Origin of the sequence: Shewanella mangrovisoli, from assembly GCF_019457635.1 — a bacterium.
GTDB lineage: Bacteria > Pseudomonadota > Gammaproteobacteria > Enterobacterales > Shewanellaceae > Shewanella > Shewanella mangrovisoli.
In genome coordinates this window covers 3,572,370-3,630,040 of sequence record NZ_CP080412.1, presented here as the reverse complement: position 1 = coordinate 3,630,040, position 57,671 = coordinate 3,572,370, and the positions used below count along the sequence as shown (strand labels likewise).

General features: G+C 45.9%; 46 protein-coding genes and 2 rRNA genes (2 of these 48 cut by a window edge). 32 read left to right on the top strand and 16 right to left on the bottom strand.

Annotated elements, in window-relative coordinates; genetic code table 11:
* From K0H60_RS15860 to K0H60_RS15840, 5 genes are all read left to right on the top strand, one after another.
* Positions 1-2,503: ribosomal RNA gene (locus tag K0H60_RS15860) — 23S ribosomal RNA — on the top strand (it extends 389 nt beyond the left edge of the window).
* A gap of 127 nt (positions 2,504-2,630) precedes the next feature.
* A 5S ribosomal RNA gene (rrf, locus tag K0H60_RS15855) occupies positions 2,631-2,746 on the top strand.
* Between the two features lie 846 nt (positions 2,747-3,592).
* Complete coding sequence (locus K0H60_RS15850; RefSeq protein WP_434086675.1) at positions 3,593-3,805, top strand: OadG family protein; 213 nt, start codon at positions 3,593-3,595, stop codon at positions 3,803-3,805.
* A gap of 11 nt (positions 3,806-3,816) precedes the next feature.
* Positions 3,817-5,652 carry a sodium-extruding oxaloacetate decarboxylase subunit alpha gene (oadA, locus tag K0H60_RS15845; protein WP_220056319.1) on the top strand — a complete coding sequence of 612 codons (1,836 nt, stop codon included), beginning with the start codon at positions 3,817-3,819 and terminating at the stop codon, positions 5,650-5,652.
* A gap of 8 nt (positions 5,653-5,660) precedes the next feature.
* Positions 5,661-6,791 (top strand): sodium ion-translocating decarboxylase subunit beta, encoded by a 1,131-nt coding sequence (locus K0H60_RS15840; RefSeq protein ID WP_220056318.1) that lies wholly within the window; start codon positions 5,661-5,663, stop codon positions 6,789-6,791.
* 49 nt (positions 6,792-6,840) lie between these two features.
* Here the strand turns inward: K0H60_RS15840 and K0H60_RS15835 are convergent, their stop codons facing one another.
* Together K0H60_RS15835 and K0H60_RS15830 are read right to left on the bottom strand one after the other, a co-directional pair.
* A complete protein-coding gene (locus tag K0H60_RS15835) occupies positions 6,841-7,008 on the bottom strand; it encodes a hypothetical protein (RefSeq protein ID WP_011623730.1) in 168 nt (55 codons plus the stop codon).
* A gap of 161 nt (positions 7,009-7,169) precedes the next feature.
* Positions 7,170-8,423, bottom strand: a complete 1,254-nt coding sequence (locus K0H60_RS15830; protein ID WP_220056317.1) for a dicarboxylate/amino acid:cation symporter — start codon at positions 8,421-8,423, stop codon at positions 7,170-7,172.
* Between the two features lie 287 nt (positions 8,424-8,710).
* Between K0H60_RS15830 and K0H60_RS15825 the strand changes: the two genes are divergently transcribed.
* From K0H60_RS15825 to K0H60_RS15805, 5 genes are all read left to right on the top strand, one after another.
* Positions 8,711-9,136, top strand: coding sequence for a YqaA family protein (locus K0H60_RS15825; RefSeq protein ID WP_220056316.1), 426 nt, complete (start codon positions 8,711-8,713; stop codon positions 9,134-9,136).
* 141 nt (positions 9,137-9,277) lie between these two features.
* Entirely contained in the window at positions 9,278-12,127 is a 2,850-nt protein-coding gene (locus K0H60_RS15820) for a M16 family metallopeptidase (protein WP_220056315.1), read from the top strand.
* 183 nt (positions 12,128-12,310) lie between these two features.
* A complete protein-coding gene (gshA, locus tag K0H60_RS15815) occupies positions 12,311-13,960 on the top strand; it encodes a glutamate--cysteine ligase (RefSeq protein WP_220056314.1) in 1,650 nt (549 codons plus the stop codon).
* Complete coding sequence (locus tag K0H60_RS15810; protein WP_220056313.1) at positions 13,960-14,421, top strand: hypothetical protein; 462 nt, start codon at positions 13,960-13,962, stop codon at positions 14,419-14,421. Before gshA ends, K0H60_RS15810 begins: the two co-directional genes overlap by 1 nt.
* A 156-nt stretch (positions 14,422-14,577) precedes the next feature.
* Positions 14,578-15,195, top strand: a complete 618-nt coding sequence (locus K0H60_RS15805; protein ID WP_086903831.1) for a transglycosylase SLT domain-containing protein — start codon at positions 14,578-14,580, stop codon at positions 15,193-15,195.
* Positions 15,196-15,245: 50 nt separating this feature from the next.
* Here K0H60_RS15805 and K0H60_RS15800 read toward each other — a convergent pair whose 3' ends face one another.
* The 4 genes from K0H60_RS15800 to dauA form a co-directional block, all read right to left on the bottom strand.
* On the bottom strand, positions 15,246-16,508 hold the full coding sequence (locus K0H60_RS15800; protein ID WP_220056312.1) for a sensor domain-containing diguanylate cyclase: 1,263 nt from the start codon (positions 16,506-16,508) through the stop codon (positions 15,246-15,248).
* A gap of 152 nt (positions 16,509-16,660) precedes the next feature.
* Positions 16,661-17,758 carry a 5-(carboxyamino)imidazole ribonucleotide synthase gene (purK, locus tag K0H60_RS15795; RefSeq protein ID WP_220056311.1) on the bottom strand — a complete coding sequence of 366 codons (1,098 nt, stop codon included), beginning with the start codon at positions 17,756-17,758 and terminating at the stop codon, positions 16,661-16,663.
* Positions 17,758-18,249 (bottom strand): 5-(carboxyamino)imidazole ribonucleotide mutase, encoded by a 492-nt coding sequence (purE, locus tag K0H60_RS15790; RefSeq protein WP_011626975.1) that lies wholly within the window; start codon positions 18,247-18,249, stop codon positions 17,758-17,760. Before purE ends, purK begins: the two co-directional genes overlap by 1 nt.
* A 242-nt stretch (positions 18,250-18,491) precedes the next feature.
* Positions 18,492-20,264: a C4-dicarboxylic acid transporter DauA gene (gene dauA / locus K0H60_RS15785; protein ID WP_220056310.1), complete on the bottom strand. Its 1,773-nt coding sequence runs from the start codon at positions 20,262-20,264 to the stop codon at positions 18,492-18,494.
* Positions 20,265-20,489: 225 nt separating this feature from the next.
* Here dauA and K0H60_RS15780 point away from each other — a divergent pair, with 225 nt between their 5' ends.
* From K0H60_RS15780 to K0H60_RS15765, 4 genes are all read left to right on the top strand, one after another.
* A complete protein-coding gene (locus K0H60_RS15780) occupies positions 20,490-22,385 on the top strand; it encodes a vWA domain-containing protein (RefSeq protein WP_220056309.1) in 1,896 nt (631 codons plus the stop codon).
* Positions 22,386-22,429: 44 nt separating this feature from the next.
* Positions 22,430-23,032: a sigma-70 family RNA polymerase sigma factor gene (locus K0H60_RS15775; protein WP_086903836.1), complete on the top strand. Its 603-nt coding sequence runs from the start codon at positions 22,430-22,432 to the stop codon at positions 23,030-23,032.
* The gene (locus tag K0H60_RS15770; protein ID WP_220056308.1) at positions 23,025-23,750 is read left to right on the top strand and encodes a hypothetical protein; all 726 of its coding nucleotides are present in this window, start codon (positions 23,025-23,027) and stop codon (positions 23,748-23,750) included. Before K0H60_RS15775 ends, K0H60_RS15770 begins: the two co-directional genes overlap by 8 nt.
* Positions 23,751-23,972: 222 nt before the next feature.
* Positions 23,973-24,509 (top strand): hemerythrin domain-containing protein, encoded by a 537-nt coding sequence (locus tag K0H60_RS15765; RefSeq protein ID WP_011717974.1) that lies wholly within the window; start codon positions 23,973-23,975, stop codon positions 24,507-24,509.
* 67 nt (positions 24,510-24,576) lie between these two features.
* On the opposite strand, the gene K0H60_RS15760 is transcribed toward K0H60_RS15765, so the two are convergent.
* From K0H60_RS15760 to K0H60_RS15740, 5 genes are all read right to left on the bottom strand, one after another.
* Positions 24,577-24,762: a DUF3545 family protein gene (locus K0H60_RS15760; RefSeq protein WP_007650190.1), complete on the bottom strand. Its 186-nt coding sequence runs from the start codon at positions 24,760-24,762 to the stop codon at positions 24,577-24,579.
* A gap of 216 nt (positions 24,763-24,978) precedes the next feature.
* Positions 24,979-26,616, bottom strand: coding sequence for a glucose-6-phosphate isomerase (pgi, locus tag K0H60_RS15755; RefSeq protein ID WP_220056307.1), 1,638 nt, complete (start codon positions 26,614-26,616; stop codon positions 24,979-24,981).
* Between the two features lie 20 nt (positions 26,617-26,636).
* The gene (tal, locus tag K0H60_RS15750) at positions 26,637-27,593 is read right to left on the bottom strand and encodes a transaldolase (RefSeq protein WP_039978392.1); all 957 of its coding nucleotides are present in this window, start codon (positions 27,591-27,593) and stop codon (positions 26,637-26,639) included.
* Positions 27,594-27,841: 248 nt separating this feature from the next.
* On the bottom strand, positions 27,842-28,960 hold the full coding sequence (locus tag K0H60_RS15745) for an OmpA family protein (RefSeq protein WP_220056306.1): 1,119 nt from the start codon (positions 28,958-28,960) through the stop codon (positions 27,842-27,844).
* Positions 28,961-29,199: 239 nt separating this feature from the next.
* Positions 29,200-31,566, bottom strand: coding sequence for a phosphoketolase family protein (locus K0H60_RS15740; RefSeq protein ID WP_220056305.1), 2,367 nt, complete (start codon positions 31,564-31,566; stop codon positions 29,200-29,202).
* Between the two features lie 430 nt (positions 31,567-31,996).
* Between K0H60_RS15740 and K0H60_RS15735 the strand changes: the two genes are divergently transcribed.
* Together K0H60_RS15735 and yaaA are read left to right on the top strand one after the other, a co-directional pair.
* Complete coding sequence (locus K0H60_RS15735) at positions 31,997-33,463, top strand: alanine/glycine:cation symporter family protein (protein WP_220056304.1); 1,467 nt, start codon at positions 31,997-31,999, stop codon at positions 33,461-33,463.
* Positions 33,464-33,571: 108 nt separating this feature from the next.
* Positions 33,572-34,345 carry a peroxide stress protein YaaA gene (gene yaaA, locus K0H60_RS15730; protein ID WP_220056303.1) on the top strand — a complete coding sequence of 258 codons (774 nt, stop codon included), beginning with the start codon at positions 33,572-33,574 and terminating at the stop codon, positions 34,343-34,345.
* 71 nt (positions 34,346-34,416) lie between these two features.
* On the opposite strand, the gene K0H60_RS15725 is transcribed toward yaaA, so the two are convergent.
* Positions 34,417-35,823 (bottom strand): M28 family metallopeptidase, encoded by a 1,407-nt coding sequence (locus K0H60_RS15725; protein WP_220056302.1) that lies wholly within the window; start codon positions 35,821-35,823, stop codon positions 34,417-34,419.
* Between the two features lie 135 nt (positions 35,824-35,958).
* Here K0H60_RS15725 and K0H60_RS15720 point away from each other — a divergent pair, with 135 nt between their 5' ends.
* Positions 35,959-36,255: an ArsR/SmtB family transcription factor gene (locus tag K0H60_RS15720; protein WP_006084975.1), complete on the top strand. Its 297-nt coding sequence runs from the start codon at positions 35,959-35,961 to the stop codon at positions 36,253-36,255.
* Between the two features lie 60 nt (positions 36,256-36,315).
* On the opposite strand, the gene rpsT is transcribed toward K0H60_RS15720, so the two are convergent.
* Positions 36,316-36,582 carry a 30S ribosomal protein S20 gene (gene rpsT, locus K0H60_RS15715; RefSeq protein ID WP_011623708.1) on the bottom strand — a complete coding sequence of 89 codons (267 nt, stop codon included), beginning with the start codon at positions 36,580-36,582 and terminating at the stop codon, positions 36,316-36,318.
* A 252-nt stretch (positions 36,583-36,834) separates the two neighbouring features.
* Between rpsT and murJ the strand changes: the two genes are divergently transcribed.
* The 12 genes from murJ (at position 36,835) to K0H60_RS15655 (ending at position 50,720) form a co-directional block, all read left to right on the top strand.
* Positions 36,835-38,394, top strand: coding sequence for a murein biosynthesis integral membrane protein MurJ (gene murJ / locus K0H60_RS15710; protein WP_220056301.1), 1,560 nt, complete (start codon positions 36,835-36,837; stop codon positions 38,392-38,394).
* A gap of 65 nt (positions 38,395-38,459) precedes the next feature.
* A complete protein-coding gene (gene ribF / locus K0H60_RS15705) occupies positions 38,460-39,395 on the top strand; it encodes a bifunctional riboflavin kinase/FAD synthetase (protein ID WP_023267621.1) in 936 nt (311 codons plus the stop codon).
* Between the two features lie 32 nt (positions 39,396-39,427).
* A complete protein-coding gene (gene ileS / locus K0H60_RS15700; RefSeq protein WP_220056300.1) occupies positions 39,428-42,250 on the top strand; it encodes an isoleucine--tRNA ligase in 2,823 nt (940 codons plus the stop codon).
* Positions 42,251-42,259: 9 nt separating this feature from the next.
* Positions 42,260-42,772, top strand: a complete 513-nt coding sequence (gene lspA, locus K0H60_RS15695) for a signal peptidase II (protein ID WP_011623704.1) — start codon at positions 42,260-42,262, stop codon at positions 42,770-42,772.
* Positions 42,772-43,194, top strand: coding sequence for an FKBP-type peptidyl-prolyl cis-trans isomerase (fkpB, locus tag K0H60_RS15690; RefSeq protein ID WP_220056299.1), 423 nt, complete (start codon positions 42,772-42,774; stop codon positions 43,192-43,194). The genes lspA and fkpB overlap by 1 nt, the downstream gene beginning before the upstream one ends.
* A gap of 1 nt (position 43,195) precedes the next feature.
* Complete coding sequence (ispH, locus tag K0H60_RS15685; protein ID WP_220056298.1) at positions 43,196-44,152, top strand: 4-hydroxy-3-methylbut-2-enyl diphosphate reductase; 957 nt, start codon at positions 43,196-43,198, stop codon at positions 44,150-44,152.
* Positions 44,153-44,368: 216 nt separating this feature from the next.
* Positions 44,369-44,920, top strand: coding sequence for a type IV pilus modification protein PilV (gene pilV, locus K0H60_RS15680; RefSeq protein ID WP_220056297.1), 552 nt, complete (start codon positions 44,369-44,371; stop codon positions 44,918-44,920).
* Positions 44,921-45,919 carry a PilW family protein gene (locus K0H60_RS15675; protein ID WP_220056296.1) on the top strand — a complete coding sequence of 333 codons (999 nt, stop codon included), beginning with the start codon at positions 44,921-44,923 and terminating at the stop codon, positions 45,917-45,919.
* Positions 45,920-45,923: 4 nt separating this feature from the next.
* A complete protein-coding gene (locus K0H60_RS15670; protein WP_220056295.1) occupies positions 45,924-46,400 on the top strand; it encodes a pilus assembly PilX family protein in 477 nt (158 codons plus the stop codon).
* Positions 46,397-50,017 carry a pilus assembly protein gene (locus K0H60_RS15665; RefSeq protein ID WP_220056294.1) on the top strand — a complete coding sequence of 1,207 codons (3,621 nt, stop codon included), beginning with the start codon at positions 46,397-46,399 and terminating at the stop codon, positions 50,015-50,017. Before K0H60_RS15670 ends, K0H60_RS15665 begins: the two co-directional genes overlap by 4 nt.
* A gap of 8 nt (positions 50,018-50,025) precedes the next feature.
* Complete coding sequence (locus K0H60_RS15660) at positions 50,026-50,424, top strand: type IV pilin protein (RefSeq protein WP_011717958.1); 399 nt, start codon at positions 50,026-50,028, stop codon at positions 50,422-50,424.
* Positions 50,421-50,720, top strand: a complete 300-nt coding sequence (locus K0H60_RS15655; RefSeq protein ID WP_220056293.1) for a TapY2 family type IVa secretion system protein — start codon at positions 50,421-50,423, stop codon at positions 50,718-50,720. Before K0H60_RS15660 ends, K0H60_RS15655 begins: the two co-directional genes overlap by 4 nt.
* Before the next feature lie 28 nt (positions 50,721-50,748).
* On the opposite strand, the gene K0H60_RS15650 is transcribed toward K0H60_RS15655, so the two are convergent.
* Together K0H60_RS15650 and K0H60_RS15645 are read right to left on the bottom strand one after the other, a co-directional pair.
* Entirely contained in the window at positions 50,749-51,231 is a 483-nt protein-coding gene (locus K0H60_RS15650) for a GspH/FimT family pseudopilin (RefSeq protein ID WP_220056292.1), read from the bottom strand.
* A gap of 154 nt (positions 51,232-51,385) precedes the next feature.
* Positions 51,386-51,898: a GspH/FimT family pseudopilin gene (locus tag K0H60_RS15645; protein WP_220056291.1), complete on the bottom strand. Its 513-nt coding sequence runs from the start codon at positions 51,896-51,898 to the stop codon at positions 51,386-51,388.
* A 237-nt stretch (positions 51,899-52,135) separates the two neighbouring features.
* Between K0H60_RS15645 and glnB the strand changes: the two genes are divergently transcribed.
* Together glnB and K0H60_RS15635 are read left to right on the top strand one after the other, a co-directional pair.
* Positions 52,136-52,474 carry a nitrogen regulatory protein P-II gene (gene glnB / locus K0H60_RS15640; RefSeq protein WP_011073353.1) on the top strand — a complete coding sequence of 113 codons (339 nt, stop codon included), beginning with the start codon at positions 52,136-52,138 and terminating at the stop codon, positions 52,472-52,474.
* A 192-nt stretch (positions 52,475-52,666) separates the two neighbouring features.
* Positions 52,667-53,956 carry an NAD(P)/FAD-dependent oxidoreductase gene (locus tag K0H60_RS15635; RefSeq protein WP_220056290.1) on the top strand — a complete coding sequence of 430 codons (1,290 nt, stop codon included), beginning with the start codon at positions 52,667-52,669 and terminating at the stop codon, positions 53,954-53,956.
* Positions 53,957-54,025: 69 nt separating this feature from the next.
* On the opposite strand, the gene K0H60_RS15630 is transcribed toward K0H60_RS15635, so the two are convergent.
* Entirely contained in the window at positions 54,026-55,042 is a 1,017-nt protein-coding gene (locus tag K0H60_RS15630; RefSeq protein ID WP_086903855.1) for a LacI family DNA-binding transcriptional regulator, read from the bottom strand.
* A gap of 426 nt (positions 55,043-55,468) precedes the next feature.
* Here K0H60_RS15630 and K0H60_RS15625 point away from each other — a divergent pair, with 426 nt between their 5' ends.
* Positions 55,469-57,671, top strand: partial view of a TonB-dependent receptor gene (locus K0H60_RS15625; RefSeq protein WP_220058182.1) — the 5' portion only. 425 nt of this gene lie beyond the right edge of the window; the window shows 2,203 of its 2,628 coding nt (coding positions 1-2,203); the start codon lies at positions 55,469-55,471; its stop codon lies off the right edge, out of view.

Below are 57,671 nucleotides of genomic sequence, written 5' to 3'. Positions count from 1 at the left end.
AATATGGGGGGACCATCCTCCAAGGCTAAATACTCCTGACTGACCGATAGTGAACCAGTACCGTGAGGGAAAGGCGAAAAGAACCCCTGTGAGGGGAGTGAAATAGAACCTGAAACCGTATACGTACAAGCAGTGGGAGCGGTTCTTGAGACCGTGACTGCGTACCTTTTGTATAATGGGTCAGCGACTTACGTTTTGTAGCGAGGTTAAGCGAATAGCGGAGCCGTAGGGAAACCGAGTGTTAACTGCGCGTTTAGTTGCAAGGCGTAGACCCGAAACCCGGTGATCTAGCCATGGGCAGGTTGAAGGTTGAGTAACATCAACTGGAGGACCGAACCGACTAATGTTGAAAAATTAGCGGATGACTTGTGGCTGGGGGTGAAAGGCCAATCAAACCGGGAGATATCTGGTTCTCCTCGAAAGCTATTTAGGTAGCGCCTCGGACGAACACCTTTGGGGGTAGAGCACTGTTAAGGCTAGGGGGTCATCCCGACTTACCAACCCTTTGCAAACTCCGAATACCAAAGAGTGCTATCCGGGAGACAGACGGCGGGTGCTAACGTCCGTCGTCAAAAGGAAACAACCCAGACCGTCAGCTAAGGTCCCAAAGTGTATGTTAAGTGGGAAACGATGTGGGAAGGCTTAGACAGCTAGGATGTTGGCTTAGAAGCAGCCATCATTTAAAGAAAGCGTAATAGCTCACTAGTCGAGTCGGCCTGCGCGGAAGATGTAACGGGGCTAAACATACCACCGAAGCTACGGGTGCAATCCATTAGGGTTGCGCGGTAGAGGAGCGTTCTGTAAGCCGTTGAAGGTGAAGGGGTAACCCACACTGGAGGTATCAGAAGTGCGAATGCTGACATGAGTAACGATAAAGGGGGTGAAAAACCCCCTCGCCGAAAGACCAAGGGTTCCTGTCCAACGTTAATCGGGGCAGGGTGAGTCGACCCCTAAGGCGAGGCCGAAAGGCGTAGTCGATGGGAAACAGATTAATATTTCTGTACTTCCGCTAACTGCGATGGAGAGACGGAGAAGGCTAGGCTAGCGCGGCGTTGGTAGTCCGCGTTTAAGGTGGTAGGTGGGTGACTTAGGCAAATCCGGGTCACTATACACTGAGAGCTGATGACGAGTCCCCAAGGGGATGAAGTAGTTGATGCCATGCTTCCAGGAAAATCTTCTAAGCTTCAGGTTAGCGGGAATCGTACCCCAAACCGACACAGGTGGTCGGGTAGAGAATACCAAGGCGCTTGAGAGAACTCGGCTGAAGGAACTAGGCAAAATGGTACCGTAACTTCGGGAGAAGGTACGCTGCTGTTGGTGATGGGACTTGCTCCCTAAGCTGACGGCAGTCGCAGATACCAGGTGGCTGCAACTGTTTATCAAAAACACAGCACTGTGCAAAATCGCAAGATGACGTATACGGTGTGACGCCTGCCCGGTGCCGGAAGGTTAATTGATTGGGTTATCGCAAGAGAAGCTCATGATCGAAGCCCCGGTAAACGGCGGCCGTAACTATAACGGTCCTAAGGTAGCGAAATTCCTTGTCGGGTAAGTTCCGACCTGCACGAATGGCGTAATGATGGCCACGCTGTCTCCAGCCGAGACTCAGTGAAGTTGAAATTGCGGTGAAGATGCCGTATACCCGCGGCTAGACGGAAAGACCCCGTGAACCTTTACTATAGCTTGGCACTGAACATTGACCCTACATGTGTAGGATAGGTGGGAGACTTTGAAGCGGGAACGCTAGTTCTCGTGGAGTCGTCCTTGAAATACCACCCTTGTAGTGTTGATGTTCTAACTTGGGCCCCTAATCGGGGTTAAGGACAGTGCCTGGTGGGTAGTTTGACTGGGGCGGTCTCCTCCCAAAGAGTAACGGAGGAGCACGAAGGTTGGCTAAGTACGGTCGGACATCGTACGGTTAGTGCAATGGCATAAGCCAGCTTAACTGCGAGACAGACACGTCGAGCAGGTACGAAAGTAGGTCATAGTGATCCGGTGGTTCTGAATGGAAGGGCCATCGCTCAACGGATAAAAGGTACTCCGGGGATAACAGGCTGATACCGCCCAAGAGTTCATATCGACGGCGGTGTTTGGCACCTCGATGTCGGCTCATCACATCCTGGGGCTGAAGTCGGTCCCAAGGGTATGGCTGTTCGCCATTTAAAGTGGTACGCGAGCTGGGTTCAGAACGTCGTGAGACAGTTCGGTCCCTATCTGCCGTGGGCGTTGGATGATTGAGGGGAGTTGCTCCTAGTACGAGAGGACCGGAGTGAACGAACCGCTGGTGTTCAGGTTGTCATGCCAATGGCATTGCCCGGTAGCTATGTTCGGAATCGATAACCGCTGAAAGCATCTAAGCGGGAAGCGAGCCCCAAGATGAGTCATCCCTTGGACTTTAAGTCCACTAAAGAGCCGTTCGAGACTAGGACGTTGATAGGTCAGGTGTGTAAGCGTTGTGAGGCGTTGAGCTAACTGATACTAATGACTCGAGAGGCTTAACCATACAACCCAGATGGGTTTTGCTAAGAGTACTTAGCTTGAATACAAACACTTAAGAAGTGCAACTCAAACAGCTTTCTGAATTCATTTACTGCCTGCGACGATAAGACGGGTAGTGAATAACAAATTTGCTTGGTGACAATAGCATTGTGGTCCCACCTGATCCCATCCCGAACTCAGAAGTGAAACGCAATCGCGCCGATGGTAGTGTGGGGTCTCCCCATGTGAGAGTAGGTCATCGCCAAGCGCCTAAATAAACAGAAAAGCCCTAGCATAAACCGCTGGGGCTTTTGTGTTTATACGCTCCGCGAAAAGCTACCTCTATGTCGACCCGCCGCTAAGCGGGCTCCCCAGCTACGAAGACAAGCTTCTTCGCGTTCAATTCATGGCTAAATACTGCGTATTTATAGTGCTATGATTTCACCCCCATGTGGGAGTAGGTCATTGCCAAGCGCCTAATTAAACAATAAAGCCAGCTGAAGAAGCTGGCTTTTTTGTTTTTGGCGTTTTCAATTTCAACGTTCTATTCTTCAAAATACTTCTCTAATTACTGACTTCTTTAATTTATTGCCTCATATGCAGTGTTAATAGAGAGCGACTTTTTGCTCCGTTTTCTTCATTCTTCAACACTTTTAGCATCATTCCTTTAAATATCAGCTTGGTCCAAATACTGTAGCGCACCATATTGAGGTTCCTGTGATTTTTGTTCTTATAGGACTAATCGTTAAATTCAAAGCTCGTACTTTTTGTATGCTCGTTTAAGGGAGATTTTGAGCCTTATTGTCAGCCCGTTTGCTTTTAGTTGTATCTTGGCTCGTATCTTTATCCCGTCCTCACTCCTCAACAAAAATCTCTGCTTTACTGTTTCATTAACGAATATTCATTTTATCGCTCGTTCACTAAGGATCCCTCAGACACTTGTTGCTGATCTTATGTAAATTGGTCTTACCAATTTACATTCAGCGATTGAGTTTGCTATCAATGGATATGTTGTGTAGTTGTAAATTTAATACTTGATGTGGGTTGAGAAGCTGGAGGAGGTACTGACGTGAAAGGGGAGCTAACACAACAGCTTTTAGATGCTGTTGGCATCATGTTATTGGGCATGGGGCTAGTCTATTTATTTTTAAGTGTATTGATATTAGGTGTACATCTGGTTGCTAAGTGGTGCCGTGAAGAGCCCAAAGTAGCAGAGCCGTTAAAGGTGAATGATGCGAGCTCAATCGGAGCTGCAAACACCTTGGATCCTAAATTGGTGGCTGCGATCAGCTTAGCCGTCCAGCAGTATCGTTCTCAGGCTAAATAATGGAGCGCCATATGAACCGAGTAAATTCGATTGTGGCGTCTAAGCCATTACAGTTAACCGATGTTGTCTTGAGGGATGCACATCAGTCTATTTTAGCAACGCGTTTACGCATTGATGACATGCTTCCGATTGCACCTCTGCTAGATAAAGTGGGATTTTGGTCGCTCGAGTCTTGGGGCGGAGCGACCTTCGATGCCTGCATTCGTTATTTGGGTGAAGATCCTTGGGACAGGAGCCGTGAGTTGAAAAAGTTAATGCCTAATACGCCTCAGCAAATGTTACTGCGCGGACAAAACCTTTTGGGTTATCGCCATTATGCCGATGATTTAGTGACACGTTTTGTCGAACGTGCCCATGCCAATGGTGTGGATGTGTTCCGTATCTTTGATGCGATGAATGATGTGCGTAACCTTGAGATGGCGGTAAAGGCGGTGCGTGATGTCGGTGGGCACGCGCAGGGCACAATTTCTTATACGACCAGCCCCGTTCATACGGTTAATACATGGGTCGATATGGCAAAGCGTCTTGAGGACATGGGCTGCCATTCGCTGTGCATTAAAGATATGGCGGGTCTACTCAAGCCGATGGAAGCCTTTGAGCTTATCAGTCGCTTAAAATCACAAACTCAACTCATGCTCTCATTGCATTGTCACGCCACCACTGGCCTGAGTACTGCTACCTATCAAAAGGCGATAGAGGCGGGAATCGATGTGCTCGATACCGCGATTTCTTCCATGAGCCAAACCTATGGTCATACGGCAACTGAAACTGTGGTTGCTATGGTGGCGGAGACTGAGCGTGAAACTCACTATGACCTTGCCTTGCTTGAAGATATTGCCGCTTATTTCCGTGAGGTGCGGAAAAAGTACGCCAAGTTTGAAGGGGCGTTAAAGGGCATTGATTCACGCATTCTTCGCGCTCAAGTGCCCGGTGGCATGTTGACGAACATGGAGAGTCAGCTCAAAGAACAAGGCGCGGCCGATAAGCTCGATGCTGTGCTGGAGGAGATCCCTCGGGTACGTCAGGATTTAGGTTTTCTGCCTTTGGTTACCCCAACCTCGCAAATTGTTGGCTCACAGGCGGTTATCAACGTACTGATGGGGCAAAGATATCAATCGTTGACGAAAGAGACTGAAGGCGTGTTAAGGGGCGAATATGGCGCCACTCCAGCCCCAGTTAATCTCGAGTTGCAGGCCAGAGTGCTAAACGGCGCGGCGGCGATAACCTGCCGTCCTGCTGATTTACTTTCACCAGAACTTGAAAACTTGCGTGCGGAGTTATTATCAAAGGCGCAGGACCAAGGGATTAGTCTCGTCTCAGAGAGTAATGAAAAGTCTCTGGACGATGATTTACTCATCTATGCGCTCTTCCCGCAGATTGGCTTACAGTTTTTAAAGCACCGTCACGATCCAACCGCCTTTGAGCCAAAACCTGAACTTGCGTCAGTGTTACCTGCTACGCCACGTGAGGCCGAAACCTATACCGTCACGGTTGAGGGGCAAACTTATGTGGTTGAAGTCGCCGAGGGTGGCGAAATCAGTCAAATCCAAGCTCAAGGTCAAGCCGCACAGCAGCTTGGTCAAACTAATCCTTCTCAGTCGAGTGCTGCGCCAGTGCCTCAAACCAGTGAAGTGAAACTTAAGATGAGTGCGCCCCTATCGGGCAATATCTTCAAAGTGCATGTTGGTATTGGTGACAAGGTGTGCGCCGGCGATGTCGTTATCATCCTAGAGGCCATGAAAATGGAAACCGAAATCCGCGCACAGGGGGATGGCATTATTACCCATCTCTTTGTGAAGGAAGGGGATTCGGTTGCAGTGGGTTCTCAATTATTGGCCTTAGCCTAGGAGTCGTTATGGATGGTTTACTGGCTTTCTGGGCCGAAACGGGCATAGCCCATTTTACTGCAGGGCAAGCTCTAATGATGGCTGTAGGCGCCTTGCTGTTATACCTTGCGATAGTGCGTGGCTTTGAGCCTCTACTGCTGTTACCCATTGGTTTTGGTGCTGTGCTGGCAAATATTCCCAACGCGGGTTTTACCGATGAGGGCGGTATGCTGTATTACGCCTACCATGTTGGGATTGAAACCGGGGTGTTTCCACTGCTGATCTTTATGGGGGTCGGAGCGCTAACAGATTTTAGTGCGCTGATTGCCAATCCAAAGACCTTGCTACTCGGCGCAGCGGCGCAGTTTGGGATTTTTGCAACCTTAATTGGGGCGATAGCGCTAAATTTGGTGCCTGGTTTTGAATTTACCATGCAGGATGCCGCAGCCATTGCCATTATCGGTGGCGCGGATGGACCTACGGCGATTTTCCTTGCCTCTAAGCTTGCGCCTGAGTTGTTGGGAGCGATTGCTGTGGCAGCCTATTCGTATATGGCGTTGGTGCCGATTATCCAGCCGCCGATCATGCGTCTACTCACGACCCAAGCCGAGCGTGAGATAAAGATGGAACAGCTCAGGGAGGTGAGTAAGAAGGAGAAGATCATTTTCCCGCTGATGGTATTGGGCTTAACGATTTTATTCTTACCCGCAGCGACTCCTTTGGTTGGTATGTTTTGCCTTGGAAACTTAATGCGTGAGTCGGGTGTGGTAGATAGATTATCGAAAACGGCGCAAAACGAGCTGATTAATATCGTCATGATTTTCTTAGGCTTAGCCGTTGGTTCTAAACTTTCTGCGGAGCAATTCTTGCGCGTCGAAACCTTGGGGATCTTGGTTCTGGGCGCGTTGGCATTCGGGATTGGTACCGCTGCAGGGGTGCTGATGGCAAAACTGATGTGCAAATTAACCAGCGGTAAGGTCAACCCGTTAATTGGCGCGGCGGGCGTATCGGCAGTGCCAATGGCGGCAAGGGTAGTGAATAAAGTGGGGTTAGAGGCTAATCACCATAACTTTTTGCTGATGCACGCCATGGGGCCAAACGTTGCTGGGGTATTAGGCTCTGCGGTGGCGGCGGGGATTTTACTGGCTGTGCTTGGCTAAGCTGCGAATTTGGAGGCTAGAGCAAAGCCTATTGTGAACCAATAGGCTTTTAAGCCGTTAACCACAGGAGCAGCATAAGCAGCAAAATCACCGTGCCGCTGATGGCTATTATGTAGATGAAGCCACGTTTTCCTTGCGCCAGCGGTAAACCATTGGCTTTTAAAAACAGTATCCACAGCAAGCAAAGGATAAGCGGGAATAAAAACAGTTTAGTCATGTTTCATTCTACTTTTAGTCAATAAGTGAAGAGTTTAACAGCTTGTTTAGCCGAAAGTCATGGATGTTTTATTCGCAATAAGTGAAATACGGATAATAAAAAAGACCGCATCTAAGCGGTCTTTTTTATTGGATAAATCTTTAATGATTTATCGTGAGAGATTAATTATCGGCAATCGCAGCCGTTTGAGTCTCGTTGCTGTAAAACTGCTCAACATCAAGCTCATGTTCAGATTTGCCAATCACCACTGCGGTCATCATGTCGCCTGTGACGTTGGTCGCAGTGCGGATCATATCGATAATACGGTCGATGGCGGCAATAAAGGCGATACCTTCTAGGGGCAAACCAATCACGCCTAAGGTAACAGTTAACATCACCATGGCGCTGCCTGGCACGCCAGCGGTACCGACGGAGGCAACAGTGGCTGTGACGGCAATCATCACATAATCTAAGGTGTCGAGTGGAATACCGTAAATTTGAGCGATAAAAATCGCGGCAATTGCAGGGTAAATACCACCACAGCCATCCATGTTCATGGTGGCGCCGAGCGGCATAACGAAGGCGCTATAACGCTTTGATACGCCCATGGTTTCAACCGCTCTGGTACTGGCGGGCAGAGTGCCGAAACTTGAAGAGGTACTAAAAGCCACTAATTGCGCAGGCATGGCCTTACGGAAAAATTGCACAGGGCTTAAGCCCGCGGCAAATTTAACCAGTCCGCCGTAGACAAAAATCATATGGATAAGGGCGGCAATATAGATGGCTGCAATAAATTTGCCTAGAGGTAATAGGGTCGATAAACCATATTCACCCACTACCCAAGCCATTAAACCAAATACGCCAATTGGGGTGAGTTTAAGCACCATGCGTGTCAGTTGGAACATGACCTCGGCACCCGCTTCGATGGTGCGTTTTAGTGGCTCTGCTTTCTCACCAACTTTGTTGATGGCAATACCGACTAATGCAGCAAATACAATGATCTGCAGCACTTTTCCATCCGCCAGTGAGGCAAAGGGATTGACTGGGATCATATCGAGCAGCACCTGCGCAAAGCCTGGAATATTGCGCTCACGCACTTCCGTGGTGGCCAGTTGCATTGTGCCGCCCATATCGATAAGCGAGCCAACCGCTAAACCAATCAGTGAGGCGACAGTGCCTGTCAGCATGAACATGCCTAAGGTCTTAAGACTTAAGCGTTTGAGATTCGTTTGAGAGCCGAGCGAGGTGATACTGACCACAATCGCACAGAAGACCAGTGGCGCAACCAGCATCTTAATGGCGCTGATAAACAAATCGCCAAGGGGTTTAAGCACGGTAGCGGTTTCGCCTAAAAGTACGCCAACGAGCGCACCTAAAATAAAGCCTGCGAGGACTTTTTGCCAAAAAGGAATGCGGCTAATGGTTTGAAGGATCATGCGTTTTCCAAAAATATATCATTACAAGCCCATGGACCTGAGATGCTAGTATGAGTATCCACTTGAAGTGAATGAACTTATACCAAGCGACGAGTCAGGTACAGGACATTTTTTGCCATTAAAGGCATTGTATCGGCTGTGATAGGGTTATAACAAACCGATTTTCTTATAACTTATTGTGATAAATGAGTTTGTTGTGAAATGGTTAGTCGCTACATCCTTTTAACGCTGTGGTAGCTCACTGTTTGATAGCGTGAAAGAGCAGTAATTTCATAGGGTAAGCTTTTATGTCTGAATTAAGCATGATGTTTTCTGGGGCTTTTTTAGCCGCGACCTTGTTACCGGGAGGATCAGAAGTTTTACTGATTGCGTTGCTGAATAAAGCGCCGCAAGCTTGGGTCGCATTAGTGGTGGTGGCCAGTGTGGGCAATACCTTAGGGGCGATGACGAGTTTTTATCTAGGGAGGTTCGGTCGGTTTGCAAAGTCCCCCGAGGCCCTAAGTGAGGGAAAGCATGCCAAAGCCTTAGCCCTTATTGAGCGTTACGGTGTTTGGTCGTTATTGTTGTCGTGGGCGCCAGTGATTGGCGATCTATTATGTTTATTGGCGGGATGGTTAAAGCTTAGGGCGCTCCCCGCATTAGTGATGATTTTGATCGGCAAAACCCTGCGTTACCTTATTGTGGCGGCCGCCACATTACATTGGTTTAGTTAGTTTTTAAACGTGTTGTTCGGTTAAAGGATGATAAGGCTGCAAAGGAAGTCCTTGTATTACTTGGAACTTTGCAGGGTTTAATGAGTCTGAACTCATTATTGATACCGAGCATTCTACAGGGGCTAATTTTTTAGCCTATTGATGTATAAGGGGAATACCTTGAAAAAATGGATATTAGCGGTCGCGATCTCCGCCGCACTCGCAGGTTGTGCCAGCCAAACCTCAACTCAATTACCCGCGGGCGTAAAGTTAATTGAAAATGTGCAACTGAAGGACTCTGAAGTCGGTATTCCCTTTAAAAAATATCAGCTTGCCAATGGTCTAACGGTTATTTTGCATCAAGATCATTCCGATCCCTTAGTGCATGTCGATGTGACTTATCACGTCGGCTCGGCCCGTGAGCTCGCTGGCCGTTCAGGCTTCGCCCATTTATTCGAGCATATGATGTTCCAGGGCTCTGAGCACGTCGCCGATGAGCAACATTTTGAGGTGGTGACCGAGGCGGGTGGCACGCTGAACGGCTCAACCAATACCGACAGAACCAACTACTTTGAGACAGTCCCTAGCAATCAGCTTGAGAAAATGCTCTGGCTCGAGTCTGACCGCATGGGCTTTTTGTTGCCGGCACTAACCAGCGAAAAGTTTGAAGTACAGCGCGAGACAGTGAAAAACGAGCGTGCTCAACGTATTGATAATCAACCCTATGGCCGAATGAGCGAGCGCTTTAATCAGGCGATGTTCCCGGTCGGTCATCCCTATTCTTGGCCTGTGATCGGTTGGCCTGAGGATCTTAACCGCGCCACAGTGGATGATGTGAAACACTTTTTCCAGCGCTGGTACGGCCCGAATAATGCCACACTGACGATTGGCGGCGATTTTGATGAGCTGCAAGCCTTAGCCTGGGTAAACAAATACTTTGGTGAAATCCCCCGTGGCCCTGAGGTTCAGCCAGAGCCTAAGACCTTAGTTACGCTCGATAAGACGCGCTATATCTCGATGGAAGATAACGTGCATCTGCCGCTGATCCGTATCGGCTTTCCGACTGTGTATGCCAGCCATCCCGATGAAGCCGCGCTGGATTTATTAGCCAATATCCTCGGTGGCGGTAAAACCTCACTCGTTTACAAAAACTTGGTTAAGGATGGTTATGCAGTACAGGCAAGCGTGAGCCAACCCTGCCAAGAGTTAGCCTGCCAGATGTCGATTTATGCCTTAGCCAATCCGCAAAAAGGTGCGACCCTAGCCGAACTTGAGCAGCGTATTCTCGACTCGATTAATGAGTTTGAGCAGCGCGGTGTGACTGATGATGACCTGCAAAAAGTGAAAGTGCAGTTTGAGGCCGATACCATTTTTGGCCTGCAGAGCGTAAAGGGCAAAGTGTCTATGCTTGCCTTGAATCAAACCATGTTTGGTGAGCCGAATAAGATTGCAGTAGACCTTGCGCGCTACGCCAATGTGACCAAAGACGATGTGATGCGGGTATTTAAAAAGTACATCAAAGACAAGCCTATGGTGGTGATGAGTGTGGTGCCACAGGGAATGACGGCTTTAGTCGCTCATCCGGATAACTTCACCCCTCAAACCTTGCCTGTGGCGGATACGGCTGTAGAGGGGGATTTACCCGCTGCCAAGTTGGTGTCAAGTTTCGACCGCTCCAAAATGCCAGCCTCTGGCGCGGCGCCCGTGCTTAAAGTCCCGACGATTTGGACCACTAAGTTAGCCAATGGCATCGAAGTGATGGGCACTCAAAGCAGCGAAACCCCGACTGTGGAGTTAGTGATTTATCTTAACGGCGGACACAGATTAGTACCCGTTGAAAAGGCTGGGCTGGCAAGCCTAACCGCTGAGATGCTGAATGAGTCGACGCAAAAGCGCTCAACCGAGCAGTTGTCGCAGGCGCTTGAGATGCTCGGCAGTACGGTGGACTTTAGTGCCTCCGAAACCCAGAGCATGATTAAGGTGTCGGCGCTTACCGAGCACTTGGATGAAACCTTAGCCATTTTAGAAGAAAAGCTGTTCCAGCCTGCGTTTAACGAGGCCGACTTTGCGCGGGTTAAGCAACAACAGTTGCAGCAAATTCAGCATATGCAGTCAGATCCTGGCTATGTCGCCAACTCTGCGCTGTATAGCTTGCTTTATGGTAAGAATAACGCTCAAGGCGTGAGTGATGCGGGGACCTTAGATTCCGTTGCTGCGCTGACTCTTGCGGATGTGAAGGCGTTTTATGCTGAACAGTACCGTGGTGCAAACGCTAAAATCATTACGGTAGCGGATCTGCCAGAAAATGCATTACTTCCTAAGCTTGCTAGATTGAGTCAATGGCAAGGGGAGGCGAGTACATTGCCGCCACTCAAGTCATTCCCAGCTCTGAAGGGCGGGACTATCTATCTGATCGATAAACAGGGCGCCGCTCAGTCGGTGATTAACATTGCGAAACGTGCCTTACCCTATGATGCAACAGGCGATTATTTCAAATCTTACCTGATGAACTATCCGCTTGGTGGTGCCTTCAATAGCCGTATTAACCTCAATTTACGTGAGAACAAGGGTTATACCTATGGGGCTCGTAGCTCATTCACCGGTGGCGTCGAAGTCGGTGACTTTGTGGCCTCGAGTGATGTGCGTACCGATGTGACGGCCAAGGCGGTAAATGAATTTATCAAAGAGATCAAAGCCTATCAGCAGAATGGGATGACAGATACTGAGCTCGGCTTTATGCGTAACTCGGTTTCCCAAGGGCAAGCATTGGATTATGAGACGCCTTATCAGAAGGCCGGCTTTATGCGGATGATCCAGCGTTACCAGCTGAGCCAAGATTTTACTACCGAGCAGGACAAAATTATAAATACTGTAACAAAAGATGAACTCAATGCCCTCGCGGCTTCCGAGCTAGATATCTCGAAAATGATCATCTTAGTTGTCGGGGATAAGGCTAAAATTGAAGCAGATTTAGCAACTTTAGGCTATCCAATTGAAACTTTAGTATTGTAAATTAGCTTTTCGACCCAATATAAATTGCAGACAAGCTAATTGTGCAGCACAACCTCGCTGCCAGTCTAAAGTATTAACGAGTAAGACGGTGACAGCATTAGCTGTCACCGTCTGCGTTTTATCGTAGAAGAATGTAATTAGGCTTGCCCCACGGACAGGTTTAGATTTATTTTGAGGCGTATTTTGAAAGATAAGCCTCAAAATAAAGGTCTGACTGTTAACCTTGTCGCGATAGCGAATCACCAATCAGAGAAGCGCAAATTGAAGCCATTCAATGAATTAGTACAACATTTCTCGGACGCTCAAGGGCGTGCCGCACTCCTTGGCATGTTACGTGGAATTGAGCGTGAAGCGCTGCGTATCGACGAGTCAGGCTACCTTGCGTTAGATGGTCATCCATTAGAGCTTGGCTCGGCATTAACGCATTCGCGTATTACGACAGATTACAGTGAAGCACTGCTTGAATTTATCACTCCGGTGAACAATCAAGTTGGCCCCCTATTGCAAGGACTGACCGAGACCCATGCCTTTAGCGTGCGTCATTTGCATGGTCAGCGCCTGTGGCCTGTGAGCATGCCATGTTACGTGAAGGATGAGCAGAATATTCCAGTCGCCCGTTATGGCACTTCGAACACGGGTAAGATGAAAACCTTGTATCGCAAGGGCTTAACCTACCGTTATGGCGCCCTGATGCAGATTATCTCTGGGGTGCATTTTAACTTCTCGGTATCGCAGGAGTTATGGCAAAGCCTCTATGAGCTGAGTGATAAAAGCGTGAGCTTTGAGGATTTTATCTCCGAATCTTACTTTGGCCTTATTCGTAATTACCGCCGTTTAGTCTGGGTGTTACCTTATCTGTTTGGGGCATCACCTGCGCTGTGTAGCTCGTTTATCAAGGGGCAGAAGACCGATTTACGCTTTGAAAAATCGGGCCGTGGCACCTTGTATCTACCCTATGCGACTTCGCTGCGGATGAGCGATTTAGGTTACACCAATAAAGAGCAAGAAGATCTTAATATCATTTATAACTCCCTGCCCGAGTATCTGGCTGGGGTGAGAGCCGCGATTAAGATGCCATCGGCCAACTTTGCCAATATCGGGGTGAAGGTGGATGGTGAATATCGCCAGCTCAATGCCAATGTGCTGCAAATTGAAAACGAATTTTACTCGCCTATCCGTGCTAAACGCGTCACCAAAAGCGGTGAGAAACCCTCTGAAGCCCTTGCCCGTGCGGGGGTTGAATATATTGAGGTGCGTGCATTAGATGTAAACCCCTTCAGCCCGATTGGGATTGAAGAGAACCAAGTGCGTTTCCTCGACTTGTTTTTACTCTATTGCTTATTAACCGAGTCGCCTAAGTGCGATGTGGCAGAAGAAGCCCGTTTAAGTGCTAACTTAAAATCCGTCGTGCTTGAAGGCCGTAAACCAGGGCTCGAGTTATTAACCGAGACAGGTACACGCTCACTGCAAACGTGGCTTTTGGATCTGTTTGAGCATTTGGATGCATTGGCCAAATTGCTCGATGGTGATAAACAGGACTACCAAGTGGCCTTAGCTCATTGGCGCGAAGCCGTGAATGACCCACAAAAGACGTTGTCAGGGCAAGTCATCCAACAATTAATCACTAACGGCCAAGATCATGGACAATGGGTGATGTCACTGGCGCAGCAATATCACCAATACTTTATGGATTACCCCTTATCAGCCGAAGTTGTCAGCGATTATCAAGCCGAGGCGCAAGCATCGCTTAACAAGCAAGCGGACATCGAAGCGGCGCAAAGTGCGGTATCCTTTGATGATTATCTGACGGACTATTTCGGGACTTCATCCTAATGAGTCACTATTTAACTGGGCACAAACTTACACTTGCCGCTAGTCTACTTGGGCTCACGGCATTGTTGTCTGGTTGTGCCTCTTCGCCTGAAGATGACTTAAGTTGCGGCACTGTGTCCGGGTATTTACAGCCCGATGCCAGCACCCATTGGTATCGCGTAGTGGTGACCCATCTCAATGGTAAGCCTGTGGTGTCTAAACCTAATTATCAATTGGCACCGGGGGAATATGAGTTCACTGTCGCCGAGCTGATTGATGATCCTTCCCTTGGGGTTTCCCTCAGTTCGCGTACTCCTAAAACCTTCAAGTTAATGGTGGAAGGGCATCAGCGTTACCATATTGGTGCCTTATTCCATACGGATAAGCGCTATATGGGTAAAGATACCAACTATTGGGAGCCTGGTGTGTGGCAGCAAGAAAACCATGAATGCCAGTTTGATCTCAGCCCTGAAACAAAATAGTCCGATTTAACAATGGATTGTCATTTCTGTTAATGAGTTTGGCCTGATAATAGGCGTTAAGGTGATCTTAGCGCCAAAAACAGGATTGGCGCTTTGCCTCACCCTATGACTGTGCGATGATGGGCCAGTTTTATTTCTTGGGAGAACAAGCGCTGAATGAAATGGCTTTCGACAACTCTGCTATGTGCATCCATTGGTTTACTGTCTGGCTGCGCCACTTCTCCGCCTAAATCTCCCGATAACCTTTGCGATATTTTTCAAGAGCATCGTTCATGGTATGAAGCCGCTAAGGACACCCGTGATAAATGGGGCGTGCCTGTGCATGTGCCACTGGCGATGATGTATCAAGAAAGCTCCTTCAAGCATAATGCCGCACCGCCAATGGAGTACTTTTTAGGTTTTATTCCCATCGGTCGAGCCAGTGATGCCTATGGCTATGCACAGGCCAAAACCATGACCTGGGATGATTATGTTCGCGAGACGGGAAACAGTTGGTCTTCTCGCAGTAATTTTGATGATGCCATGGATTTTATGGGCTGGTTTATTTACAAGACTAATAAAATCAATGGCGTTTCCAAGTGGGATGCGAGGGCGCAATACCTCAATTATCACGAAGGCTGGGGAGGCTATCGCCGTGGGACTTATAAGTCTAAGGCGTGGCTGGTTAAAGTCGCGGCTAAGGTGGATGACAGGGCTAAGCGCTATGCGGCCCAGTATAAAACTTGTCAGGAGGATTTAGATTCTTCTTGGCTGTGGCGCTTATTCTTCGGCTAGTAATAGATTTATGCGTTCAGGAGCTTATGGTTGATAAGCTCCTAATGTCACTACTGCGCTAATTGGTTATTGGCAGCAATCGCTTCGAGTGCTTTTATCGCTTTCTTCTTACCGCGTTTTTGCTCATACATGGCTTGGTCTGCCAATTTAAATGATTTTGCCCAATCATTGTCGTATGCGGCTATCCCCACGCTGAAGTTAAGATTTAAGGATGACTCTTGGTGTAATTTGATGCGCATAGCATCCAAATCGCTTTCAAGCAGCTCTAACGGACCATGGCAGAGGGCGACAAACTCATCACCTCCGAAGCGCGAGATAATGCCTTTATGCTTCCAATAACTCAGTATGGTATTCGCTACTCGCTTAATGGCCATATCGCCAGCCTGATGCCCATGCTGATCATTAATGGTCTTGAGATTATCCATATCGATAATCACCAAAAAGCTGCCTAGATGAGCCTTAGGTTGCCAATGTTGCAGAGCATCTTCGAAGTTTTTACGGTTATAGAGTCCGGTTAAGTTATCGAAGTTGGCGAGTTTAGTGATTTGCAATGACTTCTGGTAAAGGGCAATCGCATTGCTGGCCTCATGGGTGAGAATAGAGACCAGATTGCGGTCGTAATCACTAAAGGCACCGACGCTGCTGCTATCAAGATTAAGCATGCCATAGAGTTTGCCATCGATGCGTATTGGGCTTGAGAGTGTAGAACGTATCGGTTGCTTAGCCGCGGTGAGCAAGATGTGCTGCTCTTCACCGGTGAGCGTACTGGCGGCATTGATGTTTTTCATATCATCCACTACCACCACGCGATCGCATTTTCCCTTAGTGAGTCGATATTCGAAGGACTGCTCGAGGGAAAAATTCAATTGCTTGAGCATGTTAAGGTCTAGCCCAACAACGGATTCGAAGTGTAGTTTATGGGTCTCTTCATTGACTTTGATGATGCTACCCATTTCGGCCCCGTTAATGATGCAAACGGCTTTATTCAGCAGTGCATCGAGAAACGCATGTTCATTTTTATACTGGCTCGATAGATGGGCAAGTTCATAAATGGCGTCATTAATGCTCACCACTTGCTCTAAGTGTTGCCATAGGCGGGTTAAACGACCCTGGTGAAGATAATAAATAAGGCTGTAGGCAATCACATAGATAAGACAGACAAACAGCAGCGGCAGAATAGTCCAGCCTTCGGTGGGAGCATTAAACACAAACAGTAAGACGAATAATACTATTGGCACTATCAGCAGCAATAGATGATAGCGATAGTCCAGGCGGTCTATGGTTTTACGTTTAAAATTATCCCTTAATTTCACTCGGCAGTTCCTTTGTTCGTGCTCCGGTTAGTCAGCTTTAATCACTACATCACTAACTCATTCACGCTGAGTATGGATAAGTATATAACGAAGATAAAAAAATGACTGATAAGGGAACAAATTTGCTCCCCTATCAGTGGTCTGCGGCTCGGTTAGGCTTTAGCGAACTCAGCTAAAATCCATGCGAGTGGCGCTTGGTATTGGCTTGGCATCCAAGTTTGCAGCGCGCTAATACTGTCTTTTAACACGGCAGTATTGGGCACAGAAAGGTTTAAGTGTCCGACTTTACGGCCAGGACGAACCTCTTTGTTGTACCAATACAGCTCGGCATTGGGCAGGCTTAGCCAGCGAGGATCGTTGTCGATACCAATCAAATTGACCATCACGCATTGAAAGTTCACCTGTGGCTGCGGAATCGCAATACCGCACAGGGCTCTTAAATGCAGTTGGAATTGATCCATATGGGTGCCCGCTTGGGTCCAATGGCCTGAGTTGTGCACCCGCGGTGCTAACTCGTTAACCAGCAACTTATCGCCAACACGGAAACACTCCATCGCCATCACGCCGACATATTCCAGCTCATGCATAAGGGCGCTCAGCATGCCTTCCGCTTGGGCTTGCAGGTGATTCAGGCGAGTCAGTGGCGAAATTGAGGCCATCAAAATGCCGTCTTGGTGCAGGTTGAGTGTTAATGGATAAAACACGCATTGACCTTCTCGGGTACGTACGCCGACTAAGGAGACTTCTTCATCGAAGTTGATTGCTTGTTCGGCAATGGCTAAGTTACGCCAATCCTGGGGGATCTCTCCCGCTTCGGCTTGTTTTAGCCAGTGTTGACCCTTACCGTCGTAACCACCTGTGCGGCGTTTCATCAGCACGCGCGGGCCAAAATCTTGATATAGATTTTCGACGTCGGTCTTATCATCGACGAGTGTCCAAGGCGCGGTTGGGACTTGGATCTGATCGAGTAAGCTTTTTTGGCTGTAACGATCGGCCAAACGGCTAAATACTGGGCCGTTAACAAAATGCGGATGGGTGCTGAGTTGTAAGCTTAAGGCGGATTCGGGCCACTGCTCGCGTTCGGCGGTGATGATATCCTGAGGCGTTAGCGGCAGGATTTCATCGGTTGGCGTCATGATATCAACGGCGCGAACATCGATAGCCAAAGGCTCGCCCGCGTGGGTCAGCATGGCGCCAAGCTGGCCATTACCTAATACCCAAACCTTAGGTTTTGCGCTTGCTTGAGTCATTAGGCTTCCCTCGGATCGGGATTGTCCAGCACTGCGCGGGTTTGTTCTTCTCTAAAGGCTTCTAAACGTGCGGCAAGTTCGGCATCGTTATTGGCTAAGATTTGGCAGGCGAGTAGACCGGCGTTAAAGGCTCCAGCGGTTCCGATGGCCAGTGTGCCAACGGCAATGCCTTTTGGCATCTGCACGATAGACAGTAAGCTATCCATGCCCGACAGCGCTTTACTTTGTACTGGTACACCTAATACGGGTAAGCGAGTTTTTGAGGCAATCATTCCGGGTAAATGAGCAGCGCCGCCCGCACCACCGATAATAATTTTAAAACCACGGTCAGCGGCTCCGGCTGCAAACTCCATCAGTTTATCTGGCGTTCTATGGGCAGATACGACTTCAACATGGTAAGGCACTTGCAGTTTATCCATGATCTCAGCGGCGGCTTCCATTGTGGGCCAATCACTCTTAGAACCCATAACAACAGCAACAAGGGCTTGCATGATAACTCCTTAACTCACTAATTTTAATTATATTTCGACCTTGTATCAGGTCTGGGTACAGTCGATGTCCGCAACCTCTGTCAGAGCCGGGAGCATCATGGCGCAGAATAATAGCATGTAAAGCCTGATTTCTGACGTTTTTGCGCGTAAAAATAGCGCTTTTAGCGTGGATAAAGTGTTCGCTGAATGGGCTTAAATCCCCTGAGACCATTAAAGGTTTCAGGGGACAGGTATAAGAAGGGTTAACTTGAGGGTGACTGAGTGACAGTAGTACTTGATTCGACAATCTGTTCTGGCACAGGCGCTTCTGCCAAGGCTTCGCGCAGGGTGGGATAAAACTTCAGTACGCCTTCAATCGGTTGCACTTTAGCTCTCGCTAGGGTGCGAATGGGTTGGAACTGCAAATCGGCAATGATCAGCTTAGTGTGGTTAAGTTTACATTTATCGATGAGCTTATTGAGTGCCGCAAGACCACCTGCATCGAGGATGGATACCCCATCTAAGTAAAGGACGATGACTTGTTTGTCTTGGGTGAGGCTCGCTATCTCGGCAAAAATTCGATCAGCCGCGGCAAAAAACAATGGGCCGTTAATTTTTATAACCGCCCAGTCAGCGGGGAGGGGTTGATCGACATAGCGCTTATTGGTGCTGATATCATAAAGCTTAGTCATCTCAGCAATTTCTTTCATAAACAGCAGGGCGGCTAAGATAATCCCCACACTGATGGCGATCACCATATCGAAGATCACCGTTAAGGAGAAACAACTTAAAAACACCAAAATATCGCTGGTGGGCGCCGTTTTCAGTAAATGCACCGCTTTGGGGGCTTCACTCATATTCCAAGCCACCACCAATAATAATGCGGCCATGGCTGACATGGGTAAATAGGCTAATACTCCCGCGAGCGCGACTAACCCAACCAAGACCACTATGGCGTGGATCATAGATGCTATCGGACTCTGGGCACCCGCCTTAACGTTTGCCGCACTGCGGGCGATGGCTGCCGTTGCTGGGATACCGCCAAAAAATGGGGTAATGATGTTACCTATCCCTTGGCCGAGAAGCTCACTGTTTGCGCTATGGCGTTTTCCTGTCATGCCATCGAGCACTACGGCACACAGCAGCGATTCAATCGCACCTAACATGGCAATCGCAAAGGCGGCAGGGAGTAAGGCTTGAAAGGTTGCTAGATTAAATTCAAAGGCTTGACCGTTTGCGCCCGTTTGTAACCAAGGCCATTCAAAGTGGGGGAGAACTGCGGGAATACCTGTGCCGACACTGCCATCGCTTAACTGATAATGAAAGCGTGTGCCTATGGTTTCAATATCGGCGCCCATGGCATTTAACACTAGGGCAAGAATACTACCTAAGGCGATTGCGGGCAGATGGGCTGGTACTGGGATCTTCAGTTTAGGCCAGAGTAGCATAGTGGCTAAGGTGGCCGCGGCGACTAATAAGCTCGGTAAGTGAAGGCTGGGCAATGCCTGACCTAAAGCCATGATTTTGGCAAAATATTGCTCCGGCATGTGCTCTATATGCAGGCCAAAAAAGTCTTTTAGCTGCAAGGTTGCAATCACTACCCCAATCCCTGCGGTAAAACCTAAGGTGACGGATTCTGGGATGTAGAGGATCAATCGACCGAGCCTTAACATCGCCATGGCGACTAACATCATGCCTGACATCACAGTGGCAATGAGCAGTCCCGCCAAACCAAATTGCTGGGCGATGGGATAGAGTAATACGACGAAGGCGGCCGTTGGCCCTGACACGCTATAACGGGAGCCACCCGTCATCGCTATGATAAAACCACCGACAATGGCGGTGTATAGGCCATATTGTGGGGCGACACCGCTGGCAATGGCCAGTGCCATCGCCAACGGAATGGCAATAATCCCGACGGTGAGCCCCGCCAGCAGATCTTGTCCAAAACGTTTAACCGAATACTTATCTTTTACACACGCCTCGCTAAGGGCGTGGGCAATTCTTAATGAAAACAAATGAGCAGAGTGTGACACGTGTGGGTCCATAAACGCGGCTTGTTACAAGGCTCTATTTTAGAGTCCAGAAAAATGTCCTTGTGTGATCATAGTTGCAAAAGGCGGTTAAATGTCTTTGTTTTTGATAAATACTGTGCTTGGTAAAGTGAATGTGACAATTTCTCTCTCCAAATAACCCTTTTGGACCGAGGCTGCGTTTATAGGGATATCCACCATTGAGAACACTTTGATTAGGTCACTATCATGAGATATCCATCTTCAGTCTTTCGCCATAAAGCGCATTTAAGTTTTGTTGTTTCGGGATTAACACTCGCTATTTTGCTTGGTTTGAGTAGTTGCAGTGATAAAGCCGCTGAGCAGCAAAAGCGAGTTGAATTAGCCGCTCAAGCAAAACTCGTCGCCGAGCAACAGGCGGCGCTTAAACAAAGTGCAGAGCTTGATGAAAGTGTAGATCTTAATGAAAGTGCCGAGCGTCAGGCCAATAGGCAAAGAGATGTCGCAATCGCGATGCATGAACAAGCTTCGTCAGCAAAATTGCGAACAATGAGCGCTGAGAGTCGAGCCTATATTGCGCAACCTACTGCCAGTATCAGTGCTGCGCCCGCGTTAAACGGCGATTGGCCGGGGGCTGTGCCACCCGAGCGCAATCGCTTCGAGAAGCAAGTGCAAAACGGCATCATGGTTGCGGGGAAAATCCCGGTCTCCACCTTTGCTATCGATGTCGATACTGGTAGTTACACGACCTTAAGGCGAATGTTAAAGGAAGGGCGGTTACCACAGAAGGACACGCTGCGGGTTGAGGAAATGCTGAATTATTTTTCCTATGACTATCCACTGCCGGGGAAAAATGACGCGCCCTTTAGTGTTACGACCGAGCTTGCACCATCGCCCTATAACGATGACATGATGTTACTTCGCATCGGTTTGAAGGGATATGAGCAGAGTAAGGCTGAACTGGGCGCCAGTAACTTAGTGTTTCTGCTGGATGTGTCAGGGTCGATGGCATCGCCCGATAAGTTACCTTTGCTGCAAACTGCCTTGAAAATGCTGACTCAGCAACTGGATGCTCAGGATAAGGTATCGATTGTCGTCTACGCCGGCGCCGCTGGTGTAGTGTTAGATGGTGCAGCTGGTAACGATACTCAAACCCTTAACTATGCGTTAGAGCAGCTTAGTGCCGGCGGTTCAACCAATGGGGCGCAGGGGATTCAGCTTGCCTATCAGTTAGCGCAGAAACACTTTGTTGAAGGCGGTATCAATCGAGTCATTCTCGCGACCGACGGTGACTTTAATGTCGGCACGACCAACCTCGATGAGTTAATCGATTTAGTTAGCATGCAGAAACAACAGGGCATAGGGCTCACGACACTCGGTTTTGGTATGGGCGACTACAATGACCATTTGATGGAGCAATTAGCCGATAAGGGCAATGGGCAATACGCCTATATCGACTCCCTCAATGAGGCGAGAAAAGTGCTGGTGGAACAGTTAAGTGCAACCTTACTCACGATAGCGAAAGAAGTGAAAGTGCAGGTCGAGTTTAATCCCGCCCTTGTGGCCGAGTATCGTCTGATTGGCTATGAGAACCGCGCCCTCGCACGTGAGGATTTTAATAACGATAAGGTGGATGCGGGCGAAATTGGCGCTGGGCATACGGTCACGGCGCTTTACGAGTTGCGTTATGTTGATGCGGGTAATTTGGCCAATGATAAGCTTCGCTATGGCTATAATCCCAAAACGGGCAATGAAAAATATAGCCGCGACGAAATCGCCTACCTTAAATTACGTTATCAGCTACCGGATGCGGCTCAAAGCCAGTTACTGAGTTATCCAATCCGTGCCGATCAAAAAGTGAAATCATTAGCGCAGGCGAGTGATGATTTTCGGTTTGCCGCTGCAGTGGCTGGTTTAGGACAGTTGCTGAATCAAAGCCACTATTTGCATCAATTTGATTATAATAAGCTTAGTGCGCTCACACGTTCTGCGCTGGGGGAAGATACCAGCGGTTACCGACATGAATTTATGCAACTTGTCGATACAGCTGCGGCACTCGCACAAACACAGCGAGCGCCAATCAAAAAATCCTTTGATGCCGGAGATAAACCTTTCCCGCCTGAGGACAAACCGCATCAGCAATGAACCAAATTATTATGTTTCAGTTAGTTAACCATTAGGGAGCTGCCATGGCCCTAGCGATACCGCAAATGCATGCCCATGAGCATACCGATGAACAGTTAATGCTGCGCTATGCCAAGGGCGATGGCAAAGCATTTGAGCAGCTTTATCTTAAACACAAAGGCGCCTTGTACCGTTACTTTGTGCGCCAACTCGGCGACAAACAGTTAGCCGAAGATTTATATCAAGAAACTTGGGGACGGGTGATCCGTGCCGCCGCCAACTATGAGCCGAGTGCAAAGTTTAATACTTGGCTCTATCGGATTGCCCATAATCTGTTGATTGACCATGTCAGGGCGGTTAAGCCCGTCGACTTAGTCAGCCACGATAATGAGGAAGGGCTAGATACCTTTGTGGGAGCTGAGCAGGAACAACCCGATGTGCATTGGCAGGAAACGCAAAAGAGTCTGTTGTTGAAAACCTGTATAGCCCTGTTACCCCAAGTGCAGAAAGAGGCCTTTATTCTCAATATCGAAATGGGCTTTACCGCCGCTGTGATCAGCGATATTGCCGGGGTGACACTCGAGGCAACCAAGAGCCGCATTCGCTATGCGTATCAAAGCTTAAAAGATTGTGTCAATGCTAAATGGCAGGAGGTTGGCCATGAGTAATTCCACTCTGTCATCGGAAGAAGAGGCACTACGTCAGGAAGTCTCGGCTTGGTATCACAAGCAGGCATTGGAAATGCCGCCAGAGAGGCTCGATCAAGATATTTTGCGCCTATCACAGGCCCGCCTAGCTGAAATGAATGTGAGCCAGCTTAAGCCTGTAGCTACGCCCGTGTGGCGCCGTTTTCCATGGGCGTTATCGAGTGCCGCCTCCTTAGTGCTTGTCGTTGGCTTAGTGATCCTTAACCGAGACCATTTTGAGGAGGAGTTAGTCGCGCCTGCCGCTTTGACTATGAGTGCCCCCATGCCCGCTCAAACTCAGTTAGATAACGCTACGCAAGAAGCCGAGATGGCGCATCAAGCCAAAGTGGAAGAGGCCGCCACACAAAATCGGCAAAGGGAAGTGATGAGGGCACTGGCTAAGATGTCTGCGCGGGAAAATCAGCAAGCTGAATCTCGTGCAGCACCACAAATTGCACGGGCACTGCCGCAGCCAGATCAAGCTGTAATACCTCGTGATGAGGCTTTGATGGAGTCTTTAACACGCTTACAAGCCTTGATTGAAGCTAAACAAACCCAGGAGGCATCTGCCTTAGCGCAAACGCTGCTAAAGCAATATCCTGAGTTGGCAAAAAGCGAAACAGAGCCTGTGTCGGTTGATGCTAAGATGATTGCCAAATTTAAAGAATTGCAACAACAGCTTAGTGAATTAAATCCATAATCATCAAGTTGCAGTGAGTTAGGGATAATTGTCCTAACTCACTGTCCATGCTCACTATTGTGACATAAAGATGTTTTGCCTATTAATATTGCCTTTTTTACAGACTCTCGTGTTAATTACTTGATCGTGGTCATAAAGTGAACAGGAATTCGCCTGTTATATTGGAGATCGATAGACGACTTGACTAGTATCAATAGTCAGAGCCCAATTTCAGGAGGCGATATGCTTAAAAGACTCATGCATGATCATAAACATATAGCAGTGTTGTTGAATGTCTTGAAAAACAAGCAGATGAAATTAGCTGAAGGTGAGGCGATTAATTTTATCGTGGTTCGGGACATAGTAGAGTATATGCAAGGATATGCTGAGCGTAGCCATCATCCTGTTGAAGACATTATCTATGCTTATTATTTGGCAAATAAGGCAAATGATGAAATCGATAAGCTTAGCGCCGAGCATCAAGTAGTAACCGCAGCCTCCTCGGCATTAATGAATACCTTGAATTTGATCCTGAGTGACATAGTAGTCGCGAGGGATAAATTGGTGGCTGATTTTGCCGAATATGTCGACCTGCAAGAAAAGCATATGCAAATGGAAGAGCGGGAAATCTTCCCCCTGCTGGCTAAAACCTTAACCGATAAGGATTGGCACCTTATTGAGCAGCAATGCCAAGCCTCGTTAATCGATGATCCGTTATTCCTCGACCGTGAGCAACAGGCCTTTGATGAGTTGCGTTCTTATCTCAGGACAGCTGAGTAGAGGTACGTAGAAACAGAAAAAGCGCCATTGGCGCTTTTTCTTTATATGCTGTTTATCAAACAATGGGTTACAACTGGATAGCGTCTATATCGTAATCAAAGTTGTTATCAATCTCTTGAAGTTCCTTGAGTAAACGATGTTTGTCCTTTAACGCTTCAATTTCTCGCCACTTACGCTTTTTATTGGAGCCTCGCGAGCGATCGGGTCTTTCTACGACTTCATCTAGCGCACAACCATAATCTAAACGATCCATGGTAACCTCCTGTTGTTGTATGTTTTGTCAGCGATTAAATAACATATTTTCAAAACAGGGTGCAAGAATTATGTTTCATTTGTGTTAACTTGAAATGAAGTTTGAATGATATGTCATTGATCTTCGCGAGAGCGCTAGAGGAAGTTGTGAGCGAATATTTTAGGTTTATTAATAAGATAAAATAAAAAAGCCAGCGATTGCTGGCTTTTTGTTCGATCAGATTTTACCCTGTCGATATAGGTTAATTAACCCATTGCTTGAGGCATCTAAGGCGGTGGCGTTTTGCTCGGCGCCGATGCGGGCGAGGACGTCATTACCTAAGCTTTTTCCGAGTTCAACACCCCATTGGTCGAAGGAGTTGATGTCCCAAATGGCGCCTTGGACAAAGGTTCTGTGCTCATAGAGCGCAATCAGTGCCCCTAAGGTTTCAGGAGTCAGCTTATCCATTAACAGCGTATTGCTTGGCTTATTGCCAGGCATGACTTTGTGCTTGGCGATAAGTAACTTCTCTTCATCACTTAAGCTGCTCTTGCTCAATTCGGTAAGCGCCTCATCCAAAGTGCGGCCTTGCATGAGTGCTTGGGTTTGTCCGAAGCAGTTAGAGGCTAACTGATCATGGTGCTCTCCGATAGGATTATGGCTTTGCAGCGGCATAATGAAATCGGCAGGGATTAATGCAGTACCTTGATGTAGCAGCTGGTGGTAAGCGTGCTGACCATTTGTGCCTTCGCCGCCCCAAATTACAGGACCCGTGCTGTAATCCACATGAGTACCGTTGAGCGTGACTGACTTACCATTACTTTCCATATCGAGTTGTTGGAAGTAAGCGGGAAGTCCACGTAGGTAATGATCGTAGGTCAATACCACATGGCTCTGGGCATTAAAGAAATTGCCATACCACAGCGAGAATAAGCCCATGATGACGGGCATATTTTCCGCTAGAGGCGCATTGGCAAAATGGGTATCCATTTGCTGCGCGCCCTTTAATAGGGAGCGGAAGTTATCCATGCCGATAAGTAAAGCGATGGGTAAGCCAATGGCGGACCAAAGTGAATAACGACCACCAACCCAATCCCACATCGGGAAGATATTGTCGGCATCGATACCAAAGTCAGTCGCTTTTGCCACGTTAGAGGTCACGGCAACAAAGTGCTTCGCCACATCAGACTGTGAACCACCTTTGGCTAAAAACCACGCCTTGGCCGTTAAGGTATTGGTCAGCGTCTCTTGTGTACCAAAAGACTTAGACGACATGATAAACAGGGTGGTTTCAGGATCGAGCAGCTTGAGTTTTTCACTGATCGAGGTGCCATCGACGTTGGCGACAAAATGGCAATTGAGACCTGTTATCCAGTAAGGGCGTAATGCTTGGGAAACTATCTTAGGGCCAAGGAACGAACCACCGATACCGATACTGACGATATCGGTAATGGCTTTGCCAGTGAAACCTTTCCATTGTCCTGAGGTAACTGAAGTGACAAATTGCTGCATCTTGTTCAGCGTTTGCTGTACTTCAGGAACGATATCTTGACCCTCGGCAATGATGGTTTGCTCGGCGGTGCTGCGCAGTGCGGTATGCAGCACGGCACGTTTTTCGGTGGTGTTAATAATATCACCAGCAAACATCGCCTTGATTTTAGCGTCAAGCTTTGCCTCTTGCGCCAGTGTCAGCAGCAAGTTGAGTGTCTCTGGTGTCGCTCTATTTTTTGAATAATCTAAAAATAAGCCACAGGTAGAAAGCGACATATTGCTAAAGCGTGCAGGATCGCCTGCAAAGAGTTCCCGCATATGCGGGATCTGCTGGCTATGCGCGGCTAACGCTTGCCAAGTTGTGCTTTGGGTCAAGATAGTCATCGAATCGTCTCCGAAGATACTTAGTTTGCCAGTTTTGCCTTGAGCATGACTTCGAGTTTGCCTTGGTCGATGGCGAAGTTGCGGATACCTTCTGCTAACTTGTCGACAGCCATAGGATCTTGGTTGAAGTCCCAGCGGAATTGCGCTTCGGTTAAAGGCTCACCCGCAGCAACTGTGGTGCTGGCAGGAAGCAGTTTAGGTTGAATAGCAACTTGAGAGTTTGCCAGCTCTTCGAGTAATGAAGGGCCAATAGTCAGGCGGTCACAACCCGCTAATTCGATGATTTCACCGATATTACGGAAACTTGCCCCCATGACGACTGTGTTATAGCCATGCTGTTTGTAGTAGTTGTAAATTTCAGTCACAGAAACGACACCAGGATCATTTACTGCGTCATAGTCTTTACCTGTGTCTTTTTTGTACCAGTCGAGGATGCGGCCAACGAATGGAGAAATTAAGTACACGCCAGCTTCAGCACAGGCACGCGCTTGAGCGAAGCTAAATAGTAGGGTTAAGTTACAGTTGATGCCTTCTTGCTCTAACTCTTTGGCGGCACAAATGCCTTCCCAAGTTGAGGCTAATTTGATCAGAATGCGAGATTTATCCACGCCAGCTTCTTGGTACAGACGTACTAGTTTGTGCGCTTTCGCAATGGATTTTTCTTTATCGAAGGACAAGCGGGCATCGACTTCAGTTGAAATACGGCCTGGAACCAGTTTCAGAATTTCCACGCCAATGTTCACGGCAAGCTTATCGCTGGCATCATCAATCTGTTGCTCAATATCAGCACTTTGTAATTTAGCCCATGCGATAGCATTGTCGATTAGAGCGCTATACTCGGGGATTTGAGCCGCTTTTAAGATGAGTGATGGGTTGGTCGTTGCGTCTTCTGGCTGATAGCGCTTGATCGCTTCAATATCGCCAGTATCGGCCACAATCGTAGTGTATGACTTGAGTTGCTCTAATGTATTTGCCATGAAAAACATCCTTCTCAGATAGCGGTCTAAACTCAGAAATGAACTGATGACTATTAGAAGCGATTTTGCCAACTTTTCCAACCATCAATGTAAAAAAATTACAAAAATGGTAAAACTATATCGTATTAGCGCGAAAAGCTGTGATTGCATTACAACGATTAGCTAAGCATCATCAGATTGCATAGTGTAGATGTTATAAAAATAAAAAGTCGCTGCAAGCAGCGACTTTTTTATTCTTAAGAGTGCAATTACTTCAGAACAGGTTGTTTTTCAGTAGTTGTCACGATAGCTTCGATGCGGCGGTTAGCTGCATGAGCTTCTTTAGAGTCACCAGCCACTAATGGCTTAGTGATACCGTAACCGTTAGAAGTTACACGGCTTTGGCTGATGCCATATTTTTCAACAAGGATCTTAGCAACAGCGTCAGCACGCTTGTCAGACAGAACCATGTTGTATTCTGGTTTACCTACGTTAGAAGCGTGACCAGCAATTTCAACAGTGAATTCTGGGTTCTTGTTCATGTAGTTAGCCAGTCTTTCGATGTCTTTGTAGTACTCTTTCTTCACTACTGCAGAATCGTTAGCAAACTGGATAGAACCTACATCTTCTTGCTTCTTAACGTTTTCGTAGATAGTACAGCCAACAGAGTCAACTTTGTGAGTTGCTGGAGTTGCTGGGCACTGATCTTTATCGTCGTAAACACCATCGTTGTCAGAATCAACTGGAGTTGCTGCAACAACGGCTGCAGCTACTGGAGCCGCTGGAGAACCGAAACGGTAGCTTAATTCTAAGCCCCAGTAGTTGCTGTCTGCATTTACTGGAACGATAGCGTTAGCGCCAGCGTTATCATCTAAGTTTTCATAGCGACGGTATTTAGCTTGTAACTTCAGGTTATCAGTGAAGTTATAGCCAACACCTGCACCGAAGTAAGGTGCGAAGTCGTTTTCGCTGTAAGAACTAGATACGCCACCAACGCGTTGGTTGTTTTCTAGGGTGTAGTACATTGCGCCAGCTTCAGCAGACAGGCTCCAACGGTTACCTAGTGGCCACACGCCCACTAAGCCAAGAGTTGCACCTTTTACATCTGCATCATTGCCAATGCCTGCATAGGTCCAATCAGCACTACCTAGATCACGATAGCCGATTTCTGCACCAAAGTAGTCATTAAACATATAGCCAGCGAAAATGTCCCATGCGTATGGGTTGTCATCGCCGTTATCAGTTGCAATGTGTTCATAGTTATTAACGCCTAAACCTGCACCAACATACCAAGGTGTTAGCTCTTGAGATGCACTGGCAGCAAGTGGAAGCATTGATGTAAGCAAAACTACTTTTAATGTATTCTTCATCATTTTCTCTAAGTCCATTGTTTATGATTCTCCACCAATATGCTTTGCAGGTTTTATGCAAAACATTGCTAGCACTTAGTGTGGGGATCCTTTGGTATTGTAGCCAGCGATTAATTATCACTGCATTTGTTAAATTTTTCCAGTGCTTACTCTGAAGTTTTTTTATCGAATAGAATATTATTACTTTTGATTGATGTTAAAAAGGCATCCCGAAGGATGCCTTTTAATTGTATCAAACTTGTTAATTAAGTTTTGAATTAACGAGTCCAAACCCAATTTTCAATTTCAACAGGGTCAACACCGTTTGCTTTAATATAGTTGCGATGATCAACCAGTCGTTGCAGCATATCGGTCGTGATTGAAACGTGCTTAGTTTCATCAATGACGCCTTGCTGGAATAGTTTGTAAGCCATATCAATAACAAGGTGATAGCGAGAAGTGCCATTGCGAACACCCATATCAAATGGTGTTGTTGTTGAACCTTCTTCCTCATAACCTTTAATTCTGAAACGGCGACTTCCTTTGTAGTCAAAAATTAACTTTTTGATCGTATTTGGATAACCGTGATAGTTAAATACTACCCCTTTATCTTGGGTAAATATTTCATCCATCATCCATGGTTTTTCTTTAAATTTACGGCTACCTAAGCCATCACTGCTTAATTCGGTCACGCTGACAAAACGAATTCTGACCCTTGGTAACAGTTCACGAATAATCACTAAAGAGGCCATACATTCTTGAGTGACATAATCACCACAACCTGCAAGCACGATATCTGGATTTTCATCTGAAGCAAAATCCCACACCATCACACCGTCTTTAGCTTGTTTACGTGCTTCTTCTAAGCTCAACCATTGTGGTAGTTCTTTTTTACCGGCTACTAGGATGTTTAGTTTGTCACGATCCGCAAAAGCGCGTTCGGTATAAACTAAGGTGCTGTTTGCATCAGCAGGTAAATAAGCAGAGATAATCTTTGGATGTTTTTCTAACATCGCACCAAGGAACGATGGGTTTTGATGCGAGTAACCGTTGTGATCCTGACGCTCTAATAGTGAAGAAAGTACTACGTTGCACGCCGGTAAAGGTTTACGGAAATGCACCCCTTGGCTGGCGTAAACATATTTACAGTATTGGTCGGCCATTGAAGATACGACCTGTGAGAAAGACTCATAGGTTGGGAACATGCCGTGGCGACCCGTTACTGTGTAGCCATGTAACATACCAAATAGCAAGTTCTCAGAGAGTAACTCGAGCACGCGGCCATCACGAGTCATATCCTCGTCCCAGTTTTCAATTGGCCATTGCCATGCGCGATCGGTTTCTTCAAATACCGCTTGCAGTTGGTTTGAATAGGTTTCATCTGGGCTAAAGATACGTAAGTTACGTTGGTCACGGTTCAGTTTGAATGCATCACGCATCCATTGACCCATTTTCAACATAGAGTAACCACGGTGTCCGCGTGGCACTTCTGGGCCATAGCTGAGCTTTTCGAGATCTGGATTGGATAACGCTCTAACGACTTCACCACCATAAGTGAGATGTTGGCGACCACAAGCTAAATGCTTAGGTGGGATCAAGGAGCTAATATCCGCATCAAAAATCAGTTCACCCTGGCCATTGATTTGGTAAAGCTCTTGGAACTGATAGCTAGCCAACCAGTTATCCAGTGCGCTGAGGTGGCCTTTATCCGTCGCACATTTGTTGACGATAACTTGGTGCGATTCGCAGTTACCTTCTAATTTTGTACCATTATACTCGCTTACACCTGTCCAGCCTTTGGCGGTGCGCATTAAGATCACTGGCCAGCGAGGTTTGACAATATCTTCACCCTTGCGTGCGCGGGTTTGGATATCATTGATCATGCTATAAGCTGTATCCATCGCGGTTGTCATTTGGACGTAGATATCTTCTTCCGCTTCGCTGTCGACAATAATGGGGTGATAACCAAGACCACGGAATTCAAGATCTAGCTCTTCATGGCTCATGCGTCCCATACGGGTTGGGCCTGAAATTTTATAGCCGTTGATATGTACTATAGGTAACACTGCACCGTTGGTGGCAGGGGAGACTAAACGGTTTGCATACCAAGAGGCTGCTAGAGGACCGGTTTCTGATTCACCGTCACCCACTAACACGGTTGCGATAAGATCAGGATTGTCTAATACCGCGCCCCAACCTACAGCTAACGAGTAACCTAATTCTCCCCCTTCGAGGATTTGACCGGGTGCTTCAGGGTTTGCGTGGGAAGGGTAACCATAGGCTGCCGAAAACTTCTTACAGATATCTTCGATACCGGTTTCATTATAAGGAATGGTTTCTGGATAAAAGTGGCTGAGTGAGCCTTCGATGAATAGGTTAGCTTGTACTGCTGGGAAACCATGGCCTGGGCCGACTAAGTAAATGAAAGGACGATTATGTTTTACAATGAGTCGGTTGACGTTGGCATAAACGAAGTTAATCCCCGGACAAGTCCCCCAGTGCCCTAACAGGCGAGGTTTAATGTCCGAATGCGCAAGTGGGCGCTTATGTAATACGTTTTGCTTTAGGTAAATCTGAGAGGTGGCGAGGAAGTTAGTGGCTCTTACATATTTTTTAAGAGCATTTATCTCATGTGTAGTCGTCATATTAAGCCTCACTAGAGCAGACGGAATTGAACTGTGTTGTGTTGGGATTACTATATTTGTAATTTTCTTACAAAAATGTGCCCTGCATCCAAATTTTAAAACTTGTGTTCGTCGTTAACGCATGTGGATTAAGTTTGTTAAATTGTTAATTTAATATTAACAGTGACTTATCTAAGCTTTACGAGTGTGAGGTTGTAGCTATTTAACGATGCAAACCTAGGCTTGATCACATGAGTAATTTCGAATACTGTGCTATTTTGCTGCGTTGAATTCGGTAGCCGTGATGTTGTAAATTCACGGAAGGATAATTTGAAAGAATAAATCTACCGATATTCTTACCTTTATTTGGAAGGATTCATTCACCACAAATGTTGCACCTCGCTAAGTATAGGTGGAGGCGGGCATTTGCTACGGGAAGAAGTAAAATAATATGTTAGAAACGATTGTAAACTTTTTGAACGCACTGCTCTGGGGCAAATTGCTCGTTTACGGATTGGTGGGTGCGGGGCTTTATTTCACCTTACGACTTGTATTTATTCAACTTACACACTTCAAGCACTCTCTAAAAGTTATGACCATGAGCCGCCAAGGCTGTGAAAGTGGTCTGTCTTCATTCCAAGTCTTTTGTACCAGTATGGCCGCTCGGGTTGGTGCTGGAAACATGGCCGGTGTAGCTGTGGCGATTGGTGCAGCTGGACCTGGCGCTGTGTTCTGGATGTGGTTAATCGCCATGTTGGGTATGGCGACGGCTATGGTGGAGTCGACTCTTGCACAAGTATATAAGGTTCGAGACACCAACGGTCAGTTCCGCGGCGGTCCTTCTTATTATATGGAGAAGGGACTTGGTCAGAGATGGATGGGGGTATTGTTCGCTTTCTTCCTGATCATCGCCTTTGGTTTGGTGTTTAACGCGGTGCAAGCCAATACCATTACAGGCGCAATGGAGCGGGTGTTTGGCTTCAACCCGACCTATGTGGGTATCGGCTTAGTGTTAGCCAGTGGTTTTGTGATTGTCGGCGGCTTACGTAAAGTTGCGCGAGTGTCAGAGTTTATCGTGCCTATCATGGCACTGGCTTATATTCTGATCGCCTTTATTATCGTGCTGTTCAATTTAGATCAACTGCCAGCCATCATCAGCTTGATTGTAAAGAGTGCGTTTGGTTGGCAAGAGGCCGCCGCAGGTGGTGTTGCTTATACGGTCGCTCAGGCTATGCAAGCCGGTATTGCCCGTGGTTTGTTCTCAAACGAGGCAGGGATGGGCAGCGCGGCAAACGTGGCGGCGAGTGCTTCACCTAATCCTAATCATCCTGCATCCCAAGGTTTTGTGCAGATGATGGGAGTGTTTGTCGATACCATCGTTATCTGTACAGCAACAGCGGCAATTATTTTGCTTTCAGGCGATATCGGTTCTAGCGAAGATGGCATTCGTCTCACCATCAACGCGATGTCAAATCATGTAGGTGATTGGGGCGGCGCCTTTATTGCTATAGCCATTTTCCTATTCTGCTTTACCTCTATCATTGCTAACTATTCTTATGCCGAAACGAATGTGATGTTTTTAACGGGTAACAGCACTAAGGCGTTACCGCTATTCCGCCTGTGCGTATTAGGCATGGTGATGTTTGGTGCTGTGGCCAAAATCAGCTTAGTGTGGAACTTAGCGGATGTGTCTATGGGACTGATGGCCACGGTCAATATCATTGCATTGCTGCTGTTATCTGGTTTGGCGATACGGGTTATCAACGATTACTGTGAGCAATTGAAGAGTGGCAAAATGCCTGAGTTCGATCGCAGTAAGTTCCCCGAATTGATGGAACAACTCGATGATGGTATTTGGCAGGATAATAGTGCCAAGGAGTTGACTAAAAACCGTCCTGAATCAGCGGTCAGTCGATAAACTCAAGTTCACTGATTAGCGCTATCGGAAAAACCACGTCATCCGTACGTGGTTTTTTTATGCTTGTTCAGTATCATAGTGGCGTATTTTATTTGTTGGAGCGTGTTAATGTTGATTTTGGTTTCACCGGCGAAAACCCTAGATTTTGAGCAACCTCCCTTGACTCAAACCCACACTCGGCCCGATTTTTTAGCTCATAGCCAAGAGCTCATTCAAGTCTGCCAACGGTTAACCCCCAGTGACATTGCAACATTAATGAAGGTGAGCGATAACATCGCAGGCTTAAATGCCGCGCGTTTTGGGGAGTGGAAACCCGATTACAGGATTGATAATGCTAAGCAGGCGATTTTTGCTTTTAGAGGCGATGTTTACACGGGTTTTGATGCAGATACGCTGACACCCGAACAGCTTGAACGCAGCCAGTCACAGTTGCGTATTTTATCTGGGCTCTATGGTTTACTGCGCCCCTTGGATTTGATTTTACCTTACCGCTTAGAAATGGGGACTGCGCTTGCCAATCCTAAAGGTAAGAATCTCTACGATTTTTGGGGTAATACTCTCACCGAAGCGGTCAATAATGCGGTCGCTGCGCAGGGGGATGACATCATTATCAATCTTGCATCCAATGAATATTTCAAGGCGATAAAACCAAAACAATTAGCAGGTCAATTAATCACTCCTGTCTTTAAAGATTTTAAAAATGGCCAATATAAAGTCATCAGTTTTTTTGCTAAAAAGGCAAGGGGAATGATGGCAAGATATATCATTGACCAGCAAGTGAGTTCGATTGAGGAATTAAAAGCGTTTGATGTGGCAGGTTATTACTACAGTGAAGAGTTGAGTAAACCGAATGAGCCAACATTCTTGCGTGAAGCGCAGTAACTTATAATGCGTAAATAAAAAGAGCAGCCTAGGCTGCTCTTTTTATTTACGAAGGATGTGCTGGCAGAAGATTATTTCGACTCAGTACTAATCGGTGTTAATACTAGATTTGAGTTCGCCATGATATAGGCAAATTGTGCATATGCCGCCACATTTTGTGCGAGCGCCTTAGGATCGATTTTATCCAAGGTGTCGTTAGGTGTATGGTGATAATCGAAGTAATCGTGGCCATCCTGTCTTAATGACGCAACTGGTACGCCTAATGCGGGCAACATGGAGACATCAGGGCCGCCAGAGGCCTGATTATTACCAAGGGCGACACCGTTATATGTCATTGGTTTTATGCTCTCTTGGACTTGTGCAAAAACGCTATCATTTACCTTAGTATCGATTTGATAAATCGGGCCCGCACCAAAATCCGATTCGGCAGCAATATAATGCAGAGGTAGCTCGGCTTTATGTGCTTCAGCATAAGCTTTGCCTCCCACTAAGCCAATTTCTTCGGCAGCGTAAAGTACCACTCGTACAGTACGCGCGGGCTTTTGGGGAAGATCTTGAATATGTTTCGCCGCGGCAGTCACAATCGCAACGCCAGCGCCATCATCAATCGCACCCGTCCCTTCATCCCAAGAATCTAAATGGGCGCCAATCAGCACGATTTCATTGGGTTTACTACTGCCAGTGACTTCTGCAATCACATTATAAGAGGTATTCGTACCTAAATCCTTCGGTGACATATGCAGCTCGAGCACCGCATTCGGATCGCGTTTTAACATGGCATCGATTAAATCGGCATCGGGATTTGACATCGCTGCCGCAGGGATTTTAGCGACTCCATCTTGATAACGCATTACGCCGGTGTGCGCCATGCGGTCATGGTCGGTGCCAATGGAGCGAATGACGATTGCAACGGCTCCCTTTTGCGCCGCAGCGACTGCGCCTTTTGAGCGGCCGCCGACACTTTTGCCATAACCTTCACCCGTGATGTGACGTTCAGTTTTTTGATCGATAAAGGCAATCTTGCCTTTTACATCTTCAGGATTTGCCGCTTGTAGTGCCGCAAGGCTATCAAAACGTGCAATTTTAGCCTTAATGCCTTCTACTGGTGTTGCAACACTACCACCGAGGGCTGTGATCACTAAGGGCTGTTCTACCGGCGAGATAATCTTGGCTTTGGCTTCGCCACGCTCCCAAATAGGAACCTGTACTGGCTCTTTATAAACCTTATCAAACCCGAGACTGGTTAACTTATTCATTGCCCAGTTCACGGCAATAATGTCTTTTGGACTACCTGCAAGGCGTGGTCCAACTTCAACCGTAAGGGATTCGACGATGTCATACCCTAAGGATGAAGCTAATGCGGTTTGCTGTAATTGAGCGGGAATATCGTTTTTTACGGGTGTTTCTACGTGGGTTTGACAAGCGCTCAAACCGCCAATAAATAGACCAGTTATCAATGTTGTTTGGTAGGATTTCATAGGTTTCCTTTATTTTTATTAAGCATGTCCCATTTTTGAAAACAATCTAGCAAAAAGTGTGCTTTATGTCCCGACTATATCTGTAAGGCAACGCTATATTAGCGCAGGGGTTAGTTTTAGGAGAAAAAGTGCGTAATGAATATTGAATTGATGCAGGAGCGAGCCGATCATGCCGTAGTGCTATTAAAAGCACTCGCAAACGAACGCCGTTTATTTATCCTTTGTTATTTATTGAACGAAGGTGAAATGTGCGTTGGCGAAATGAATAAAAAATTAGGCTTAAGTCAATCGGCACTATCACAACACCTTGCTTGGTTACGCAAAGATAATTTAGTAACCACACGCAAAGAAGCGCAAACCGTATTTTATTCGCTTAAGAGTGATGAAGTGCGTGAGATGATCCATTTACTTAACAATATTTATTGTCATTAATGGTAATCATCAGATATAAAAAAACCGGCAATTGCCGGTTTTTTTTATTCACTAAGAAAATTAAGCAGCCAGTGCTTTGATCTTAGCGTTCAAACGAGCCTTATGACGGGCAGCTTTATTCTTGTGAATAAGGCCTTTAGTCGCCATACGGTCAACGATTGGTTGTGCAGCAGCGAAAGCTTCAGTTGCTGTTTTGTGATCGCCAGCTTTGATAGCAGCGATTACTTTTTTAACGTATGTACGTAACATTGAGCGACGGCTGGCGTTGTGCTGACGACGCTTTTCAGATTGAAGCGCGCGCTTCTTTGCAGACTTGCTATTAGCCAAGGTGCAACTCCTAAAAACTGGATTTGATACTTTTAAAGGCCGAGGAATATGCCTGCATTTAGTCACTTTGTCAATGACTATGATTGAATAATCATCATAAAGATAAATTAATTCAACCCGCCTTGGCTATCTTCAACCCAACTCGTGTAATATGTGGCGCAATTCTAACAGCTATTGCCGCAGTGTGACAGAGCCTGAGTCGATTTTTTGAGATGAATCACCTAATCCATTCGATGTAGGTCTGGGGGACGTTTGAGTAAAAAATTATTGAAATCTGGCATGATTGTTAGTGCTATGACGTTGATTTCTCGTGTTTTAGGTTTGGTTCGAGATGTAGTTGTTGCCAATTTAATGGGGGCAGGGACAAGCGCCGACGTTTTTTTCTTCGCTAATAAAATTCCTAACTTTTTACGCCGATTATTTGCTGAAGGTGCTTTTGCTCAGGCATTTGTTCCCGTACTTACCGAATATCAAGAAAAACATACATCGGATGAGACTCGAGAGTTACTCAGTAAAGTGGCGGGAACTTTAGGGCTGTTGGTGACCATTGTGACGCTTGTCGGTGTCATCGCATCCCCCGTATTGTCGGCCTTATTTGGTGGCGGCTGGTTTGTGGCTTGGCTTAACAATGAGCCCGATGGCGCCAAGTTTGAGCTGGCAACCGTTGTGCTTAAAATCACCTTTCCGTATTTATGGTTTATCACCTTTACCGCGTTAGCTGGGTCCATCCTAAATACTCGTGGGCGTTTTGCCGTATCAGCCTTTACCCCTGTATTCTTAAACGTGGCTATTATTGCGGCTGCAATGTTTTTTGCGCCGACGTCTTCTCAGCCTGAAATTACCTTGGCATGGGGGGTGTTCTGTGGTGGTTTAATTCAGTTTTTATTCCAGATTCCCTTCTTACTTAGAGAAAAGGCCTTAGTTAAACCGTCATGGGGCTGGAAACATCCTGGTGTCGTGAAGATCAGAACCTTGATGATCCCAGCGCTGTTTGGTGTGTCAGTCTCACAAATCAATCTATTATTCGATACCTTCATTGCCAGCTTCCTAATGACGGGCTCCATCAGCTGGCTTTACTATTCAGACCGCTTATTAGAATTTCCACTCGGTTTATTCGGTATCGCCATTGGCACCGTGATTTTACCTGCTTTATCGCGTAATCATGTGAATGCCGAAGGGGATGGCTTTGGTAAAACCATGGATTGGGGCATTAAGGCGATTCTTTTATTAGGATTACCCGCCATGATGGGGTTGATTGTGCTCGCTCAGCCCATGTTGATGGTGCTGTTTATGCGCGGGGCCTTCTCTATCCAAGACGTCGAGATGGCATCCTACAGCTTGATGGCTTATGGCAGTGGTTTACTCAGTTTTATGCTTATCAAAGTGTTAGCGCCTGGATATTACTCACGCCAAGACACAAAGACTCCTGTGCGTTACGGCATTATCGCCATGATCACTAACATGGGCTTTAACCTCATTTTTGCGATTCCCTTTGGTTATGTTGGCTTAGCGATTGCGACATCGTTGTCGGCTTTACTGAATGCGACCCTTTTATATCGCGGCCTACACAAAGCGGGTGTTTACCGAATTTCTAAGCCAACAGTGGTGTTTTTCCTTAAAGCCGTGGTTTCAACGGCCTTGATGGTGGTAGTCTTGTACTATTTCTTACCTACGCAATCCCAATGGTTGGAATGGCAGTTAGTTGGGCGTGCTAAGGCTTTGATTGGTTTGATTGCTGTTGGCGCTATGACGTATTTACTTGGCTTATTGGCGTTAGGAATTCGTCCTTGGTCAATGAAACGGGGAGTTTGATTGCTGATTCTTATCGTTAGCTGTTATATAATCAGCCGATTTGCGCTTGGCAGTTGTCTAAAGTTATGGAATTAATCCGCGGTATACATAACATTTTGTCATCTCACCATGGCTGTGTGCTGACGATAGGTAATTTTGATGGCGTGCATCGCGGCCATGCACAGGTGATTGCTAATCTGGTGCAAAAGGCCAAACAGCTCTCGCTACCGCCGACTGTGATGACATTTGAACCTCAACCACAGGAGTTATTCCGTGGTGAGAATGCGCCCGCGCGTCTGAGCCTATTGCGGGATAAAATCATCCTGCTCGATGAGTTAGGCGTTGAACGGTTAGTGTGTGTTAACTTCAATCGTGCCTTTGCAGATCAACCGGCGGAGCATTTCATCGAAGAACTGCTGGTGCGTAAACTCGGGGTGAAATACCTCGTCGTTGGCGATGACTTTTGCTTTGGTCAAGGCCGAAAAGGCAATTTTGAAATGCTGATGCAGGCGGGAGCTCGTTATGGCTTTACCGTGGTCAGCACTCAAAGTTTTATGGTGGGTTCGCAACGAGTGAGTTCGACCGCGGTAAGAGAACAATTGGCTAAAGGGAATCTAGAGCAGGCAAGACGCTTACTCGGTCATCCCTTTACCTTAAGCGGCCGCGTGGCCCATGGCCAAAAAATTGGTCGAACCATAGGTTTTCCTACCGCGAATATTGCCCTCAAGCGCAATGTGGTGCCCGTGCGCGGGGTGTTTGCGGTAAAACTCTATTGGGAAGATAGCGATATTTATGAAGGGGTGGCCAACATTGGCTTCCGCCCGACCGTAAATGGTCAAGTTTGTCAGCTTGAGGTGCATCTTTTTGATTTTGAAGGTGACATTTATGGCAAGCATGTTGAGGTTGAGTTAGTGGCAAAACTTCGCGATGAACAACCCTTTGATTCATTGGATGCACTAAAACAACAGATTTTGAATGATGCAAATGAGGCCAGAGCTTTATTTGGTAACGATGCAGGCTGATATTTATCAGTTTAATTAACGGTATAGGATCAATGAGCGACTATAAATTTACTTTGAATTTGCCGGAAACTGAGTTTCCGATGCGTGGTAATTTGGCAAATCGCGAGCCAGAAATGTTAGAGCGCTGGACGAAAGACGGTCTGTATCAGCAGATCCGTGATAGCCGAATTGGCCGCACACCTTTTATTTTGCATGACGGCCCACCGTATGCGAACGGCAGCATTCATATTGGTCACTCAGTAAACAAAATTCTTAAGGACATTATTGTTAAGTCAAAAACCATGTCAGGTTTTGACGCGCCTTATGTGCCTGGTTGGGATTGCCACGGTCTGCCAATTGAACTGAAAGTAGAGCAAAAAGTTGGTAAGCCTGGTCAAAAAATTTCTGCGGCCGAATTCCGTGAAGAATGCCGTAAATATGCGGCTGAGCAAGTCGATGGCCAACGTGCAGACTTTATTCGTTTAGGCGTGCTGGGCGATTGGCAAAAGCCTTATTTAACGATGGATTTTGCCACCGAAGCCAATATCGTACGCTCTCTATCAAAAGTGATTGAAAACGGTCACTTACATAAAGGTGTAAAACCTGTTCATTGGTGTACAGACTGTGGTTCTGCCCTTGCCGAAGCCGAAGTAGAATACGAGGATAAAACCTCTCCCGCTATTGATGTGGCCTTTACTGCGAATGATAGCAAAGCTGTTGCCGCTCAGTTTGGTGTAAGCGATTACTCACATCCTGTCGCTATGGTGATTTGGACTACTACACCTTGGACACTGCCTGCTAACCGCGCGTTATCTATCAGCCCAGAGCTGGATTACAGCTTGGTTGAATTTGTGAAAGAGGGCGCGATTCACGCAATTATTCTGGCCGACGTGTTAGTTGAAGCCTGTATGACGCGTTACGGCGCTGAGAGCCACAGCGTGTTAGGTAAAGTTAAAGGCGCAGCACTTGAGCTGGTTCGCTTTAAGCATCCATTCTTAGCCTTTGACGTACCTGCGATTTTAGGCGACCACGTGACGACTGACGCGGGTACGGGTGTGGTTCACACGGCACCTGGCCATGGTCAAGACGACTTCGTGGTAGGTCAAAAATACGGTTTAGAAGTGGCAAACCCAGTTGGTGATAACGGTGTTTACAAGCCAGATACTGAGTTCTTTGCCGGTCAACATGTATTTAAAGCAAACGACAATGTGGTTGCCCTGCTGAAAGAAAAAGGCGCGCTATTACACCATGTTGCGTACCGTCACAGCTATCCACACTGCTGGCGCCATAAAACGCCCATTATCTTCCGTGCTACGCCGCAATGGTTTATCTCAATGGATAACCACAACCTGCGTAAGCAAGCATTAGGTGAAATTGAGCAGACTCAATGGATCCCTGATTGGGGCCAAAGCCGTATCGAAAAGATGGTTGAGAATCGCCCTGATTGGTGTATCTCCCGTCAACGTACTTGGGGCGTACCAATTACATTATTCGTACACCGCGAAACCGAAGAGCTGCACCCAGACAGCGTGTCGTTAATGGCACGTGTAGCCAACCGCATTGAGCAGGAAGGCATTCAAGCTTGGTGGGATCTCGATGCTGCCGAATTACTGGGCGAAGAAGCCGAACAATACCGCAAAGTGACCGATACCTTAGACGTATGGTACGACTCAGGGTCAACCTTTGCTTCTGTGGTTGGTGCGCGTCCAGAGTTTCATGGTCATGGCGTCGATTTGTACCTCGAAGGTAGCGACCAACACCGTGGTTGGTTTATGTCATCATTGATGATTTCTACCGCCATGACTGGCAAAGCACCTTACAAGCAAGTGCTGACCCACGGCTTTACCGTTGATGGTAAAGGTCGCAAGATGTCTAAATCTATCGGTAACGTCATTGCGCCGCAGCAAGTCACCAACAAGTTAGGTGCGGATATTCTGCGTCTTTGGGTTGCTGCAACCGACTACAGCGGTGAAATGACCGTCTCGGATGAAATCTTAAACCGTAGCGCCGATGCTTATCGCCGTATTCGTAACACCGCTCGTTTCTTACTGGCGAACCTTAATGGCTTCGACCCTGCTAAGGATTTAGTGGCTGTAGAAGATATGGTGGCGTTAGACCGTTGGGCGGTGCGCCGCGCTGCAGCTCTGCAGCAAGAAATTATCGAAGCTTACGAGCAATATAATTTCCATATTGTGACGCAAAAGCTGATGCAGTTCTGCTCGGTTGAGCTAGGTAGCTTCTACTTAGACATCATCAAAGATCGTCAGTACACCGCTAAGCAAGAGGGACATGCCCGTCGTAGCTGCCAATCGGCGCTGTTCCACATCGCCGAAGCTATGGTGCGTTGGATTGCGCCAATCCTGAGCTTTACTGCCGATGAAGTGTGGCAATTACTGCCAGGCCAGCGTGATGCTTACGTGTTTACCCAAGAATGGTATCAAGGTCTGCAATCTATCACTTTAGATACTGATCTCAGCGATGCGTACTGGGAAAATCTGCTGACTGTGCGTAACGAAGTCAACAAGGTCATCGAGCAAGCACGCCGCGATAAACGTATTGGTGGTTCCTTAGAAGCCGAAGTCACACTGTTTGCTGATGCAGCCTTAACTGAACAGTTAACGCACATTGGTGATGAGCTGCGTTTCGTCCTGTTGACCTCTGAAGCCAAAGTATTGCCATTGGCGGATGCGACGAGTGATGCCGTTGAAACCGAACTGACGTCGTTGAAGTTAGTGGTCAGTGCGACTACCGCTGAAAAATGCGAACGTTGTTGGCACCACAGGGAAGAAGTGGGCACGATTGAGGCTCACCCAACGCTGTGCCATCGCTGCGTAACCAATATTGAAGGTGACGGCGAAGTTCGTCTGTTTGCGTAAAGGATCTGTATGCCATTAACTTGGAAAGACAGTGGCTTACGTTGGTATTGGGTAGTTGTATTGGTGTTTTTGGCCGATCAACTATCCAAACAATGGGTCTTAGCCAATTTTGATTTGTTCGAATCGGTGAAGTTATTACCTTTTTTTAATTTCACCTATGTACGTAACTATGGCGCCGCATTTAGCTTTTTAAGTGAAGCGGGCGGTTGGCAACGTTGGTTATTTACCCTAGTGGCCGTTGGTTTCAGTACTCTGTTGACAGTGTGGCTGCGCAAGCAATCGGCATCCCTATGGAAGTTAAATTTGGCTTACACCTTAGTGATTGGTGGCGCCTTAGGTAACTTAATCGATCGATTGATGCATGGTTTTGTGGTGGATTTTATCGATTTTTATTGGGGTAAAAGCCATTATCCGGCCTTTAATATCGCTGATTCCGCGATTTTTATCGGCGCAGTGCTGATCATTTGGGATTCGTTTTTTAACAGCAAATCCGAACAAGATAAAACCGAAGAGGTGAAGTAGTGACTGTGACACGTTCGTTATTGTGCCATATGAATATTGTGCTTGAAGATGGTTCGACCGCCGATAGCACTAAAGCCTCGGGTAAGCCTGCACGTTTAAATATCGGTGATGGTACTTTAAGCCCTGCATTCGAAGCGCAGCTTGCCTCCTTGAATGAAGGCGATAAGCACAGCTTTACGCTTGAAGCGGTTGATGCCTTTGGTGAGTCAAATCCCGATGCGATTCATTATATGGATAGAACCCGCTTCCCAGCCGATATGGAGCTAGAAGCGGGGGTCATCGTGAGTTTCGCCGGTCCTGGTGGCAGTGAGATCCCCGGAATTGTGCGTGAGGTTGCGGGCGATTCGATTACGGTCGATCTCAATCACCCTCTCGCGGGACGAACAGTCACATTTGAACTCGACGTGGTGAAGGTACTGTAAGATGAAATTAGATCCTACCAGCCCAAGTTTAAATATTATGCTGGCCAATCCTCGCGGCTTTTGTGCTGGTGTGGATCGCGCCATTAGTATTGTTGAGCGCGCGCTCGAGTTATTTTCGCCGCCAATTTACGTTCGTCACGAAGTCGTGCATAACCGCTATGTGGTGCAAAATCTGAAGGACCGCGGTGCCGTTTTCGTTGAAGAGTTAGACCAAGTACCGGATAACAATATTGTTATCTTCAGTGCGCATGGGGTTTCTCAGGCGGTACGCGCCGAGGCTAAGGCGCGTGGGTTGCGGGTATTCGATGCGACTTGTCCGTTAGTCACCAAAGTACATTTACAAGTGACCCGTGCGAGTCGCAAGGGAATTGAATGTATTTTGATTGGCCATGCGGGGCATCCTGAAGTTGAAGGCACCATGGGACAATATGATAACCCCAATGGTGGTGTTTATCTGATTGAGTCTCCAGCAGATGTCGATACTTTAGAGGTTCGCGATCCTAATAACCTCTGCTTCGTGACTCAAACGACGCTGTCGGTGGATGATACGCTCGATATCATCAGCGCCTTATTGAAACGCTTCCCGTCCATTGAAGGCCCGCGTAAGGATGATATTTGTTACGCGACGCAAAACCGTCAAGATGCGGTACGTAATTTATCCGCCGATGTGGATCTGTTAATTGTGGTCGGTTCGAAAAACAGCTCTAACTCTAACCGCTTGCGTGAATTGGCATTGAAAACCGGAACTCAATCTTATCTGGTTGATACCGCTGATGATATCGATTCATCTTGGTTTGAAAATGTGACAAAAGTTGCAGTGACCGCTGGCGCATCGGCGCCAGAAGTGTTGGTTCAACAAGTAGTTCAAGCGATTGCAAAATTAGCACCGAGTGTCGTCACTGAAGTTGAAGGGCGTAAAGAGGATACCGTCTTTGCCGTACCAGCGGAATTACGCTAGTTCATTCTAATCAATGTGATGAATAAAAAGAGGCCAATGGCCTCTTTTTTTATTATCAAAATTCACCAAATACAAACAAGGCATAATGGAATTAACGCTTATATGCTATTGTTACTGGCTACTTACATTTTACTCATCTATTATTAACTGCTAGCAATGTTTTTATCGTAAGATTAAGATTTAAAAGGGTAAATAGCTGAAAAGCTTGTCAAAAATATGACTAAATTCGAACGATTGACGCATAACAGAATTCAACGGGGCTCCTCTTTAATTGAAGTGCTTGTCGCATTGGTGATTCTAGTGATTGGCTTGATCGGTATTTTTAATTTACACATTGTGGCCAAACGCGGCAGCTTTGAATCTTTTCAGCAAACACAAGCCTCCTATTACGCCAATGATATTATCAACCGCATGAAGCTAAATCGAACGCAGCTTGCTAGCTATGATGGTGATTACGTTGGCTCTCAAACTGCTATTACGCCTGTATCGCCAGCGTGTGAAGGTGGGACTCTATGCACCCCAGCTCAATTGGTTGTTTGGGATTTATATGAGTGGCGCTCCGCATTTTCTGGGGAGAATGAAATTGTTGGTACTCAAAATGTGGGGGGATTGGATACGCCTACAGCATGCATAAAAGTTAATGGCAATTCTGTTTCAGTAACAATGACATGGCGTGGAATTAGTGAAACCAGCGATAATATAGGAAGCATCGAGTGTGGCACCTCGAGTAACAGACGACGTGTGTTTACTATTCAAACGGTGATTTAGATGATTTTTAGTGCAACAAAATTTGTCGTTTTGACTAGACAAGCAGGTATGTCGCTCGTTGAATTGATGGTCGCTATGGTAATAGGACTATTTTTAACAGCGGGTGTATTCACCATGTTCAGTATGTCGTCATCAAATGTCACTACAACGAGTCAATTTAACCAGTTGCAGGAAAATGGACGTATTGCATTAGCCATTATGGAGAGGGATTTAAGCCAGTTAGCTTTTATGGGGGATATGACGGGAACGGATTTTGTTCTTGGAGCTAATGCGTTTATTTCACCAGGAACGGTTGTTAATAATGATTGTAGTGGCGGAGGTGTCAACAACGCATCACTTCCTAATAATCAACCTGCCCATTTTCGTCGTTTATGGGGTTATGAAGAAGGGGTTAGTGGCCCGTCGTTCTCCTGCCTCAATTCGGTAAAATCTAATACGGATGTTTTACAAATCAAGCGCTTTATTGGGCCAAATTTACTTCCTGCGGCACTTTCTTCTTCTAGTTATTATGCTGCTGCTACTTCGAGCCAAGTGGTTTTTTTTAATGGTGGTGGTGCAGTCCCCATACTTGATAATGCAAGGTTTTGGGAGTATCAACATCATATTTATTATATTCGAGATGATGCAGATGGCATCCCTATTTTAAGACGTAGAACGCTTACGACTGGTAATGGAATGAATAATGAAGAGCAGCTAGTCGAGGGGATTGAAAATATTCGAGTTTCATATGGATTTGATAACGACGGTGATGATGTTCCCGATAGTTTTTTACCTGCGGAAGATGTGACAAATATGATGTGGGATAATGAGTTATTTCAACGTTTAGTGGCATTGAAGATCTATGTACTAGTTCGTTCAATACAAGAGGATATGACCTACACTAACGAGACAACTTATCAATTAGGTGATAAAGAAATAGCGAAACCCAGTGATCATTTTAGGCGTAAAGTTATGTCGACTACAGTTGTTTTAGAAAACCCTGTATTAATTCGGAGTTGATAGAATGACTTTCAGCAAACAAAAAGGAGTGGTGTTATTTTTTGCTCTTATCGTATTGATACTTATGACTCTCATTGGTGTTGCTCTGGCTGTTAATTCTACACAATCACTGCGTATGTCTGGGGCCGGTTCAGAGAGGATAGAAGCAAAAGCGTTAGCTGATGGCGGCATAGCTGCAGTTTTGGATGCAAAGACTAAAGCATTTTTAGCCACTATGACCGCGATTGATACAGGTAATAATTATTCAGGTGGGCATCAAGTGTTAACACCGCTACCACTTGTGGATGATGGTTCTGGTGCTTTGGTTGTTCAACCAAAGAATGTGTCGTGCCAACGAAGGGGGGACGCTAGCGGTACCGATTTATTCAAATGTCGCCGAGTTGAGATAGCGAGTCAGGTAGATTTTGGTCGCGACAATTTGGGACAAATAACGGTCGTTACAGGTGTTGAGCAAGAAGTGCTTAACGGGAGCGGGATATGAAGATTAATAAACTCATTTGTATACTTTTATTTTCAATGTTAGGTATACCTAGTCAAGGTTGGACTGATGACACAGATCTTTATTTGCTTCCCCCGCCAAACCAAGGCCGGAGTAAGGTATTAATTATATTTGATAACTCTGGCAGTATGGACACTATTGTAGAGGGAGCACCCGGTGGATATAAACCCAGTACTGAATATCCGCCAGTGGGAAGTTCCCATTCATATTCTGGACGAATGATCTATTTCACTATTGGGACTGGAATGGATGAAAGTTCTTTACCTGTTCCTGATAGTCCATCCGAATCTCGTCGATTTAATGAATTGATTAATGGTTGTGCCGCTGCTACAGCTGCGCTTAATACCTACGGACGTTTTACAGGGTATATTAGGGAATATAAAACAACTGGGCAGGACAAGGGAACTTGGCAACAAATTAAGGAAAACAGTGGTGCTGAGAAAAATAATCCAGTTGATTGTTGGGAGGATATAGAGGCTGAAAATACTTCTAATAATAGCAGTGTGACAGGTTACGCAACTGGTTATCCCCAAAACAGTGTTAAATCTGGGAATAATTATGTGCCCTTCGGAGGTACGTTAGCGAATGCTAAAGCAATGGGGTTTAATTCTGGAGAGTTGGTCACTCTTTATACCGATAATTACCTCAGATGGTACACCTTATACAAAGAGGGTCGACTCCCTGCTGATGATGAACCTCAATCGCGTTTAGAAATGGCTAAAGATGCAATAAGTGGGGTAATTAGCTCAATAGGCTCTGTTGATTTTGGTATGGCAGTGTTTAATATGAATTATCCTAATGAAGGAAACAGAGATGGTGGTCGAATTATTGCTGGAATTCGAAGCCGTACCTCGGCTGAAAAAGATAATTTAATTAGTACAGTGACGAATCTTTCCGCACAAACTAATACTCCATTATGCGAAACAATGTTTGAAGCATATCGATATTTTAGCGGTGGCCCTATTACCTTTGGACATTCGGATGATAACTATAATAGTGGTGGGATACACTATACCAAAAATAATCCTCCGTATGATTTGAGTATTGAAAATTCAGGTAATTATATTTCTCCAATGGATGTCTGTAGTGATGTTGCCTTTGTTATTTACATTACGGACGGCGCCCCTGTTTTAGATGAAAGCGCCAATTCATATATAACATCCTTAACAGCAAATGGTGTGCCAGCTGGTAATTATTCTCGCTATCAATATAAAGCTGCACAAGGTAGTACTCCAGCGAAGTCAAGTTATTTGCCTGCTTTAGCGAGTTATATGTATGAGAATGATTTATTGCCTAATACAGAGAAATACCAACGGGTAATAACTCATACTATTGGCTTTAGTTTAGGTGATGATTCTGAGGCTGAGCCTCTTTTAATCGAAACAGCAGCACGTGGGCATGGTCAGTATTTCAGTGCCGATAATACAGTTAATTTACAGGCAGCAATCGCTAATATAGTAGACACTATAACTAATGTGGGACAGCGATTTTCAGCACCAGGGGTCGCATTTAGTAATGCGGATCCAACACGAACACTTGATTCTGCTTATTACGCGTTATTTCGTCCATCTCAAGGCCCCAAATGGGCGGGAAACTTGAAAAAGCTTAAAATCAATTCAGCTGGCACTCTCATTGATGCAAATAATGCTCCTGCTATTAGTCGTACAGGAGGAATAGTGGATACCGCCTGTAGTTTTTGGAGTGATTGCTCGACTGCTCCTGACGGCAATAATGTACAGGAAGGAGGTGCTGCAAGGGCAATTACTCCGAATACGAGGAAGTTATTAAGTAATATTCAGAGCGATGGTGGAATTACAAATCTTACACTGAGTAACGCTTCTTTACATGCTGGAGGTGATACCCTATTAGCTAGCTATCTAGGTTTGCCGACCGATCCAACTGAAGTGCAAGCACAACTGACGAATGCATTTGAATGGATAAAAGGAAATAATGTCGACCGTGATGATACTGGAGCACTTACCTCAGATGATTATTCAGGAACTAGAGGCGATATCATGGGGGACCCAATGCATTCTCAGCCGCTAGCAATTGATTTTGGCGGTGATGGCTCGAATGTTAGAATTTTTGTAGGAACCAATCATGGGGTACTTCATTCTTTTAGGGATTCAGGTAATACCATCAGTGAAAGTTGGGCATTTTTACCCTATGAATTATTACCCAACACAACGACTCTTAGAGCAAATAGTTATGCCAATGGCCATAGTGTATATGGTATTGACGGCTCGCCAGTTGCGTATTTAGAGCGTTCTGCTTCAGGTTCTATCACCAAAGCATGGTTATTTATTGGAATGAGACGAGGGGGGCATTCTTATTATGCCTTTGATGTAACAAGCCCTGATGAACCTATACTTATGTGGAAAATCTCCAATGAGACTTCTGGATTTACAGACATGGGGCAAACTTGGTCTACACCTGTAGTAACTAAAGTTCCTGGGGTTGATGTACCGGTTGTTATTTTTGGTGGTGGATATAATTTAGGCTATGACGCTTCGACAGGAACTAATTCAGACGGGCGTAATGTATACATCGTAAATGCTACATCCGGAGCTTTAATCCATAGTTTTGGCGCTAGTGGAACGACTAGTTTGCCAGGTATTGAGGATAGTATTCCAGGTTCTATTGCTACTCTCGATAGCAACGGTGATGGGGTAACAGATCGATTATATGCTGCAGATCTGGGGGGTAACGTGTGGCGGATGGACATGCCTTCTTCTAACCCTAGTGAATGGAGTGGGTTTAAGTTTGCATCATTAGGAGGGAGCTTAAGTTCGGATGATAGACGTTTTTTCTATGAGCCTGTCGTAGCACAAACATCTTTTACTAATCTGACAGAAGTGACTACAACCACAGATACTGGTACTACTACAACTGTTACTCACCAGAATGTACCTTATGATGCAGTTACTTTAGGCTCAGGCAATCGAGCTGCACCACTTGGCAGTGCAGTAAGCGATATGTTTTTTGTGTTACAGGATAGGAATGTTGTTACTAAAACATTTGGAGGGAGTGGTGAGACTGTTCCGTCACCGTTAACATTAACAAATCTTTATAATGTAACGTCAGCAGCTCCGAATACTCAAGCAGAAAATATTGAGTTTGGTACCAAGCGTGGTTGGTATTACGACTTTTCATTATTAGGTGAAAAAAGTTTATCTCCTTCTGCAATAATTAAAGGTAAGGTTTACTTTACATCTTTTATTCCCGCTCAATCTAGCGGATCGTCAGGCACAAGTTGTTTAATAACATCAAATGGACGCTTGTACACTTTAGATTTACATAAAGGTGGACGATATTCTGCTGAATACATTGATGTATGCCAAGATTGTATACCTCAACCTCCGAAAATTATTACCCCACCTCCGCCTGAAGATAAACCAATATGTGATCCAAGTGCAGAGACGTGTGAACCGGATCCGGACCTTCCCCCTAAACCAGTCCTAGATCCTGATTGTGAAACATCTGCGGTGTTAATTATTGGTAGCGGCACGTGCGATGCTACGGGTCTGAATTGCACAGGAACGGTAAATTTAGGGGCCTGCTTAAGCACCAACAAAATTTATTATCATATTGATGAGTAAGAACATTAATGAAAAAGAATAGACTGCAAGGGTTCACGTTAATTGAAGTCATGATCGCTGTTGTTATTGTGGGGATTTTGGCTTCGATAGCCTATCCCTCATACATTGATTACGTGGTTAAGAGTGGACGGTCTGAAGGTGTTGCGGCGGTGATGAAGGTTGCGAATCTTCAAGAGCAGTATTATTTGGATAACCGAGCCTATGCGACTGATATGACCAAGCTGGGGTTAGCCGCTAGTCCTTTTGTTACAGAGCATGGGCGTTATAGCTTAGCGTCAAGTGGTACCAGTTCATTCACTATCACTGCGACTGCACAAGGTTCGCAGGCTAGTCGAGACTCAACGTGTGCGACTATTACGATGACATCTGCTGGTGTAAAGGGGCCTTCTGCGGAGTGTTGGAAATGATAAGATATTGTATTGCTTTAGCATTAGCTTTGCCTACATTTGTGTTTGCTGCGGAACCTACAGTTGTTATGCAGGATTACAAATGCCACGTCACAACGACAAATGGTGATAAAGTACTGTTTTATCGATGGAGGATTAAAGATGTCAATTTGAATATGGTTAGTCTTCCTAGTAAGCAAAAAGTAGGTGGAGATAAAAAGAAGTTCTTTATTAAAGAGGTAGTCGAGTGTGTTGAGCTTAGCCAAGAGTTCACTAATGAAAACAGTAAGAAAATTGATGAGCTAACCTTGAGATAAGCTTATGTGTGCGGACATATCTTCTGGCTTACGAACAGCTTTTACCATCTGCTCCGTAGGAGATTAGTCCGCTAGAGCTTATGTTTACACTCTTGGAGTTTGTTGCGGAGCCGCCTGGGCAATAGATGATTTCTACAGCACTGTTTGCAGATAACATGCCTTCAGAGCTAAAGGTAAAGCTCGCCGAATTGCTTTTTACACTGTCATTTGCATTGAATGCGTCAATAACACGAATATCTTTATTATCAGGGCTGATAACTTTAATCCCATTTCCCCAATTCGTACCACATGCACTTCCGTTTGATGCACAAACTTTAATTGTTGCGCCATAACTGACGGCTTGATTTCTGGCAAAAACCATAATGTCATGAATTTTGGCGATATTATTATTAACGCGCACGCCTTCATAGACTGATATTAAAGATGGTACTCCGATGGTTAATAATATTGCGGCCACTGCAATCGTAACCATCAGTTCAATTAGTGTGAAACCAAGCAATTTATTTAGCATGCACTCAACCCTCACTTATACAAACTAAAGTATAAGCGAGAATAGGCGGGATTTCAGTATCTAAGTAGCATCCTTTGTGCTGTTTAGTTTCTAAAAGGTAGTCGCAATCCTTTTATGCTGTCAGTTGATAATGCCTTCAATCAATAGGCACTATTTATCCGCAGCGGATATTGGCATCAGTCGATAGTCTTGCCCTGCCAGCTTGATTTACCACAATCCCTCGCGAGTAAGGGCTCGTGGGACTTGATGGGCAATACTTCAATGTTCCATTAGTACCAGAGGCAAGACCATCTGGTTGAAAACGAATTAAGGTTCGATTGTAGATAACAGTATCTCTGGCATTAAAAGCGTTAGTGGTAAAAATAGTCGTTTCATTGCTATCGAGTTGACTGTTGCTGTTAACATCGATAAATACCGTCAAACCAAGCTGCCAGTTAGATATGCACTGATTGTTGCTTAAGGCGCAGACTGTCACTTTTCGATTGAAGGAAATGGCATGATTTCGGGCGAGCATCAGTGTTTGCTGGATGACTTTGATATTACTATCAGCTCTGAATCTCGTGTTGAAATCGCTTAACGAGGGAGCACCAATCGATAACAGAATGGTAGAAATGGATACCGTAGTGATGAGTTCAATCAAGCTAAAACCATGTGGTAGAGTTTTCATAACAGATCCTTTGTTATAAATGTCGCTCGCATCCTACGAGCCTTTGAAGCAAAACTGCAGCTGTTTAAGTATAGAAGGGTACCAATGAGCCTTTTAGATTTTTACGGACTAAGAATTGTTTTATAGAAACTGTGTTTTATGAGGAAAGCGCTGCCTATACTTCAATAATCGCCTAACCCCGTGTAAGCTAATGGCATTCTATTTGATTATCTGTCAGCAAGTGCCGAGGAATGTTTGATGAAAAAAGTTGAAGCGATTATTAAGCCTTTTAAATTGGATGATGTACGCGAGTCACTTGCTGAGATAGGTATCACCGGGATGACAGTGCTTGAGGTAAAAGGTTTTGGCCGTCAAAAAGGGCATACTGAGCTTTACCGCGGCGCTGAGTATATGGTCGACTTTTTGCCTAAAGTTAAAATTGAACTCGTCATTCAAGATGATTTAGTCGATCAAGCGATTGATGTTATTGTAGAAACAGCACGCACAGGTAAGATCGGCGATGGCAAAATTTTTGTGACTGATGTGGAACGTGTTATCCGCATTCGAACTGGTGAAGAAAACGAAGAAGCGGTGTGATTTATCCGTTTCAAGAGGGGGCCATTAGGCCCCTTTTTGTTGCTTAAAATTTATGAATGATGGGACTAAGTCTTTCTGTTCCTGAAATATCTTTAATGCAAAATAGCCTGTTTAGTTAGACTAAAGTAGTTATCTCTTATCTGTTCCATGGTATAACTTAGCCACTTAAATAGGCTTGTTGAGGTTGTTATTTTGGCTACGAAACGAATCGTGATAGTAGGTGGTGGGGCGGCAGGTTTAGCGCTAGCCTCTAAATTAGGCCGCAAGATGGGCGGTAGTGATGTCGTCGATGTTTGCTTAATTGATAAAAGCCCAATCCATATTTGGAAGCCAAAATTACACGAAGTCGCAGTCGGGGTTATTGACCAGTCAATAGAGGGATTATTGTATCGAGATCATGGCCTTAAGAATGGTTATCGCTACATTCGTGGTGAAATTGAGCAATGTGAGCCCGATGCCAAAACAATCCAACTTGCTGCGGTTTATAGTGACTCGGGTGAATTGCTGCTTGAGCCCCGTCAAATTGAATACGATTACTTAGTGCTGGCCTTAGGTGGGGTCTCTAATAGCTTTAATACCCTAGGTGCTGAGAAACATTGTATTTTCCTTGATAGTTTAGATAACGCTAACTTATTCCATCAAAAATTATTAGATGCATTACTGCAACTCAATGAAACACAAGAGAAAGTCAGCATAGGTATTGTTGGTGCTGGCGCCACAGGTGTCGAATTAGCCGCAGAGCTTCACCATGTCATTGAATCGGTGAAAGAGTATGGCTACCTCAATATCTCTAAGCATCATCTTGATGTGCATCTTATTGAAGCATCACCAAAAATTCTCCCACAATTACCCGAACGTGTGAGTGCAAGAGCTCAAGCGGTATTGGATAAAATTGGCATCCGTTTGCATATCGGGGTGCAGGTTAAAGAAGTCACCCGCGATGGCTTTATTACACAGGATGGTGATGTAATCGAAGCTGGACTTAAAGTGTGGGCGGCTGGTGTAAAAGGTCCAAAAGCGTTTCAGAACTTCTCTAAGTTACCCATTACGCCGCGCAATCAAGTGGAAGTTGATGCTTGTATGCGAGTAAAAGGTCATCAAGATATTTATGCGCTTGGGGATTGCGCTTTATTAATTCTAGAGTCCGGTCAACCTGTGCCACCTCGCGCTCAAGCGGCTGCACAAATGGCGGATACCCTGTATGAGAATATTGTGAGCCGTTTGCAAGGGAAGGCGGAAAAACCTTTTGTGTATAAAGACTATGGTTCTCTGGTGTCTTTAAGCCGTTTTTCTGCGGTTGGTAATCTAATGGGGAATTTGCGTTCAGGGACTTTCTTCGTGGAAGGACATATCGCAAGGATCATGTATATCTCGTTATACCAAAGACACTTAGCGAGCCTATATGGCTGGTTCTCCGCGATTATTTATCGCATTGCGCAAAAACTACTGAAATGGCAAAGGCCAAAGCTGAAATTGCATTAACTCATTAATTGAAAAACAAAACAGAGAGCCAAGGCTCTCTGTTTTGTTTTGGTCTTACTGGGCTGGAGATTAATGTTTGGGAGAGGCTGAAGAGTCTCGGATCACAGGCTCTGGCGTAAATGTTTTTGCAAACTTGGCATCTTGTTCGCGGCGTTTCGCGATTAACAATTCTGTTGCCACTTGGGCAATTTCAGCGTTAGGTTGATGCACTGTTGTCAGTTTCGGCCAGGTTTGGCGTGAGAATGGGCTGTCTTCGAAGCCGACAATGGATAGATCGCCAGGAATATCTAGCCCTGCTAAACGAGCTGCAAAAAGTGCCCCAGCAGCAATTTCGTCGTTACAGGCAACAATTGCTGTTGGACGGTTCTTTTGTTTGATCAGAGTGTTAGCCCCTTCAACGCCCGACTCAAATGAGTATTTTCCTTCAATTATGTAATCTTCATTCAGAAGCAGGCGATTTTTTGTTAATGCTTGTTTATAACCAAGTAACCGCTCTTTGGTGGACTCATGGTGTAGATCGCCGCTTAAAAAGGCAATTTCTTTATGGCCTAAGTCGATTAGATGTTGAGTAATTTCAACCGCACCAAATTTGTCATTGACTAAAATCGTCAGTCCATCCTGCTCTTTATCACCTTCACCGGCAATAATTCGCACATAGTTGGCATCAATATCACTTAAGGCTTTAAGGACTTTAGGATCTTCAGAAAGAGGTGGGGTTAACACTAAACCAGCCAGTCGCGAATGTTTCACGAGTTGAGTCAGCTCATCGCAAATGGTGTCAGACTTGGCGTTACAAGGATGAATAACCAGCTCATAGCCTTTATCTTTACAGGCCGACAAAATCCCGTTTTGCATATCAATAATGTAATAAGCGTTGGGGTTATCATAAATAAAACCAATGGCATAGGATTTTGTGCCAGCAAGGTTTCTGGCTGCGAGATTGGGTTGGTAGTTTAATGCCTTGATGGCCTCGTTCACTTTATCAACCGTGGCTTGTTTTACCGAAGGTTCGTTATTGGTTACGCGGGAAACTGTCTTGATTGACACTCCAGCATATTTAGCGACGTCGTTGATAGTGACTTTCATTGATCTACAAACTCTTTATTCAAATGTGCGAAGGGCTAGCTAATTGATGAACCTAAATCCTTTAGGCGCAATTTACAAGCCGACAGCGTTGTCAGCTTACTTTTTATTATGCTTCTTATAGTGCGAGCATTTACCGCGTATAGCAATGCTGAATTGTTACAAACTGAGGCATTTTTCAACTGTTAACACTCGGTTATAAGTTGTAATTTTACATCAAAATATCTAAGTGATTATTTTTGCTTGATTATATTGATTTTTCTCTTCTCAATACTTCGCTTTATGACATTTTTTTTCGTCCAGAGTTATTTTGTTGTGGCAAGGCTGTTAATTATTGTGTAATGTTTGCACTAGACATGACAGCGTTGTCATTCCATCGGAATGGTTATGAATACTAAAACGATAATAAAGTTATGGAAGGGAAACGAGATGCGACCATCATCCTTTAAGAAAAGTGTACTAGCTACAAACATTGCTATCCTACTCGGCAGCGCTGTTTCAATCGGAGCTGTTGCTGCAGAGGCTGAAGCAGCCGCTGCGGCAGTGCCAGAAAACATTGAGAAAATTGAAGTTCGCGGTATGAGAGCTTCGATGAAAGCTTCTGTTAACGACAAACGTTTTTCTGACTCAGTCGTTGATGCTGTGACTGCTGAAGATATCGGTAAATTCCCTGATGGTGACGTAGGGGAGTCTTTAGGTCGTATTCCTGGCGTTGCAGTAAACCGTCAGTTTGGTCAAGGACAGCAAGTTTCTATCCGTGGCGCTTCAAGCCAATTAACGAGCACATTACTGAACGGCCATTCAGTTGCTTCTACTGGTTGGTTTGACCAGCAAGCGATCGACCGTAGCTTTAACTACAGTTTACTGCCTCCAGAAATGGTTGGTGGTATTCAAGTTTACAAATCATCTCAAGCAGATATCGCTGAAGGTGGTATCGGCGGTACAGTAATTGTTAAAACTCGTAAACCTTTAGATTTAGAAGCAAACTCAGTATTCCTGAGTGCGAAAGGGGATTACGGAACCGTTTCAGAAGAAATTGATCCACAAACTTCAGGTTTGTACAGCTGGAAAACGGAAGATGAGAAGTTTGGTTTCCTAGTGGCTGGTTCTTTGGATCAAACACAATATCAACGTAACGGTATTGAAACTCTGTTAGGTTGGGGGGAAATTGTTCCTACGACTTTCCAGCAAGACCGTGAGCGCACTGCTTTAAATGCCGCGTTCCAATACAGACCAACTGATAATCTCGAATTCGGTCTGAATTTAATGAGCTTACAGCTCGATGCTAACAACGCTAACACATCAATTTTCTTATTCCCAACCCAGCAAGGTGAGAATACTTGTCTTAAGAAAAATGCTGCAGGCGTATGTACTTTAGTTGAACACACTGGTAACGGCGGATTTGCTTGGGCACAAACATGGGCTCGTAAAGCAAGTATGTCATCAGATACTGTGGATTTAGATTTCGCGTATCAGGCAGATAACTTCAAATTAGAAGGCCGTATCGGTAAAACTAAAGCTGAAGGTGGTACCGATCTTACTTCTAACTACGGTCAATCAATTGGTAAACCAGAAGATTTCGCAGGGACTTACGATGCAACTGGTGATGTTATTGACATCAACATTGCAAACAACTCATTTGATGCTGGTGACTTCAACGGTCAATTAGAAACGGCTGGTTGGGCACTGAAAAAACAACCTAACACAGACGAAGAATCATTTGCGACCTTCGATATTACAGTTCCGGTTGAATTTGGCGTTATTACCTCAATTAAATCAGGTATTAGCTATGCGGACCACGACGTAACCCAAACGACGGAAGCTGCACAATCATCTAATATCGTCGCAAAAGATGCCTCAGAATATTACTCTGGCACTATGTCATCTGGCGCAGGTTTTACCTTACCTAAGCCAATTTTTGACAATATGATCAGAGATGCTTATGGCGCAATCGATGGCTTTACTTTAGATAAGTCTGGTTACGGTACTCTGCAAGAGAAAAACTTAGCCCTGTACACTATGGCTACTTTTGCTGGTGAAGGCGTACGCGGTAACTTTGGTTTAAGATATATCTCTACCGATGTTGAGTCTGACTACTACGCGTTTAGCCAAACTGGTACTTATGCTGATGATTTAAGTACTGATAAAGCAAGCTATCACGATGTCTTACCAAGCATGAACATTGCGTTTGACTTGGCAAGTGATTTAATTTTAAGAGCATCAGCTGCGCAAGTTATTTCTCGTCCTAACTATGCTGATCTCTTCGCCACGTCTAAGTTACCAGGTTTCAACGATGGTACGCCTGGCAACGAGAAGAAAGTGACTGGTAGCGTGAATCTGCAGCCGTTCAAAGCCTCTCAGGCGGATCTGAGCTTAGAATGGTACTTCAGCGGTGAAGGTTTATTTGCTGTTACTTACTTCATTAAAGATGTTAACTCTTTCATTTCGACTAGAGAAAAGCTGAACCAACAGATTGGTATTGATGATCCTAACTTAGTCGCTCAAGGTGGCAGCTCTTGTGGTGCTGGTATCTACGACTGCTGGACCGTCAGTGAAAACTACAATGCTAATGGTGGCTCTATCGATGGTATTGAGTTGCAGTTGCAAGACTCGTTTGACAATGGTTTTGGTT

What these genes read in the sequence shown, in the direction of transcription:
- K0H60_RS15850 (WP_434086675.1), top strand. Translation starts at nt 3,593, where the DNA reads ATGTTATTGGGCATGGGGCTAGTCTATTTATTTTTAAGTGTATTGATA.
- oadA (WP_220056319.1), top strand. Translation starts at nt 3,817, where the DNA reads ATGAACCGAGTAAATTCGATTGTGGCGTCTAAGCCATTACAGTTAACC.
- K0H60_RS15840 (WP_220056318.1), top strand. Translation starts at nt 5,661, where the DNA reads ATGGATGGTTTACTGGCTTTCTGGGCCGAAACGGGCATAGCCCATTTT.
- K0H60_RS15835 (WP_011623730.1), bottom strand. Translation starts at nt 7,008, where the DNA reads ATGACTAAACTGTTTTTATTCCCGCTTATCCTTTGCTTGCTGTGGATA.
- K0H60_RS15830 (WP_220056317.1), bottom strand. Translation starts at nt 8,423, where the DNA reads ATGATCCTTCAAACCATTAGCCGCATTCCTTTTTGGCAAAAAGTCCTC.
- K0H60_RS15825 (WP_220056316.1), top strand. Translation starts at nt 8,711, where the DNA reads ATGTCTGAATTAAGCATGATGTTTTCTGGGGCTTTTTTAGCCGCGACC.
- K0H60_RS15820 (WP_220056315.1), top strand. Translation starts at nt 9,278, where the DNA reads ATGTATAAGGGGAATACCTTGAAAAAATGGATATTAGCGGTCGCGATC.
- K0H60_RS15810 (WP_220056313.1), top strand. Translation starts at nt 13,960, where the DNA reads ATGAGTCACTATTTAACTGGGCACAAACTTACACTTGCCGCTAGTCTA.
- K0H60_RS15805 (WP_086903831.1), top strand. Translation starts at nt 14,578, where the DNA reads ATGAAATGGCTTTCGACAACTCTGCTATGTGCATCCATTGGTTTACTG.
- purK (WP_220056311.1), bottom strand. Translation starts at nt 17,758, where the DNA reads ATGACTCAAGCAAGCGCAAAACCTAAGGTTTGGGTATTAGGTAATGGC.
- purE (WP_011626975.1), bottom strand. Translation starts at nt 18,249, where the DNA reads ATGCAAGCCCTTGTTGCTGTTGTTATGGGTTCTAAGAGTGATTGGCCC.
- K0H60_RS15780 (WP_220056309.1), top strand. Translation starts at nt 20,490, where the DNA reads ATGAGATATCCATCTTCAGTCTTTCGCCATAAAGCGCATTTAAGTTTT.
- K0H60_RS15775 (WP_086903836.1), top strand. Translation starts at nt 22,430, where the DNA reads ATGGCCCTAGCGATACCGCAAATGCATGCCCATGAGCATACCGATGAA.
- K0H60_RS15770 (WP_220056308.1), top strand. Translation starts at nt 23,025, where the DNA reads ATGAGTAATTCCACTCTGTCATCGGAAGAAGAGGCACTACGTCAGGAA.
- K0H60_RS15765 (WP_011717974.1), top strand. Translation starts at nt 23,973, where the DNA reads ATGCTTAAAAGACTCATGCATGATCATAAACATATAGCAGTGTTGTTG.
- K0H60_RS15760 (WP_007650190.1), bottom strand. Translation starts at nt 24,762, where the DNA reads ATGGATCGTTTAGATTATGGTTGTGCGCTAGATGAAGTCGTAGAAAGA.
- pgi (WP_220056307.1), bottom strand. Translation starts at nt 26,616, where the DNA reads ATGACTATCTTGACCCAAAGCACAACTTGGCAAGCGTTAGCCGCGCAT.
- tal (WP_039978392.1), bottom strand. Translation starts at nt 27,593, where the DNA reads ATGGCAAATACATTAGAGCAACTCAAGTCATACACTACGATTGTGGCC.
- K0H60_RS15745 (WP_220056306.1), bottom strand. Translation starts at nt 28,960, where the DNA reads ATGGACTTAGAGAAAATGATGAAGAATACATTAAAAGTAGTTTTGCTT.
- K0H60_RS15740 (WP_220056305.1), bottom strand. Translation starts at nt 31,566, where the DNA reads ATGACGACTACACATGAGATAAATGCTCTTAAAAAATATGTAAGAGCC.
- K0H60_RS15735 (WP_220056304.1), top strand. Translation starts at nt 31,997, where the DNA reads ATGTTAGAAACGATTGTAAACTTTTTGAACGCACTGCTCTGGGGCAAA.
- yaaA (WP_220056303.1), top strand. Translation starts at nt 33,572, where the DNA reads ATGTTGATTTTGGTTTCACCGGCGAAAACCCTAGATTTTGAGCAACCT.
- K0H60_RS15725 (WP_220056302.1), bottom strand. Translation starts at nt 35,823, where the DNA reads ATGAAATCCTACCAAACAACATTGATAACTGGTCTATTTATTGGCGGT.
- K0H60_RS15720 (WP_006084975.1), top strand. Translation starts at nt 35,959, where the DNA reads ATGAATATTGAATTGATGCAGGAGCGAGCCGATCATGCCGTAGTGCTA.
- ribF (WP_023267621.1), top strand. Translation starts at nt 38,460, where the DNA reads ATGGAATTAATCCGCGGTATACATAACATTTTGTCATCTCACCATGGC.
- ileS (WP_220056300.1), top strand. Translation starts at nt 39,428, where the DNA reads ATGAGCGACTATAAATTTACTTTGAATTTGCCGGAAACTGAGTTTCCG.
- lspA (WP_011623704.1), top strand. Translation starts at nt 42,260, where the DNA reads ATGCCATTAACTTGGAAAGACAGTGGCTTACGTTGGTATTGGGTAGTT.
- ispH (WP_220056298.1), top strand. Translation starts at nt 43,196, where the DNA reads ATGAAATTAGATCCTACCAGCCCAAGTTTAAATATTATGCTGGCCAAT.
- pilV (WP_220056297.1), top strand. Translation starts at nt 44,369, where the DNA reads ATGACTAAATTCGAACGATTGACGCATAACAGAATTCAACGGGGCTCC.
- K0H60_RS15675 (WP_220056296.1), top strand. Translation starts at nt 44,921, where the DNA reads ATGATTTTTAGTGCAACAAAATTTGTCGTTTTGACTAGACAAGCAGGT.
- K0H60_RS15670 (WP_220056295.1), top strand. Translation starts at nt 45,924, where the DNA reads ATGACTTTCAGCAAACAAAAAGGAGTGGTGTTATTTTTTGCTCTTATC.
- K0H60_RS15665 (WP_220056294.1), top strand. Translation starts at nt 46,397, where the DNA reads ATGAAGATTAATAAACTCATTTGTATACTTTTATTTTCAATGTTAGGT.
- K0H60_RS15660 (WP_011717958.1), top strand. Translation starts at nt 50,026, where the DNA reads ATGAAAAAGAATAGACTGCAAGGGTTCACGTTAATTGAAGTCATGATC.
- K0H60_RS15655 (WP_220056293.1), top strand. Translation starts at nt 50,421, where the DNA reads ATGATAAGATATTGTATTGCTTTAGCATTAGCTTTGCCTACATTTGTG.
- K0H60_RS15650 (WP_220056292.1), bottom strand. Translation starts at nt 51,231, where the DNA reads ATGCTAAATAAATTGCTTGGTTTCACACTAATTGAACTGATGGTTACG.
- K0H60_RS15645 (WP_220056291.1), bottom strand. Translation starts at nt 51,898, where the DNA reads ATGAAAACTCTACCACATGGTTTTAGCTTGATTGAACTCATCACTACG.
- glnB (WP_011073353.1), top strand. Translation starts at nt 52,136, where the DNA reads ATGAAAAAAGTTGAAGCGATTATTAAGCCTTTTAAATTGGATGATGTA.
- K0H60_RS15630 (WP_086903855.1), bottom strand. Translation starts at nt 55,042, where the DNA reads ATGAAAGTCACTATCAACGACGTCGCTAAATATGCTGGAGTGTCAATC.